This window comes from Stappia stellulata, assembly GCF_020176715.1.
Taxonomy (GTDB): Bacteria; Pseudomonadota; Alphaproteobacteria; order Rhizobiales; family Stappiaceae; genus Stappia.
Map to the genome: position 1 here is coordinate 56517 of NZ_JAIVMF010000006.1, position 57671 is coordinate 114187.

At 65.6% G+C, this 57671-nt stretch carries 54 protein-coding genes (2 of these 54 cut by a window edge); 36 read left to right on the plus strand and 18 right to left on the minus strand.

The genetic code is table 11. The annotated features are described in order from the left end of the window. From LC092_RS09485 to LC092_RS09545, 13 genes are all read left to right on the plus strand, one after another. Positions 1-176, plus strand: partial view of a methyltransferase domain-containing protein gene (locus LC092_RS09485; RefSeq protein WP_224806276.1) — the final stretch only. The gene continues 616 nt to the left of window position 1, outside the view; 176 of the gene's 792 nt are visible here — the last part of the coding sequence; the start codon falls outside the window, past its left edge; its stop codon occupies positions 174-176. Positions 177-244: 68 nt separating this feature from the next. After that, positions 245-856 carry an SAM-dependent methyltransferase gene (locus LC092_RS09490; protein ID WP_224806277.1) on the plus strand — a complete coding sequence of 204 codons (612 nt, stop codon included), beginning with the start codon at positions 245-247 and terminating at the stop codon, positions 854-856. A 52-nt stretch (positions 857-908) separates the two neighbouring features. Next, positions 909-2198 carry an MFS transporter gene (locus LC092_RS09495; RefSeq protein ID WP_224806278.1) on the plus strand — a complete coding sequence of 430 codons (1290 nt, stop codon included), beginning with the start codon at positions 909-911 and terminating at the stop codon, positions 2196-2198. Next, positions 2195-3439: an ATP-grasp domain-containing protein gene (locus LC092_RS09500; RefSeq protein WP_224806279.1), complete on the plus strand. Its 1245-nt coding sequence runs from the start codon at positions 2195-2197 to the stop codon at positions 3437-3439. Before LC092_RS09495 ends, LC092_RS09500 begins: the two co-directional genes overlap by 4 nt. Further along, complete coding sequence (locus tag LC092_RS09505; RefSeq protein WP_224806280.1) at positions 3436-4707, plus strand: ATP-grasp domain-containing protein; 1272 nt, start codon at positions 3436-3438, stop codon at positions 4705-4707. Before LC092_RS09500 ends, LC092_RS09505 begins: the two co-directional genes overlap by 4 nt. Positions 4708-4974: 267 nt before the next feature. Then, a complete protein-coding gene (gene ribD, locus LC092_RS09510) occupies positions 4975-5889 on the plus strand; it encodes a bifunctional diaminohydroxyphosphoribosylaminopyrimidine deaminase/5-amino-6-(5-phosphoribosylamino)uracil reductase RibD (RefSeq protein ID WP_412103551.1) in 915 nt (304 codons plus the stop codon). Continuing rightward, positions 5886-6929: a formylglycine-generating enzyme family protein gene (locus LC092_RS09515; protein WP_224806281.1), complete on the plus strand. Its 1044-nt coding sequence runs from the start codon at positions 5886-5888 to the stop codon at positions 6927-6929. Before ribD ends, LC092_RS09515 begins: the two co-directional genes overlap by 4 nt. Further along, the gene (locus LC092_RS09520; protein WP_224806282.1) at positions 6929-8017 is read left to right on the plus strand and encodes a pyridoxal-phosphate dependent enzyme; all 1089 of its coding nucleotides are present in this window, start codon (positions 6929-6931) and stop codon (positions 8015-8017) included. Before LC092_RS09515 ends, LC092_RS09520 begins: the two co-directional genes overlap by 1 nt. Then, on the plus strand, positions 8014-8688 hold the full coding sequence (locus tag LC092_RS09525; RefSeq protein ID WP_224806283.1) for a GTP cyclohydrolase II: 675 nt from the start codon (positions 8014-8016) through the stop codon (positions 8686-8688). Before LC092_RS09520 ends, LC092_RS09525 begins: the two co-directional genes overlap by 4 nt. Further along, on the plus strand, positions 8685-10382 hold the full coding sequence (locus LC092_RS09530) for a WD40 repeat domain-containing protein (protein ID WP_224806284.1): 1698 nt from the start codon (positions 8685-8687) through the stop codon (positions 10380-10382). Before LC092_RS09525 ends, LC092_RS09530 begins: the two co-directional genes overlap by 4 nt. After that, positions 10382-11050 carry a class I SAM-dependent methyltransferase gene (locus LC092_RS09535; protein ID WP_224806285.1) on the plus strand — a complete coding sequence of 223 codons (669 nt, stop codon included), beginning with the start codon at positions 10382-10384 and terminating at the stop codon, positions 11048-11050. The genes LC092_RS09530 and LC092_RS09535 overlap by 1 nt, the downstream gene beginning before the upstream one ends. After that, positions 11047-12270, plus strand: coding sequence for an ATP-grasp domain-containing protein (locus LC092_RS09540; RefSeq protein WP_224806286.1), 1224 nt, complete (start codon positions 11047-11049; stop codon positions 12268-12270). Before LC092_RS09535 ends, LC092_RS09540 begins: the two co-directional genes overlap by 4 nt. After that, positions 12267-13571 carry an MFS transporter gene (locus LC092_RS09545; RefSeq protein ID WP_224806287.1) on the plus strand — a complete coding sequence of 435 codons (1305 nt, stop codon included), beginning with the start codon at positions 12267-12269 and terminating at the stop codon, positions 13569-13571. The genes LC092_RS09540 and LC092_RS09545 overlap by 4 nt, the downstream gene beginning before the upstream one ends. 18 nt (positions 13572-13589) lie before the next feature. Here the strand turns inward: LC092_RS09545 and LC092_RS09550 are convergent, their stop codons facing one another. Beyond that, positions 13590-15302, minus strand: coding sequence for an alkaline phosphatase family protein (locus LC092_RS09550; RefSeq protein WP_224806288.1), 1713 nt, complete (start codon positions 15300-15302; stop codon positions 13590-13592). Positions 15303-15555: 253 nt separating this feature from the next. Between LC092_RS09550 and LC092_RS09555 the strand changes: the two genes are divergently transcribed. The 3 genes from LC092_RS09555 (at position 15556) to LC092_RS09565 (ending at position 18538) form a co-directional block, all read left to right on the plus strand. Then, positions 15556-16605 (plus strand): TRAP transporter substrate-binding protein, encoded by a 1050-nt coding sequence (locus tag LC092_RS09555; RefSeq protein WP_224806289.1) that lies wholly within the window; start codon positions 15556-15558, stop codon positions 16603-16605. A gap of 76 nt (positions 16606-16681) precedes the next feature. Then, positions 16682-17212 carry a TRAP transporter small permease gene (locus LC092_RS09560; protein WP_224806290.1) on the plus strand — a complete coding sequence of 177 codons (531 nt, stop codon included), beginning with the start codon at positions 16682-16684 and terminating at the stop codon, positions 17210-17212. A 3-nt stretch (positions 17213-17215) separates the two neighbouring features. After that, the gene (locus LC092_RS09565; RefSeq protein ID WP_224806291.1) at positions 17216-18538 is read left to right on the plus strand and encodes a TRAP transporter large permease; all 1323 of its coding nucleotides are present in this window, start codon (positions 17216-17218) and stop codon (positions 18536-18538) included. Here the strand turns inward: LC092_RS09565 and LC092_RS09570 are convergent. From LC092_RS09570 to LC092_RS09585, 4 genes are all read right to left on the minus strand, one after another. Then, complete coding sequence (locus LC092_RS09570; protein WP_224806292.1) at positions 18532-19572, minus strand: lysophospholipid acyltransferase family protein; 1041 nt, start codon at positions 19570-19572, stop codon at positions 18532-18534. The genes LC092_RS09565 and LC092_RS09570 overlap by 7 nt on opposite strands. 13 nt (positions 19573-19585) lie before the next feature. Continuing rightward, positions 19586-20998 (minus strand): cytochrome P450, encoded by a 1413-nt coding sequence (locus tag LC092_RS09575; protein ID WP_224806293.1) that lies wholly within the window; start codon positions 20996-20998, stop codon positions 19586-19588. 43 nt (positions 20999-21041) lie between these two features. After that, positions 21042-22331 carry an amidohydrolase family protein gene (locus LC092_RS09580; protein WP_224806294.1) on the minus strand — a complete coding sequence of 430 codons (1290 nt, stop codon included), beginning with the start codon at positions 22329-22331 and terminating at the stop codon, positions 21042-21044. A 110-nt stretch (positions 22332-22441) separates the two neighbouring features. After that, positions 22442-23317 carry a LysR family transcriptional regulator gene (locus LC092_RS09585; protein WP_224806295.1) on the minus strand — a complete coding sequence of 292 codons (876 nt, stop codon included), beginning with the start codon at positions 23315-23317 and terminating at the stop codon, positions 22442-22444. A gap of 100 nt (positions 23318-23417) precedes the next feature. Between LC092_RS09585 and LC092_RS09590 the strand changes: the two genes are divergently transcribed. Next, on the plus strand, positions 23418-24098 hold the full coding sequence (locus LC092_RS09590; protein WP_224806296.1) for an FMN-dependent NADH-azoreductase: 681 nt from the start codon (positions 23418-23420) through the stop codon (positions 24096-24098). Here the strand turns inward: LC092_RS09590 and pobA are convergent. Then, positions 24077-25270, minus strand: a complete 1194-nt coding sequence (gene pobA / locus LC092_RS09595) for a 4-hydroxybenzoate 3-monooxygenase (protein ID WP_224806297.1) — start codon at positions 25268-25270, stop codon at positions 24077-24079. The genes LC092_RS09590 and pobA overlap by 22 nt on opposite strands. A gap of 230 nt (positions 25271-25500) precedes the next feature. Between pobA and LC092_RS09600 the strand changes: the two genes are divergently transcribed. Continuing rightward, entirely contained in the window at positions 25501-26319 is an 819-nt protein-coding gene (locus tag LC092_RS09600; RefSeq protein WP_224806298.1) for a helix-turn-helix domain-containing protein, read from the plus strand. A 28-nt stretch (positions 26320-26347) separates the two neighbouring features. On the opposite strand, the gene pap is transcribed toward LC092_RS09600, so the two are convergent. Continuing rightward, positions 26348-27823 (minus strand): polyphosphate:AMP phosphotransferase, encoded by a 1476-nt coding sequence (pap, locus tag LC092_RS09605; protein ID WP_263627076.1) that lies wholly within the window; start codon positions 27821-27823, stop codon positions 26348-26350. A 246-nt stretch (positions 27824-28069) separates the two neighbouring features. Between pap and LC092_RS09610 the strand changes: the two genes are divergently transcribed. After that, on the plus strand, positions 28070-30106 hold the full coding sequence (locus tag LC092_RS09610; RefSeq protein ID WP_224806300.1) for a bifunctional DedA family/phosphatase PAP2 family protein: 2037 nt from the start codon (positions 28070-28072) through the stop codon (positions 30104-30106). Positions 30107-30120: 14 nt separating this feature from the next. On the opposite strand, the gene LC092_RS09615 is transcribed toward LC092_RS09610, so the two are convergent. Beyond that, positions 30121-30399: an ArsR/SmtB family transcription factor gene (locus LC092_RS09615; protein ID WP_224806301.1), complete on the minus strand. Its 279-nt coding sequence runs from the start codon at positions 30397-30399 to the stop codon at positions 30121-30123. Positions 30400-30561: 162 nt separating this feature from the next. Between LC092_RS09615 and LC092_RS09620 the strand changes: the two genes are divergently transcribed. From LC092_RS09620 to LC092_RS09645, 6 genes are all read left to right on the plus strand, one after another. Then, positions 30562-30990: a YeeE/YedE family protein gene (locus tag LC092_RS09620; protein WP_224806302.1), complete on the plus strand. Its 429-nt coding sequence runs from the start codon at positions 30562-30564 to the stop codon at positions 30988-30990. Positions 30991-30994: 4 nt separating this feature from the next. Then, a complete protein-coding gene (locus tag LC092_RS09625) occupies positions 30995-31435 on the plus strand; it encodes a DUF6691 family protein (RefSeq protein WP_224806303.1) in 441 nt (146 codons plus the stop codon). Positions 31436-31478: 43 nt separating this feature from the next. Beyond that, the gene (locus tag LC092_RS09630; RefSeq protein ID WP_224806304.1) at positions 31479-32375 is read left to right on the plus strand and encodes an MBL fold metallo-hydrolase; all 897 of its coding nucleotides are present in this window, start codon (positions 31479-31481) and stop codon (positions 32373-32375) included. A 10-nt stretch (positions 32376-32385) separates the two neighbouring features. Beyond that, complete coding sequence (locus LC092_RS09635; RefSeq protein ID WP_224806305.1) at positions 32386-32814, plus strand: TIGR01244 family sulfur transferase; 429 nt, start codon at positions 32386-32388, stop codon at positions 32812-32814. A 146-nt stretch (positions 32815-32960) separates the two neighbouring features. Next, complete coding sequence (locus LC092_RS09640) at positions 32961-34745, plus strand: SulP family inorganic anion transporter (protein ID WP_224806416.1); 1785 nt, start codon at positions 32961-32963, stop codon at positions 34743-34745. A gap of 39 nt (positions 34746-34784) precedes the next feature. Further along, positions 34785-35861 (plus strand): hypothetical protein, encoded by a 1077-nt coding sequence (locus LC092_RS09645; RefSeq protein ID WP_224806306.1) that lies wholly within the window; start codon positions 34785-34787, stop codon positions 35859-35861. Positions 35862-35883: 22 nt separating this feature from the next. Here the strand turns inward: LC092_RS09645 and LC092_RS09650 are convergent, their stop codons facing one another. After that, positions 35884-37965 carry a putative bifunctional diguanylate cyclase/phosphodiesterase gene (locus LC092_RS09650; protein ID WP_224806307.1) on the minus strand — a complete coding sequence of 694 codons (2082 nt, stop codon included), beginning with the start codon at positions 37963-37965 and terminating at the stop codon, positions 35884-35886. A 187-nt stretch (positions 37966-38152) separates the two neighbouring features. Between LC092_RS09650 and LC092_RS09655 the strand changes: the two genes are divergently transcribed. Next, positions 38153-38527, plus strand: a complete 375-nt coding sequence (locus LC092_RS09655; RefSeq protein WP_224806308.1) for a septal ring lytic transglycosylase RlpA family protein — start codon at positions 38153-38155, stop codon at positions 38525-38527. Positions 38528-38730: 203 nt separating this feature from the next. Here LC092_RS09655 and LC092_RS09660 read toward each other — a convergent pair whose 3' ends face one another. After that, positions 38731-39633: a LysR substrate-binding domain-containing protein gene (locus tag LC092_RS09660; RefSeq protein ID WP_224806309.1), complete on the minus strand. Its 903-nt coding sequence runs from the start codon at positions 39631-39633 to the stop codon at positions 38731-38733. A 175-nt stretch (positions 39634-39808) separates the two neighbouring features. Between LC092_RS09660 and LC092_RS09665 the strand changes: the two genes are divergently transcribed. The 3 genes from LC092_RS09665 (at position 39809) to LC092_RS09675 (ending at position 43617) form a co-directional block, all read left to right on the plus strand. Further along, complete coding sequence (locus LC092_RS09665; protein ID WP_224806310.1) at positions 39809-41032, plus strand: acyl-CoA dehydrogenase; 1224 nt, start codon at positions 39809-39811, stop codon at positions 41030-41032. A gap of 78 nt (positions 41033-41110) precedes the next feature. Beyond that, positions 41111-42292 (plus strand): NAD(P)/FAD-dependent oxidoreductase, encoded by a 1182-nt coding sequence (locus tag LC092_RS09670; RefSeq protein WP_224806311.1) that lies wholly within the window; start codon positions 41111-41113, stop codon positions 42290-42292. Between the two features lie 89 nt (positions 42293-42381). Next, entirely contained in the window at positions 42382-43617 is a 1236-nt protein-coding gene (locus tag LC092_RS09675; RefSeq protein WP_224806312.1) for a pyridoxal-phosphate-dependent aminotransferase family protein, read from the plus strand. Here the strand turns inward: LC092_RS09675 and pyrF are convergent. Continuing rightward, on the minus strand, positions 43612-44346 hold the full coding sequence (pyrF, locus tag LC092_RS09680; protein ID WP_224806313.1) for an orotidine-5'-phosphate decarboxylase: 735 nt from the start codon (positions 44344-44346) through the stop codon (positions 43612-43614). The genes LC092_RS09675 and pyrF overlap by 6 nt on opposite strands. A 227-nt stretch (positions 44347-44573) precedes the next feature. On the opposite strand from pyrF, the gene hisB reads away from it, so the two are divergent. The 7 genes from hisB (at position 44574) to coaA (ending at position 49523) form a co-directional block, all read left to right on the plus strand. Next, on the plus strand, positions 44574-45167 hold the full coding sequence (hisB, locus tag LC092_RS09685; protein ID WP_224806314.1) for an imidazoleglycerol-phosphate dehydratase HisB: 594 nt from the start codon (positions 44574-44576) through the stop codon (positions 45165-45167). A 31-nt stretch (positions 45168-45198) separates the two neighbouring features. After that, positions 45199-45705 carry a DUF2628 domain-containing protein gene (locus tag LC092_RS09690; RefSeq protein WP_224806315.1) on the plus strand — a complete coding sequence of 169 codons (507 nt, stop codon included), beginning with the start codon at positions 45199-45201 and terminating at the stop codon, positions 45703-45705. A gap of 29 nt (positions 45706-45734) precedes the next feature. Continuing rightward, positions 45735-46385, plus strand: coding sequence for an imidazole glycerol phosphate synthase subunit HisH (gene hisH, locus LC092_RS09695; RefSeq protein WP_224806316.1), 651 nt, complete (start codon positions 45735-45737; stop codon positions 46383-46385). Between the two features lie 36 nt (positions 46386-46421). Further along, positions 46422-47153 carry a 1-(5-phosphoribosyl)-5-[(5-phosphoribosylamino)methylideneamino]imidazole-4-carboxamide isomerase gene (gene hisA, locus LC092_RS09700; protein ID WP_224806317.1) on the plus strand — a complete coding sequence of 244 codons (732 nt, stop codon included), beginning with the start codon at positions 46422-46424 and terminating at the stop codon, positions 47151-47153. Between the two features lie 105 nt (positions 47154-47258). Next, a complete protein-coding gene (gene hisF, locus LC092_RS09705) occupies positions 47259-48035 on the plus strand; it encodes an imidazole glycerol phosphate synthase subunit HisF (RefSeq protein WP_224806318.1) in 777 nt (258 codons plus the stop codon). Between the two features lie 54 nt (positions 48036-48089). Beyond that, positions 48090-48413, plus strand: a complete 324-nt coding sequence (locus LC092_RS09710; protein ID WP_224806319.1) for a phosphoribosyl-ATP diphosphatase — start codon at positions 48090-48092, stop codon at positions 48411-48413. 144 nt (positions 48414-48557) lie between these two features. After that, entirely contained in the window at positions 48558-49523 is a 966-nt protein-coding gene (gene coaA, locus LC092_RS09715; RefSeq protein ID WP_224806320.1) for a type I pantothenate kinase, read from the plus strand. Between the two features lie 10 nt (positions 49524-49533). Here coaA and LC092_RS09720 read toward each other — a convergent pair whose 3' ends face one another. From LC092_RS09720 to LC092_RS09750, 7 genes are all read right to left on the minus strand, one after another. After that, the gene (locus tag LC092_RS09720) at positions 49534-50844 is read right to left on the minus strand and encodes a bifunctional folylpolyglutamate synthase/dihydrofolate synthase (protein WP_224806321.1); all 1311 of its coding nucleotides are present in this window, start codon (positions 50842-50844) and stop codon (positions 49534-49536) included. Positions 50845-50986: 142 nt separating this feature from the next. After that, a complete protein-coding gene (accD, locus tag LC092_RS09725) occupies positions 50987-51961 on the minus strand; it encodes an acetyl-CoA carboxylase, carboxyltransferase subunit beta (RefSeq protein ID WP_224806322.1) in 975 nt (324 codons plus the stop codon). A gap of 71 nt (positions 51962-52032) precedes the next feature. Beyond that, complete coding sequence (trpA, locus tag LC092_RS09730) at positions 52033-52866, minus strand: tryptophan synthase subunit alpha (RefSeq protein ID WP_224806323.1); 834 nt, start codon at positions 52864-52866, stop codon at positions 52033-52035. Positions 52867-53026: 160 nt separating this feature from the next. After that, on the minus strand, positions 53027-54190 hold the full coding sequence (locus LC092_RS09735) for an iron-containing alcohol dehydrogenase (protein ID WP_224806324.1): 1164 nt from the start codon (positions 54188-54190) through the stop codon (positions 53027-53029). A gap of 100 nt (positions 54191-54290) precedes the next feature. After that, positions 54291-55679 carry an aldehyde dehydrogenase family protein gene (locus LC092_RS09740; RefSeq protein ID WP_224806325.1) on the minus strand — a complete coding sequence of 463 codons (1389 nt, stop codon included), beginning with the start codon at positions 55677-55679 and terminating at the stop codon, positions 54291-54293. Positions 55680-55794: 115 nt separating this feature from the next. Continuing rightward, a complete protein-coding gene (locus LC092_RS09745; protein WP_224806326.1) occupies positions 55795-57162 on the minus strand; it encodes a glutamine synthetase family protein in 1368 nt (455 codons plus the stop codon). 104 nt (positions 57163-57266) lie between these two features. Next, a protein-coding gene (locus LC092_RS09750; protein ID WP_224806327.1) for a TRAP transporter substrate-binding protein crosses the window boundary here: on the minus strand, positions 57267-57671 show its 3' end. 645 nt of this gene lie beyond the right edge of the window; only the last 405 of its 1050 coding nucleotides appear in the window; its start codon lies beyond the right edge, outside the window — the gene reads right to left on this strand; it ends in the stop codon at positions 57267-57269.

Here is a 57671-nt window from a genome sequence, read left to right on the forward strand (position 1 = left end):
AGATGGAGCAGGGCTTCCACCCAGCGGAGATCATCGCGAAAAGCAAGAGCCTCAAGGGCATTTTGAACCCGCAGACGTCGGAGGAAAACGTCCGGGCCTTGCGCGAGGCCGGCTTCTCGTCGGTCTTCACGGTGATGCGCTACCTCAGCTTCGTCGGCTACCTGGCGATCAAGTAACAATGACTGATCCTGCGAAAACAAACGCGAAGATCGACGATGGCGCACGATCGACGCCGGAAGACTACATGGCATCGTTGCAGCGCTATTATGGCGATCTCTATGCCGAACAGCCCGTCTGCACGCGCGGCTATCGCAATCTACGCGCGATCGAGGATTACTATGATGCGCTGTGCCAGCCGCAGGCGCCGCGCTCCATGCTCGACATCGGCTGCGGGCAGGGCGAACTCACCGCCTTCTTCGCGGACAAGGGCGCTCGGGCCGTCGGCGTCGACCTGATCGAAAATCCGCTCTGGGCCGACCTCATGGCGACCCGCCAGGGACGATTGTCCTTTCGCGCCGGAGACTTCATGGAGGCCGATTTCCCGGAGCCGTTCGACGTGATCGTCGACAGCGGATGCTTTCATCATCAGCATCCGGACGTCCAGCCGCTCTATCTCGACAGGATCCGCGCGCTTGTTGCCCCCGACCGGGGAAAATTCGTGCTCTCGCTCTTTGAGACCAACCGCGAGATCGAAGACGACGGCATCCAGGTGATGCGCGACGGTCGGTTTGCCCGGACGGCCTCGATGGACTGGGTGGCGCCCTTCCTCGCCGAGCACGGCTTCACGGTACGCGAGACGCTGCGGGTGCCGCGCGAAGACGGAACGCCCTATTGCCTCGTGGTGCATGCCGAATGACCGTGCACCAGCCACCTCTCGTGCGGCGCCGCCCGAACCGAGGCGTGCGGGAATGAGCGGACGTCTGCAGTCCCAGTTCTTTCTGGGGCATTTCATCTGGAACCTGGCGTTTCTCCAGGGCGTGTTGATCTTCTTCTACGCCGACCGCGGATTGAGCCTCGCGGAGGTTTTCCTGATCAAGAACATGGTCTCGGTGATCGTGGTCGTGATGGAGATCCCGTCGGGCCTGGTGTCCGATCTCTTCGGCCGCCGCCGCGCGCTGATCATCGGGGCCGTCGCAAAATTCCTTGGCTGCCTGATCATCGCGACAAGCTCGCAATTCGGCCTGCTTGCCATCGCCTACGGCCTGATCGGCGTCGGCGTCAGCTTCTACAGCGGCACCAATATCGCCGTTGTCTACGAAATGGAAAAGGCCAACGCGGATCCGGCGGCGCGCCACCGGGCGCTGGCCCAGATGGGCATTCTTGCAGGGCTCGCCCAGTTCAGCTCGACGCTGCTCGGCGGGCTGATCGCCACATGGTCGCTTGATATGGTCGGCTGGATCAATGCCGCCGGCGCCTTCGCGGCGGTGCTGGTCTTTCTGTCCTACCGCCTGCCGGAGCAGGACCGGACCCCGGCGGCGGCGACAGCCACGCCAAAACGCTCCCGGCTGCAGATGGCCCGCAGCGGGCTGCGGCATCTGGCCGGACACGGCAATGCCGCCGCCATTGTCACGGCGGCGGTCATGGTCGTCGCGCTGTTCATGCCGATGATCGCGATTACCACCTATCAGGGTGTCTGGAAGGAAATGGGAGCAGCGCTGGAACTCGCGGCCATCGCGACGGCCGTCGCCGGCCTGCTGAGTGCCGGGGCGAGCTACCTGGTGAAACGCTTCATGGTGGCGGTCGCGCCGGTGCGCTTTGCCGTCGTGGCATTCCTCCTGCTGGAGGTCTCGGTGCTGCTCGGCGCGCTCGACTGGATCGCAATGACCTTCGTGTCCATCGCCTTGATGGAGATCCTGCGCGCCTATGTGCTTATCGTCGGTTCGGTGATCGTAAACGACGCGGTGGAGGACCGGTTTCGCGCAACCATCAATTCGGCAATCAGCCTGGCGACCCGCATCGTCGTGGTGGTGTTGTCACCGGTCTGGGCCTTCCTGTTGCAGGATGCCGGCCACGCCTCGGCCTTCGTCTGGCTGGCCGCCATCTATGCGGCGCTCTTCGCAGCGATCGCCATTGCGGGCCTCGCCGTGCGGGCTTCGGGGGCGCGGTCCGCGGCGCCGGCGCCCCCGGCTGCCGCTTCCAGCACCGCTGCAACGGCCCACACCCATCCCACACGCCCGGGCGAGGAGCAGTCTCCATGAACCGACGACGCATTCTCATCCTGGATCGCGATGGCGCTCCGCGCTACACGGACACCGACGGCACGTTCCAGCCTTCGCCGCAGCGTCATCATGTCTCGGTCATTACCAAACAGGCGCATGAAGCCGGTTTCAGCACCGTTTCCGGGCTGGATCTTCACGTCGCCGATACCGACCACGATCTGGACGCGCTGATGGCGATCGCCGAAGATCTCCATCACTGGCAGTCTTTCGACGGGATCGTCGCGCTCTCCGAGCGCCACATCCTGCCAGCGGCCGCGTTTCGCGCACGTCACGGCATCGTCGGGCGCCAGCCGGACGATGCCCTTGCGCTGCGCGACAAGCTCACGATGGCGCAAAGGGTCCGCTCCGCCGGCATTCCCGTCCCGGAACAGATCTGTCTCGCGGACACCGCCGGCGTCCGGGCGTTGCTTGCCCGACACGGGCGGATCGTGGTCAAACCGCGCGACGGGATGGGATCGGCCGGCGTCCGCGTGGTGGACAGCCGGTCAGAGCTTGATGTGCTGCTCGACCTTGCCGGCAGTGACGCCCAGGACCAGCTTGCCGCGCAATACCTCGAAAACCGGGAGTTTCATGTCGAGGCCGTGACGATTGGCGGGCAGGTCGCCTTTTCGGAGTGCTTCGAATACATCGGCCACCCGTTGCGGTTTCGCGATCTCGCAACGCGGCGCGGAGTCACCGTCCGCGATGGGCCCCTGCAGACGCGCATCCTCGACCTGAATGCGGCAGCGCTTGGCGCGCTCGGGTTCCAGAACGGCGTTTCCCACCTCGAATGCTTCCTCACACCGAGGGGAGAGCTCTATTTCGGCGAAGTGGCCGGCCGTCCCGGCGGAAGCGGGATCAGCGATTGCGTTGCCGGCCTTTGGGGCGTCGACACCGGCGCTTGCGGCGCACTCCTCGAGGTCGGATTGCCGGTCGACCTGCAGCCGGTGGCGAGGTTCCCCGCCGGCGGCTGGATCGCAATCTATCCAAGGGCTGGCACATTGCAGACGGTGTCTTCGCTCGCCGCCTTCCGCGACGACTGGATCACCTATGCCGAGATCCTGTGCCGGCCGGGGCAGACCCTGATCGCGCCGATCATGAGCGGCGCCTCGATCGCCCGGTTTTCCGTTGGCGGCGACACGCCGACACAGGTACGGAATCGGCTGGAGGAGGTTTCGCGTCGGTTCACCTTTCATGTGGGAGAGGCCGCGGACGGGGTCCGGGAGGCACGGGCCTCATGACCCGGGGCCAGCAGGCTACGCCCCGCAGCCGTCTACTCCTTGTCGGCGGCTGGTCCGCAATCGTCGAAAAGGCCCTGCGCTGCGCCGATGAGGTCGTGCTGTTTCATGGCACTCCCGAGGAAATCGAGCCGGTGTTGCGGACCACCTGTCGGGCCGTGGAGACCGTGGACACGCGGAACGAAAATGCCTGCGTCTCGCGGGCGCGGACACTTCACCAAACCCTCCCGTTCACGGCGGTTGCCGCCGTGCGCGATGTCGATTGCCTGGCCGCGGCCGGCATTCGCGATGCCTTGGGGATTGCGGGCAACAGCCGGACGGCCGTGGATCTGACCCGCAACAAGATCGCGATGCGCCAGACCCTTGCCGGCGGCCCGCTCGACACCGTTGCCTGGGCGCCCGCGCATGACCGGGCAACGGCCCGTCTGGCCATCGACGTGCTGAGTGCGGCATCGGGACAGCCCGTGATCGTCAAGCCCGCGACGGGGCGGGGCAGTCTCGACGTGCGCCTTGTCTCGCGCGAAACGGCGGAGGAGGTTCTCGCAAGCTACCCGGAGACGACCGTTGCCGGAGGCCTGATCGTGGAACGCTTCGTCGACGGTGCGGAATACAGCGTGGAAACGGTTTCGCTGAACGGACACCATCACCTGCTTGGCGTGACCGAAAAACTCAATCCGCCGCGCCCGCCCTATTTCGTCGAGGAGGGGCACCTGTTCCCCAAGCGCCTGCCGGACCTGATGCTGACCCGCATCCGCGAACGGATTTTCCTGCTGCTGGAAATCCTGGGGATCGAGCACGGGCTTTGCCATACCGAAATCAAGATCGACGGCGAGCAGGTGCATCTGATCGAAACCCATGCGCGTCCGGCCGGCGACCGCATCTGGCGATTGATGGAACTCGCCCTTGGCATCGATCCCATCGAGATCAGTTTCACCGCGCTTGTCGGACGGACGGCAGCGCTTCCCGACGAAGTGCCGGCGGCGCGCTTTGCCGCAATCGGCTATGTGAGCGGGGACGGCGGTCCCGTTCCCGCGATACCGCTCGCGGACGCCATCCGCGAGATCCCGGGACTGACGGAAAGCCGCCAGTTGTATCCAGCCGGCACCATCGCACCGCCGACGCGGGACTCCTACTCCAGACATGCCTTCGTGATTCTCGCCGACCCTTGCGAGACCGCCTTGCGCGACAATCTGGAGACCGCCCTGTCCCGCGCAAGGGTCGCCTGCGCCTGCTCGGAAAGGCCCGTCGTTGCCGAGGGTGTGGGCCGGTAAACGGGGCGCCGCGCCTGTCACTTGCCGGCTGGTCGCTGCGCTGGGGCGCCTTGCCATTTCCGGTGCCGGATCAGTCCCATGCTTGGGGCATCCAAAGGGGCTGAGGGGCAAGAGCTGTCGGGTCCATGCCGCCGCACGGGCATCGCCTGCGCTCGACCCCCATGACACGCATGACGCGACAATCCGTTTGACTGCACTCTTTGGTTGCTACAATATGACGCATCAACTTATTGGTGTTTTACTCGATTGCAGCCGAGGGTATCCGGCGTGACCGTCCAGATCGATACGATGATGATGAGGCGCGCTCTGGCGCTTGGCGCGGCCGCACGCGGGACCACCGCCCCCAACCCGGCGATCGGCTGCGTGATCGCCCGGGACACCTGCATCCTCGGCGAGGGCGCCACCCAACCCGGCGGCCGGCCGCATGCAGAGGCGATGGCCCTGGCCGCAGCAGGTGCGGAAGCGCGTGGAGCCACGCTCTATGTCACGCTCGAACCCTGCGCCCATGTCGGACGATCGCCGCCTTGCGCGGATGCCATCATCGCGGCCGGGATACGGCGCGTCGTCGTCGCAATGGCCTTTGATCCCGATCCGCGCGTTTCCGGACGCGGACTGGAAAAGTTGCGCAGCGCCGGCATCGCGGTTGAAACCGGTCTCCTGAGCCATCAGGCCCGGGACACCCTCGCCGGCTTCCTGTGCCGGATCACGCGCCGCCGCGCCCTCGCCTGCCTGCTGTTTCACGACAGGACCGCCGCTCCCCGTGACGATGCGGACGACGGACTGAAAGCGATGCGCGCGAACCACGACCTGGTGCTTTCGGCCGCCCGTCGCTGCGGACAGGACGAAGCCTGGCCGCCGCATCTCCTTCTGCGCCCGGCGTGCGGTGGCGCGCCGCTCGTCCTGCGGCCCCTGCACGATACCCTGAAAGCGCGACCGGCGCCGGCCGGCGCGTTCACCTGCCTCGACGAGCTTTTGGCCCATCTCGGCAGTTCGGGATACAACGACGTTCTCATCGAGGCCGGCCGTTCGGTCATGGCCGATCTTGCCGCGGACCATGGTGCCTCGACGCCGGCCGCATCCCCGACGGAGCTGCTCGACGCCCCCCCTGCGGTCTCGGATCCCCTTGCGCACGGGCCCCTGGCCGGCGTGCAGCAAAGCTCGGCCGCGGGGTCTCGCTCATGACCGCCCCGCAGACGTCTCCGCCGCCGATCTCCGACACGGCCTCTTCGCCGTTTCGCCCGGTTGCGCCGCTCGCCCATCCGACCTCGGCAAGCGACCGTGCCGCGATGGGCTATCGGGAGCGTTTTGTCGACGCCTACCTCCCGGACCACGGGCGTCTGGCCGAGCGCTTCGCCTCGTCGTGCGAGCAGGATCTGCTGACGGTCATCGCGGACCCGTCCCGCGATCTCCCGGATCGTCTGGGAGCGGCGACGCGGCTCAACATGCTTGGCGATCCCCGGATCGAGACGGAGCACCCCGAGATGATCGACATCGCCGGGGCTGAGGTTTTCATCGGCCTCGATCCGAATCAGGTCGACACGGTCATGAGGCGTTTCGAAGGCCTGTTTCTCGAACGGGCCTGGATCGAGAAGGAATGCCCGCGACACCTGTGCAGGCTGGCGCCCTACCGCATCGCCCGCTATCCGGTGACAAACCGGGAATACCGCGACTTTCTTCTGGACAGCGGTTACGACGCGCTTCCGACAAGCTGGCCGCTGGGGCGCTATCCGGCCGAGCGCGGCAACCACCCGGTGCATACCGTGACCGCCGACGCGGCGGCCGCCTATGCCGGATGGCTTTCGCAGAAGACCGGGCGTAGATTCCGGCTTCCCGACGAGGCGGAATGGGAACATGCCGCCGGCGGACCGGATGCGCTGGAGTTCCCATGGGGTGAGACCTTCGACACCGAGCGGGCCAATACGATCGAGTCCGGCCTGATGACCACGGTTCCGGTCGGCATCTATCCGTCGGGGCGCAGTCCGTTCGGCCTCGACGACATGGCCGGAAACGTCGAGGAATATGTCGCCGGGCACTACGCTCCCTATCCCGGGGGGGCGGAGATCGCCGACGATCTGGCGCTGGTCTGGCCGACAGGCTACGCGGTCGCAAGAGGCGGCGGGTTCTCGCGGTTTCGCGATCTGGCGCGCTGCCGGCGACGCCACGGACTGTATCCCCGGCCGCTCTACGCCATCGGCTTTCGTCTTGCCGAGGACCTGTCGTGATGCAGCCAGCCCTGAAATCCTGGCTCCCGGCTGATCCCGGCGCGCCGGCCCCTGGAACCGATCCGGCGGTGCTGGCACGGCATCCCGCCCTTGCCTCCTTCGCGGCCCGCCTTGGCAACACGCCCGTCGTCGCGCTGCCGCGGGTTGCGGGCGAGGCCCGCATCTTCGCCAAATGCGAGTGGTTCAACCCCACCGGGTCGATAAAGGACCGGACCGCCTTCGCGCTTGTCTGCGATCTCCTGTCCCGCACGTCCTGCCCCGAGCGCGTGCTTGAGTACAGCGGCGGGAATCTGGCCGTGTCCCTGTCGCGGCTGTGCGCCGACCTCGGCCTGGCGAACACGCTGATCATGGCGTCCTTCATGTCGCCAGCCGCAATCGCGGACATGCGCAGCCTTGGCACGGACGTGCGCCTTGTCGACAAGAGCCTCGGTTTCTGGGCGGTGATGGAAGCCGCCTATCAAACGGCCGAACGCCATCCGCATTGGTCGTTCCTGCATCAACACGAGAACCGCGCGAACCTGCGGATCCATGAAACGGGAACCGGTGCGGAATTTGTCAAACAGTTGCAACGTGTTGACGGGCAAGGGGTTTCGGACGTCGATGCCTTTGTCGCTTCGATCGGCACCGGCGGAACGCTGGTGGGCGCCCATACGGCTTTGAGGCGTGTCTATCCGCGGGTGCAGATGATCGCCGTCACCCCGGCCGAACTCCCCTATGGCAGTGCGGCGCTGCCAAACGGATTGCCTAAATACGCGGGCTCCGGCGGCCTGGGCAATGGCCGAAAACAGCCGTTCGTCGCCGATCACGAAACCCGGATCGCCCGGAAGCTGACGGTCCGGTTCCAGGATTCCCTCGCCGCCCTCTCTCAGGTCTACGCGCAATGCGGACTGCGTGTCGGGTCCTCCGCCGGCGCGAACTGGCTGGCCGCGCGCCACGTCGCGCGCAGGCTCGGGCCCGATGCCGTGGTTGCCACCGTTTTTCCCAGCGCCGCAACGCCGTCCGAATGGACGGCCGCCATGGCGCTCAACAAACGAGACATCGCCAATGCCGCGGTGCTGGATGAAAACGGTGAGGAGACCGCCCCATGACGAACCGCTTGAGCCCGACGATTGCGCACGCTGCCGGACAAAAGGCGCCGCCGTCCAGCGCGTTGCGCATCATCACGGCCGTTCCGATCCACATCGCCCGGGCCGGCGGCGAAGGCACCTTCTATGCATTCGACGGCTTGAGAGACGGAAAGGAGCATTTTGCGATCGGCTTCCCGCGCCGATCCGCCTCCCTTGCCCCGCTGGTTCGGGTCCATTCCGAATGCATGACGGGCGATGTCTTCGGGTCGATGCGCTGTGACTGCGGCGAGCAGTTGAGCGAAGCGCTGGAGCTGCTCGGCGCGGAAGGAGGCTATCTGGTCTATCTGCGCCAGGAAGGCCGCGGCATCGGGCTCAATGCGAAACTGTCCGCTTATCTGTTGCAGGACCAGGGTCTCGACACATTCGCGGCAAACCGCGCGTTGAACCTTCCAGAGGACGACCGCGACTTTTCGGAGGCCGCGGCGATGCTCAAGGCTCTCGGTGCACCGGTCGTTCGGCTGATCACGAACAATCCCGACAAGCAGGCGCAACTTGCCCGCGCCGGGATCCGGATCGCCGAGCGCATTCCCACCGCCGTTCATGCCAACAGCCACAACCTCAAATACCTGCGCGCCAAGGCGCGCCTGCGTCAGCACGCATTCGCCGTGGAAGGAGAGGATCTCACGTCATGAAACATCTTGCCCCGATCAGCGGCATCGCCTGCCTCAAGGGCCGCTATGTCGCCACCGCCGGCTATGACGACCAGCTCATTCTCTGGGACGGTCTGTCCCGGGTCGCGATCCAGCGTGCCTTTCACGATCATCTTGCCAACCAATGCGCGTTCAGCCCGGACGGCAGGTTCCTGGCAAGCGCCAGCAGCGACTACACGGCGCGGCTCTATGACGTGCCGACCATGCGCCTGCGCACGGTGTTCGACGGCCATGAGGACGATATCGAAATGATCGCCTTTTCCGGCGACGGCTCCAAGGTCGCGACCTGTTCGCGCGACGGCACGCTGCGCGTCTTCGCGCTCGACGGCACCTGCCTCGCCGTCATGCGGGGACACGAGGCGGATGTGATTTCCGTCGGCTTCGCGCCGGGAGACGCGGAAATCATTTCCAGCAGTGACGATGCAACGGTGCGTCGCTGGTCGGTGGAAACGGGCAAGGAGATCTCCAAGGTCGTCTTCGACGATGTGGAGACCGACGCCCTGGCGATCACCCCCGACGGCCTCGTCATCGCCGGCAACGACGAGGGCCAGATCCTCACCATCGACGGCGACGACGTCCAGACCGTCCAGGCCCATGACGCCGGGATCAAGCGGCTCGTCTACGATGCCGGGGGCAAGCGGCTGGTCAGCCTGAGCTACGACCGCAAGATGTGCCTGTGGACGCTGCAGGGCTCCGAACTCGTTCTGTCGACGACGGCCGCCTTGCCCGATGTCGTGTGGCCGCGCTCCTGCGCCTTCTTCGACGACACCACGATCGTCTTCGCCACCTTCGGCTCGACCTTCGCGATCTACGACATCCCCGGCGACCGCTGGGACGTGGACGGGATCGAACCCTCCATCAGCATCAACGCCGTTCTGCCGGCGCGCGGGTCGGTGTGGACCATCGGAGACGCCGGCATCCTGAAACGGGACGGCATCGTCGCCGGCGAGACCGGGAGCTTGTGCAACTTCCTCGTGGAACTCGACGGACGCATCGTCTCGGGGGGCCAAATGGGCCGGGTCTTCGACGCGGAGAGCGGAGCCGTGCTGCACCAGCATCGCTCGCCGCTGAATTGCGCCGCGGCTTTCGTCAAGGACGGGATGCCGCATGTGGCGGTCGGCGCCTATACCGGCGAAGTCGTCGTGCTGCGCTCGGAAGGCGGCGAGATCCGTCATGTCGCCTCCCTCCCGGTCCATCGCAACGCCATCAAGGGGATCGCAAGCGACGGCGAACGGCTGTTCACCGTTGCGGCGGACTGCTCCGCCGCCCTGACAAGGATCTCCGACTTCGAGACCGAGGTCATCTGGGAGGATGGCCACGACAAGATCGCCAACGGCTGCGCGGCGCTTGGACCAGGCGCCTTCGTGAGCATCAGCCGGGACCTGTGTCTGCGGATCTGGTCCCGCGACGGCGCGATCGGTCACCGCTCGCCGCATGTCAATTCGATCAAGTGCGTGGCAACGGACGGACGCTACATTGCGACGGGCAGCTATGGCGGGGCGGTCGCGGTCTTCGACCTGGACAGCGGCCGCTGGGTGCTCAACCGCCGCCTGACAGGCGCGGGCCTGTCGTGCCTGGTCGCGACCGATCGTCCGGGCGCCTTCCTTGCCAGCGCCTATGATGGCGCAGTCTACAGCGTCGATGTCCCCGCCGCCGATGCTGCCCGGGCGGCCTGATGGCCGATCGTGCGAACCGCTTGACCCAACCGCCGCCGCCGGAACGCTACCGGCGACGGCTGCGAACGGCCTATGAAACCCTCTACGGACGCGCCGCGGACATATGGTCCGACGAAGCGGCGATGGCGAGGGTCGGACACCAGTTCGCAGCCTGGATCGGAGAACCCCCAAAACGAATCCTGGACGTCGGCGCCGGGCGAGGGCGCGACGCACGGCTCTATGCAAGTCTCGGCCATGATGTCACTGCCGTTGATCTGATGCCGCTACGCGACGACGTGACCGAACAGGCAACGCGCGGAAATCTGCGTTTCGTGCAATGCGACATTCGCGATCTCACATGCAACAACGGCTTCGACGTGATTTGCGACAATGGCTGCTACCATCATGAGCATCCCGCCGAAGCGGCAGACTACTTGGCGCATCTGGCGCGCCTCTTGCGCGGTCGAAGCGGGCGGCTGTGTATCGCCGTCTTTGCCGCCAAGCAACAAAAGGGCGATCTTGCTCCCATGCCGGACGGTCGCTTCCGACGTGCCTATACCGCCGACGAACTGACTGCGGAATTGGCGGCGGCAGGCTTCAGGACCGATGCGCATCGCAAGTTCGTTCGCCACAGACCTGACCTCGCCTATCTGGCTATGACGGCCATACCAGACCCTCGGGGCTCATGAGAATTCTCTTCGTCGGCGCACGCCCGTTGAACGGGCTTGCTCCCCTCGTCCGCCTGGCCCGGCAGGGCCACGAGATCGATCTCGCCTCGTCGGACCTGACGCTCCCAATGCGATTTGATCCGGAAAACGCGGCGGCGTTTCATTCAATCGTCCGCCATCTGCAGGTCCCGGCCGGCTCAAACGCAACAAAGGTTGCCGCGGCCATCGAAGGTCAAGGGCGGCACCTTGCGCGCTATGCGGCAATCCTCACGCTAAACGACAGCGACGCAGAACTCGCCGCAGAACTCGCGAAACTCGGCGGACAGCGTCACGCGACACCGCAGGCGGTGAAACTGGCGAAGGACAAAGCGGGCACACGCGAACGCCTTACCCGAGACAGACTCCCACAGCCGCGCTTCGAGGTCGTCTATACCCTCGAGATGGCATGGCGGGCGGCTTCGCGCATCGGATACCCGCTTATGGTCAAGCCAAGGACGCTCTCCGCATCCAGAGGCATCAGGTGCGTATCGGCAGACGAAGAGCTTGCCGCGGCATATGACCATGCGCGCCGCGCCGTTCAACACCACCACATACACGATCATCGCGGTCTCCTTCTCGAGGAATACATCGATGGCCCAATCGTGAGCGCCGAGGTCATGGCAAACGCAGGGCGATACCTCATTCTGGGTTTCACCGATCGAACAATCCCCGGAAGCGGATATGTCGAACAGGGAGGAACATTTCCGGCCCGGGTTCCGCCGGAGGCAACACGCACGGTTTGCGACGCTCTTTCATCGATCGGTTTTCTCGACGGTGCCGCGCATGTCGAGTTATGCCTGTCCGCACGCGGACCGCTCGTCATCGAGATCAACCCAAGGCTTGCAGGTTTCCTGGTCCCGGAAGCCATCGAGGCCGCAACCGGTCTCGATCCCTACCATGCACTTGTCGACCTGCATGCGAACAACGGTCTCCCGGAACTGCCCCGGCACCACCGCTATTCGGCGATCCGTGCGAAAACAGCCCCGAAGAGAGGAACCCTCGCCAATCTCGACGCGGCGCACGCCAGAACCATGCCCGGGGTGTCTCTCGTGCAACTGTTCAGGCGCCCCGGAGATCGCCTGAGACCGGCGGAAAACAACAGGGACCGGGTTGCCGGGGTCATAGCGGTCGCAGACGATCCAGACAGCGCCCACAGGATTGCCGAATTGGCATGCAATGCCATCTTCATTGAATACGAGTGAGCAACCCCGCGGCGTTGGGCCGACCGGGCTCTTTTTCGAAAATTGTAGAACTGCCCTTTCAAGGTATTGAAATGTCATCAGATTTCAAATCCGACACGCGGGCACCCCGACCGCAATCAGACCCAACGGCGGACGCGCGCAAGATCCTGCTGCTCCGGTTCACTTGGTCGATCATCCTTCTGCAATCGGTGATGACCCCCTATTTCGTCGACAAGGGGCTCGACTTGCAGGAGGTCTTCCTCGTGCAGTCGTTTTTCGCTTTTTCCCTGCTCATTGCAGAACTTCCAACCGGGTTGCTGTCCGACCTCGTCGGCCGCCGCAAGGTCCTCGTGCTCGCAGCGGTGTGTCGCGGCTTGGGCGGGACCGCGCTTCTGGTGCTCGACGGATTCTGGGGCATGGCCACGGCCTATGCGCTTCTTGCCGCCGGCAACAGTGCCTTGTCGGGATCGGATGTTTCGGCTCTGGTCGACCGCTACCGATCCGCAAAGACGCAGGACCACACGCTCGATTTCTATCTCAGCCGGCTGCGCATGCTCTCGCTCATAGCCGCGGCCGGATCTGCCGTGGCCGGCGGGTTGCTGGCGAGCTGGTCAATGGGTGCGGCCGGAGTCGCCAATTGTTTGATCGCATGGCTGGCGCTGCCCGTGGCGCTGTCGATTGCGCCGGATGCCCTGCCGGAACGCCCCGTCGGCAAGACGCAATCCGCCGTTCGCGTCGTAAAGGACGCTGTACGCCTTTTCAGGGCAGACGCCCTGCTCAGGCTGTGCCTTATCGCGGCCGCTGTCTTCACGCTCTACACCACAGCGACGACATACGCCTTCCAAATGCGCTGGATCGAACTCGGATTCGACCCGGCTGTGATGGGTCTGACATTTGCCCTGCGCAGCGTGCTCGCAGCCTTGGCGGCGACCCTGATGGTCTCGGCAATGCAAAGGGTGGCGGCAGGAAAAATCTTGATGGCAGGCGGTATCGTCGCTTTCGCCGGGCTTCTGCTCGCCGTCCCAAGCGACACCGCTTACAGTCTCGCCGCCCTGGTGCTCCTCGCGACGACCGACGGCATCGCATCCGTTCTCCTCCTCGGCCAGATCAATCGGCTGGTCACGAACGACGTGCGGGCGACATCGAATTCGGCGATCAATTTTCTAAATCGCGGAATGATGATTTCGTTCGGGCCGATCCTCGGGATCACGGTCGACACCAACGGTCCCGGCGGGGCGTTTCAAATCCTGGCCTTTGTCGCGGCAGTCTCGATACCGGTTCTGCTTGTTCCGCTTGCACGACGGATGAAACCGGCGAACTGACCTGCCGGCGAATGGAAATCAGCTTTCCTCCGCGACGGCACCGCCCATTCGCGCGACCCGACCGCCATAGGGCGCAAGGTCTTCCGCCGTGATGTCGTCTTCGTCATAGGCACCGATGAGGACCCCGGTTCGTCCGCCTGCGCCGGCGCGCCGGGCAAGGATCTGCGCGTCGGACACGGTGGTGCGCTGGTTTTCCCGGCGCGCCCAGGCCGCCAGCTTTTCGCGCATTTGCCGGACAACCTCCGCGTGGTCCGGATCGCGGCCGAGATCGACCAGTTCGTCCGGATCGTTTTCCAGATCGAACAGCATCGGCGGCAGGCCGCCTTCGGCGTGGATCAGCTTCCAGCGCGCATCCGCCACCATGAACAGCCGCGCATCCCCCGGCGCCATGCCCAGCGCGTCGGCCATCGGCGTGCAGGAATAGTCGTATTCGCTCACCGCGAAACCGCGCCAGTCGGCGGGCATGTCGCCGTGGAGGATCGGCCGCAGCGATCGGCCTTCCAGAATGTGACCGGGAAATGCGCCACCGGCCACATCCACAAAGGTGGCGGCAAGATCGATGGCCTCGACCAGCGCATCGCAGGTGGTACCGCGGGTGACATCCGCCTCAGGAGACGGATCGCAGACGATCATCGGCACCTTTACCGAGGGATCGTGAAACAGGTCCTTTTCACCCAGCCAGTGATCGCCCAGATAATCGCCATGGTCGGAGGTGAGCACGATCATCGTGTTCTCCAGCTGTCCGCTTTCTTCCAGATAGGCCATCAGCCGGCCGACCTGGTCGTCACACTGCTTGATGAGCCCCATGTAGGCGGGGATGACCTCCGCGCGCACCTCGTCGCGGGCAAAGCTGCGCGAGACCCGCGAGCTCATGAAGGCGGCATAGACCGGGTTTGGATCCTCGCGCTCCGCGTCGCTGCGAACCGGCGCAACGACATCCTCCGCGCCGTAGAGCGCATGATAGGGCGGCGGCACGATGTAGGGCCAATGCGGCTTGATATAGGAGAGGTGGCACAGCCAGGGCACGGCGGTGCGGGTCCTGCGCCGCTCTTCAAGGAACGCAATCGCCTGGTCCGTCAGCCAGGGCGTTTCGGCGTCTTCTTCGCGGATGTTGGCGGGCTTGCGGGCGTTGCGCATCAGCCAGCCCGTCTCGATCTCGCCCTGCCCGTCCTCGGGGGCGCCATCCGAAATCGCGGAATTGGCATGGTCGTGCCAGGGATTGCGGCCGTCGTAGCCCTTCTTGCGAAGATAGGCGTTATAGGGCGAGGGTTTCGCGTCATAGGGCCCGTCGGGCCCTTCCGCCCACAGTCCGTCGTCGCGCACATGCGCATCGAAGCCGCATTCGGCAATCCGCGCTCCGATGATGCCCTCGCGCGAAATGCCCAGCCGGTCGAGGCCGGCGTCGTCCACCTTCATATGCGTCTTGCCGATCAGCACCGCGTCCATGCCGCGGGCGCGCAGGTGATCGCCGAGCGTCATTTCGCCGACCTTGAGCGGATAGTTGTTCCAGGCCGCGCCATGGGACTGCACATAGCGGCCGGTGTAAAAGCTCATCCGCGACGCGCCGCAGATCGGCGACTGGACATAGGCGCGGGTGAAGCGGACACCGCGTGCGGCGAGCGCGTCGATATGCGGGGTTTCAAGCGACGGATGCCCGGCGCAGGACAGATAGTCGAACCGCAACTGGTCGAACATGACAAACAGGATGTTGCGGGGAGATTTGCGCGGCACGAAAGAATCCAGTTCGGCTTGATCGAAACGACGACGGACGGCAGGGCATGATGCGGCCGGCGGCGCTTTTGGCAAGCCGGTTGATGCGGACAGTCCCTCACCGGCAAGGCTTCGCGCCCATCATCTGTCAATCCGGTTATACAAAACAGCTAATTTCTCATTTTACATTACCTTTTATATCTCCCACCTTCAGGACCGCAGAAAAGACGCAGGGGCTCGGCCATCGGGCCCGGTGCCGGAGTGGGAGGACGATATGACGACACCGTTTCTGAAAAGGGGCGCGAGGCTTCTTGGCGCTGCCGCAGCCCTGTATGCGGCGCTCGCCGGCGCCGTGGCAGCGCAGGACGTGACACTACGCGTCCATCAGTTCCTGCCCTTGCAGGCGGCAATCCCGGCCCGTGCCATCACGCCCTGGATCGAGGCAGTGGAAAGCCAGTCGAACGGCCGCATCAAGGTCGAGCACTATCCCTCGATGCAGCTCGGCGGCGCCCCGCCCGCGCTTTACGACCAGGCGAAGGACGGCGTGGTCGACATCATCTGGACCGTTCTCGGCTATACGCCGGGCCGCTTTCCGAGGACGGAGGCCTTCGAGCTTCCCTTTCTCGTGACCAACGCGGAAGCCACCTCGCGGGCGTTTCACGAATTCGTCGAAGCCAACGCCATGGAGGAATTCGCCGGCGTGAAGCCGCTGGCGCTGCATGTGCATGGCCCGGGCCTTCTGCATGTGAAGGGCGATGGCGTAACCACGCTTGAGGACATGCAGGGCCTGAAGCTGCGCGGACCCACGCGCATCGTCACCCGCCTGCTGGACAAGCTCGGCGCGACCGCCATCGGCATGCCGGTCCCGGCCGTTCCCGAGGCGGTCTCCAAGGGCGTAATCGACGGCGCGGTGATCCCCTGGGAGGTCACGCTGCCGCTCAAGATGACCGAACTGGTGAACACCCATACAAAGTTCGACGATCCGCGCGGCCTCTACACCGCCACCTTCGTCTTCGCCATGAACCAGGGCAGCTACGATGCGCTTCCCGACGACCTCAAGGCGGTCATCGACGCCAACTCGGGCCCCGACACGGCTGCACTGTTCGGCCGCGCGATGGACGAGGTCGACGCGATCGGCGAAAAGAAGGCCGAAGAGAGTGGCAACACCATCCTGACGATCAGCGCGGAAGAGACCGCGCGCTGGAAGGAAGCCGCCGATCCCATCGTCGCGGAATGGATCGCGGAGATGAACGACAAAGGTCTCGACGGCCAGGCGCTGGTCGATGCGGCGCGCGCGCTGGTCGACAGCAACACCGCCAGGTGATAGCGATTTTGCGGGCGTCGCCCTGCGCGGCGCCCGCAAGCCGATTGGTCACAGGTCGAAAACAAGGGTCGTCACCGTGCGGCAGACAGTTGAAAAGGCGCTGACCACCGTGTCCGGCTGGTTCGCAATTGCCGGAGGTGCGGTGCTCGTCGCCATCACCGCGATGACCGTCGTGTCCATTACCGGGCGCGAGCTGAACTGGCTCGGGCTTGCCCCCGTTCCCGGAGACTACGAGCTTGTCGAGGCCGGGACCGCCTTTGCGATCTTCGCCTTCCTGCCCTGGTGCCAGATGAAACGCGGCCATGTGACCGTCGATCTCTTTCTGGCCCGCTTCGGACCACGGGTGAACGCCGCCGTCGATGTGGTTTCCAACATCCTGATGACCGCCGTCGCCGTCCTCATTGCCTGGCGGCTGTGGCTCGGCATGCTCGACAAAAAGGCCTATCACGAAACGACCTTCATCCTGCAGTTTCCGCTGTGGTGGGCCTATGCCGCGGCAATGACAGGCGCGGTCCTGTTTGCGGTCGTCTGCCTCTACACCATCTGGCGCAGCCTTGCAGAGACCCTGCAGCCGCCGCGACAGTCTCCCCAGCATCAGGAGTCGTAACCGGTGACGTCCCTCGAATACGGGCTCTGGTCGATCCCGGTCCTGCTGCTCCTGATCTTCCTGCGGCTGCCCATCGGGCTTGCGATGTTCGTGATCGGCGTCGCCGGCACGAGCCTCGTCACGGGATCCACCGTGCCGGCTCTGGCGCAGCTCAAGTCGCTGGTCTACAGCACCTTTTCCAACTACTCGCTGTCGATCGTGCCGCTGTTCCTGCTGATGGGCCAGTTCGCGACCCGTGGCGGCATGTCACGCGCGCTGTTCCGCGCCGCCGAAACCTTCGTCGGCCATCGGCGCGGCGGGGTCGCCATGGCGGCGGTGGCCGCCTGCGGCGGCTTCGGAGCGATCTGCGGCTCGTCGCTGGCAACGGCTGCAACGATGGGGCAGGTGGCCCTGCCGGAGATGCGGCGTGCGGGATATTCCGGCGCGCTGTCGACTGCGTGTCTTGCCGCCGGCGGCACGCTCGGCATCCTGATCCCGCCCTCCGTCGTCCTCGTCATCTACGCCATCCTGACCGAACAGAATATTGCAAAGCTGTTCATGGCGGCCTTCGTACCGGGCATTCTGGCCGCCGCCGGCTACATGCTCACCGTCTCGCTCTACGTCCGGTTTCGCCCCGACAGCGCCGGACACCGGGAGCGGGCGCCCTGGTCGGAACGCGTCGCCGCACTGGTCGGCGTCTGGCCGGTGTTGCTCATCTTCATCGCCGTGATCGGCGGGATCTATTCCGGCGTCTTCACCCCGACGGAAGGGGCTGCGGTCGGCGCGGCCGGCACGGGCCTGGTCGCATTGTGGAAGGGCGGCCTCGACCGCAAGGGACTGGTGGATTCCTTCCTGTCCACCGCCGCCTCCACCGGCATGATCTTCTTCATCGTGCTCGGCGCAACGGTCTACAACGGGTTTCTCGCCTTTTCCCAACTGCCGCAGCAATCCGCCGCCTATGTCGCGGGCCTTGGCCTCAGCCCCTGGCTTGTGCTGATCCTGATCCTCGTCTGCTACCTGATCTTCGGCTGCATCATGGATTCGCTGTCGATGATCCTGCTGACAATCCCGATCTTCTTTCCGATCGTCTCGGCGCTCGACTTCGGCCTGCCGCCGGAGGAATTCGCCCTGTGGTTCGGCATCATCGTGCTGATTGTCGTGGAGGTGGGGCTGATAACGCCACCGGTGGGGATGAACCTCTTCGTCATCAACTCGATGGCCCCCGACATTCCGCTGAGCCAGACCTTCCGCGGCGTGATGCCCTTTATCGCCAGCGACATCCTGCGCGTGGCCATCCTGGTGCTGTTTCCCTCGCTCACGCTCTTCCTGGTGCGCTGGCTTCACTGATCGCGGGCACGCGCCTCGCGGGGATGAGCGACGAAGCCCGGCAGGCGAACCTCGGACAGCATCCACCACTGCTCCAGGTTGGCGCGAACGATCGGATCAAAAAAACGGTCGATCTCGCCAAGCGCCTTGACGACGGCGTCATCGACCTGCGCCTCCCGGTCCAGCGGCAGCGGCGGATGCATGCGAACCCGGAACCGCCCCCCCGGCTCTCTGAGCATGTAGATCGGCACAAGCGGCGCGCCCGAGCGAAGCGCGAGCTTGACCGCATTCACGGCGTTGCAGCGCTCCGGCAGCGGGCGGCCGAAGGTCGGCAGATGGCTCTGGCGGTCGCGCACCTCGTCGACGAAGCACAGGATATCCGTGCCATTGTCGACGACACAGCGGCGGATATGCCGCGCGGACCGCTGGCCAGGTGGGAAGACATACATGCCGTAGCGCCGGCGGAGCCTGGACAACAGCCGATTGACAAAGCGGTTTCTTTCGGGCTCCCAGATGCCGATGCAACTGCGCTTCAGGCCGTTGTTGACGAACTCGCCCAGCACCTCGAACGATCCGAGATGGACGCTGACATAGATGAACTGGCCCTTGTCCAGTCCCATCCGCGTCAGCGTCTCGTATCCCTCCAGCGTGACCCTGCCCGCGGTACGATATCGTTCGACGCCGCTGTATTCGCCCTTGGTCATTCCGGCGTTGCGCCACCAGCGCGCGTCCAGCTCCGCAAGTGCCCGCCCGTCGAGAGGACCTCCCGGAGCAAGCTTGGCGAGATTATAGGCAATGCGCCGGGCGTAAATTCTCTTGCGGTCCAGGCGACGCAAGATCCCTGCGAGGAAAGCGCCAAGACCCGGGCCCCAGCTCAACGGCAAACGCCGCAGCGCCGCGTCCAGACCGACAAGGGCTCCGCCCGTCAGACGGTCGAACAGATGGAACCGCCAGGCAGTGTTTCGCGTCTCCGCAGAGCCGAACAGGTCGCGAACGGGCGGTGGTTCCGGTTCGCTCGCCTCGGTCTGCGAAAACGGCACGTCCCTGACCGGCATCTCTCTCCTTGCCCTATCCGCCGCGCGGCCGCAGCCGCATCGGCAGTTGCTCGCCGGGGCGCAGGGTCAGGCGGCTGACCGGCTGGATATCCGTGCCCGGTTCCAGTTGGGGATCGAAGGCGCGCGCGAGCATGGCAAGCGACAGGACCGATTCCGTCAGGCCGAAGGAAAGCCCGGCGCAGATGCGCGGCCCGATGGCAAAGGGCACATAGCCGAATTTCGATTGCCCGCCGCGCGCACCGCCCAGAAACCGCTCCGGCTCGAAATGATCGGCGCGCTCCCAGAGAGTGGGGTTTCTGTGCAGCAGCCAGGGCACGACCATGACAATCGACCCCTTGGGGACCGCCACACCCGCGATCTTGTCGTCCCGGTTGGCCTCGCGCGCCAGGATCGGAACGGGGGGATAGAGCCGCAAGGTCTCCTCGATCACCGCCCGTGTGTAGGGAAGCCGGGCAATGTCCTCAAAGACCGGATCCCGGTCCGGGCAGACGGCGTCAAGTTCGGCATGCAGCCTGTCGCGCACCGATGGCGCCTGCGACAGCAGGAACCAGGCCCAGGCGAGCGTGTTGGCCGTGGTTTCATGGCCCGCCATGAAGATGACGGCGGCCTCGTTGCGAATTGCCTGGCGCGACAGGGGGCGCCCGTCTTCGTCGCGAGCGTCGAGCAACCCGCCGATCACCGAGGTCTCGCCGCCGCCCGCACGGCTTTCGTAGCTGCTGATGATCTCCTCGAGCACCGTGTCGATGCGCTTCACCGCCCGCTTGATCGCCCGGCCGCGAAGCCGGGGGATCCAGTCCGGCAAGCGAAGCAGCGACAGAATGTCGATCTGGTCGATATGGCGCTGGTAATCGGTGAAACTCTCGACGACCTCCGCGGCATAGTCACGCCCGAGCTGCCGGCCGAAGATGGTGCGGCAGATGATTTCGGCCGTCAGATGGGCCATTTCTTGAAGCACGTCGGTGGGGGCCTCCGCGCCCCGCGCGGCCCAGGCGGAACGCCGCTCCGCGATCGTCTCCGCCATCACCGGAAAAAAGGCGGGCACACGCGACGCATGGATGATCGGCGCGACAATCTGCCGGCGCCGGCGCCAGGTCTCGCCATCCGACACGAACAGGCCGTCGCCGATCAGCGGCTCCAACGCATGGCGCATCTGCGGGCTCTTGCGCTCATAGATCGCATGCTTGCGCACGAAGGCTTCCTGAACGGTCGCCGGGCTGTTGCAGATGAACAGCATCCTCCGCAGGATGGTGATCTTGGTCCAGGGCTTGGAAAAGGACGGCAGCGTCCAGACAGACAGGAGACTGCGCCGGGCAAGACTGATCAGCTCGAGGACCGATGGCTGGATGTCCGGACGAGAAGGATAGGGCGGGACATAACTCCCGACCGCTTCCGAGGTGTCCTCGCCGACGTCGCTCGCCTGTGTCATCCGCGTCTCCAGCCCATGGGGTGCGCCCGTGGTGTCGCCACGGCTATCGGCCCGGCGCATAAGCGGCCGCGTCCACATGGTCCGGTCGCCCGTCCAGCTCAAGCCGCGTGATCGCCGGATCGCTTTCGGCGATGACGCGGCCGCGCCGCACGACCGCAAGCCGGCGCGCGCGCAGGCGGATCGCCTCAATTGTATCGGCCGCCTGCAGCACCACGAAGTCGGCGTTGCAGCCGACGTCCACGCCATATCCCGCCAGCCCGAGGACTTTCGCCGGATGCACCGTCACGCAATCGAAGGCATAGCGCATCGCGTCGCGGCTCATCATCTGCGCGACATGCATGCCCATTGAGGCCACTTCCAGCATGTCGCCCGATCCCATCGAATACCAGGGATCCATCACGCAATCATGGCCGAAGGCGACGTTGATCCCCGCAGCGCGCAGTTCCGGCACGCGGGTCTGGCCGCGCCGCTTGGGATAGGTGTCGTGACGCCCTTGCAGGGTGATGTTGATCAGCGGATTGGCGATGGCGTGCACCCCGGCCTCGGCGATCAGCGGCAAGAGCTTGGACACATAGTAGTTGTCCATGGAATGCATGGAGGTGAGATGAGAGCCGGCGACCCGGCCCTGCAGCCCGAGACGCTGCGTCTCACAGGCCAGCGTCTCGATATGACGCGACAGCGGATCGTCGCTCTCGTCGCAATGCAGATCGACCATCAGGCCGAGCTCGGCGGCGATCTCGCACAACGCCCGCACAGACCGGGCCCCATCCTCCATCGTGCGTTCGAAATGGGGGATGCCGCCGACCACATCGACGCCCATGTCGAGCGCGCGCAGCAGGTTGCGTTCCGCCGTTTCGGAGCGATAAAGCCCGTCCTGCGGAAAGGCGACAAGCTGGAGATCGAGATAGGGCGCGACCTTCTTCCTGACCTCAAGCAGCGCCTCGACACCGGTCAGCGCATCGTCGCAGACGTCGACATGACTGCGGATCGCGAGCAGACCCTGGGAAACGGCGAGATCGCAGTAGCGCAGCGCCCGCTCTACCACCGCATCGACGGTGAGCAGCGGCTTCAGCTCGCCCCAAAGCGCGATGCCTTCCAGCAGCGTGCCGCTTTCGTTCATGCGCGGAAGGCCGAGCGACAGGGTCGCGTCCATGTGAAAATGACTGTCGACAAAGGGCGGCGAGACCAGACGGCCGCCCGCATCGATCACCCGCGCCGCCTCCGCCGCGATCCCCGGCTCCACCGCCGTGATCCGCCCGTTGGAACAGGCAATATCGACGCCCGTGCGACCGTCGGGCAGGGTGGCATTCTTCACGAGCAGATCAAACGACATGATAATCTCACTGGATATGTTTGGGCCGGGAACCGCCTGCAGATTGATACAGACATCACAAGCTCCGGCAAGGTCGACACTCCGGCCGGACCCGAAGTGATGGCACCGGCTTACGACCGGCAGCAACGCGTCTCGTCAAGCAGCCACTGGATCACTCGCCCGACGTCCTTTCCTGCCGCCGAACGCCCGGCGGCTTGCAAACGGTAACAATGTCCCGGCACGGATACGTCCGGGGAAAGCTCTGCCAGGAGACCGGACGCGACCATATCCTGCCCCAGAACATCGCTCAGGATCACGATGCCGCTGCCGGAAACCGCGGCCAACGCAGCATGATGCTCATCGTCAAAGATGACAGGAGAACGCTCGCTTGGCAGGCCGAAGGCTGCCTCGAAAGGCCGCAACGGAATGTCGTCGAGATCGCTTGACTGCCACCTGCTGACTAGCAGCGGAAGCGACATGCCCCCGCGACCCTTTATTGCGACCGACGGAGCCGCAAAGGCCCGAAAACACTCCCGCGCCAACAATTCGCCCGCGGTTGAACCCCGCGGCGAATAACGAATCGCCAGGTCCACTCCGCGCACCCGCTCCAGATCGACCACGGCATGCGAAGCTTCCACCCGAAGCGCCACCCCTGGCACCGCCGCCTGAAAGGCTTGAAGGCGGGGCGCGAGCCAAAGTGCGGCAAAGGCTGGCGTCGTCGTCAACGTCACCGAATGTCGCGACGCACCAATGCGCTCGATCGCAGCATCGACCACGGAAACGGCCGCCCGCGACGCCTCGAACAGCTCATCTCCGGCCGCCGTCAGATCGGCCTTGCGATGCGAGCGCGAGAACAATGCCGTGCCGAGGTCGGCCTCAAGCCCCCTGATGCGGTGAGACACCGCCGTCGGCGTCATCCCCAATTCGTCGGCCGCCTCCTTAAAGGAGCCGAGACGCGCCGCCGCCTCGAACACACGGATCGAGGAAAGAGAGATACGACCGGACATTCAGATGAATTTACCTCATCTCAAGACGTGATTTGATCTTTTGAAAAACTATTTGAAATTAATATCTTGGCATCAATATTCTCGTCAAGGAACAATGTCGATGACCAAATTTCTCCGAGTTGATGCCAGCGCCCGCCGCAGCCGGTCCCTGACCCGCTCTCTCGGCGATCGCTTCCAGCACGAATGGCAAAGCCAAAGACCCCGCGACAAATGGACCCTGCGCGACCTGGCGAGCGAACCGCCGGCTCATATCTGCGAGGAATGGATTGCGGCCGCCTTCACCAAGGAAGAGGCTCGCACGCCGGAGCAACGGGCCATCCTGGCACAGTCGGACCGGCTCATCGACGAATTGCGGAACGCTGACGTCTGCCTGCTGACCGCACCGATGTACAACAGCGGCATGCCGTCGGCGCTCAAGGCCTGGGTCGACAATGTCGTTCGCATCGGACGAACGTTTTCCTTCGACCTGGCGCGCGGCGACTATCCGCTGGAACCCCTTCTGGCCGGCAAGCAGATGGTTCTGCTGACCTCCGCCGGCGAGTTCGGCTTCGCGCCGGGCGGGGTGCGCCAGACGCTGGACCATCTCGTGCCGCACCTTGAGGCGATACGGCACTACCTGGGAGTTGGCCGGATCCATGTCGTGCGCGTCGAATATCAGGAATTCGGGGACAGCCGGCACGAAGCCTCGCTACGCGAGGCCCAGGAAGCCACAACGGCCCTGGTCGCGCAGTTGATCCGGGACGAAGAAGCAGGCGCCCCTCAGAAAGGCAGTCCGACGTAATTTTCGGCAAGCGATTGCTGTGCCGCGCGCGAGGAGGCGAGATAGTCGAACTCGGCCTGCTGGATGCGCGCGCCGAAGGCCCCCTTCTCGGGAAAGCGGTGCAGCGCCGTCGTCATCCACCAGGAAAACCGTTCGGCCTTCCAAACGCGGGCAAGCGCGCGGGCGGAATAGGTTTCCAGCCCGTCGTCGTCCTGGCGGGTGAAATGGGCGATCAGCGCCTCGGAGAGATAGTGAATGTCGGAGGCCGCGAGGTTGAGCCCCTTGGCACCGGTCGGCGGAACGATATGCGCCGCATCGCCGGCAAGGAACAGCCGCCCGTGGCGCATCGGTTCGGCGACGAAGGAGCGCAGCGGCGCGATGCTCTTCTCGATCGACGGTCCGGTGGTGAGCCGGGCCGCGACATCGCCCGGCAGATGTGCAGCCAGCGCCTCCCAGAAGCGGTCGTCCGACCAGTCTTCGACCTTCTCCTCGAGCGAACACTGGATGTAATAGCGACTGCGGGTCAGCGAGCGCATCGAGCACAGGGCAAAGCCCTTTTCATGCCCGGCATAAATGAGTTCGTCATGCACCGGCGGGACGTCCGACAAGACACCCAGCCAGCCGAAGGGATAGACCAGCTCATAGGTCTTCAGGACGTCGGCGGGGATCGTCGCGCGGGAGACGCCGTGGAACCCGTCGCAGCCGGCAATGAAGGCGCAGTCGATGCGATGCGTCTGCCCGTCCTTGCGGAAGGTGGCATGGGGGCTTGCGCCAAGCACGTCATGCAGCGCGACGTCTTCCGCCCCATGCACGACAATACCGTTCATCTCGTCGCGCGCGGCGTAGAGATCCGCGGTCACCTCGGTCTGGCCGTAGACGGTGACCGTCCGCCCGCCGGTCAGCTCGTCTAGGTCGATGCGCAGGCGCTCATCGTGAAAGGCGATCTCGACGCCGGTGTGCACAAGCCCCTCGCGCTCCATGCGCTGCGACACCCCGGCCCGGCGCAGCAGGTCGACGGTGCCCTGCTCGAGCACGCCGGCGCGAATGCGCGACAGCACATAGTCGCGGCTGCGGCGCTCGAGCACCACGGTGTCGACACCGGCGCGATGCAAGAGCTGCGAAAGCAGCAGGCCGGCGGGACCGCCACCGATGATCAGAACCTGGGTTTTCGCGGGAATGGTCATCGCGGCCATGCCTTCATGTCGATGGGGTGCGTCGGGCCCGGCTTGTGCCCGCGGTCGGCCGGACGGCCAGGAGGCCGCGCCAACCGGCGGATCGCCGGTGATCTTGCGCCAACACTCGCCGATACGGCTGGACAGGAGAATGGAAATATCGCTCTTATATATGGATGAATCGAACAATCGATACCGCACCAGACTATGGACTATTGGGCGAACCCGCCCAATCGGGCTTTCCCGACCTTGTGCATATCGAACCTTTGCGCGAGCGAAGCGGCCCGCGCCGCTGGCGCATCGCGGCGCACCGTCACCCGGCCCTTCACCAGATCTTCTGGATCGAGCGCGGCGGCGGCACCATCCGGCTGGACGACACGACACACACCCTGACCGACGGCACGCTGGCAAGCGTCCCGGCCGGAACCGTTCACGGGTTTCATTTTCTCGCCGGAACGGAAGGGGTCGTCGTCACGCTTCCCGATATCGTGTTCGATCCGATCCGCCTGTCGGTAGACCGCGCCCAGCGCCTTGTCCGGCCGCTCGTCCTTTCCTGTCCCGACGACGCGCCGCCGGCGCTCACTGCACTGGCCGGCGAGCATCGCGACCGGGCGCCGAACCGGGCGGAAGCGCTGCGGGCCCATGTCGCCCTGCTGCTGATCTGGATATTGCGTCACGCCAATCACGCGCAGGCGGGACCGCAGAACAGCCCGGGCCCGCCGACCGCGGGCAGCCTGCTGTTCTCGCGGTTTCAGGATCTGCTCGACGGAGAATACGCCCGCCTTCACACGGTCGACGCCTATGCGCGCGCCTTGGCGGTGACCGCGCCGCATCTGAGCCGCGTCTGCCGGCAGGCGCGCGGCCGGTCGGCCTCCGCGCTGATCCGCGACCGGCAGATGCTCGAAGCCCGGCGCCTGCTCGCCTACACGCAGATCCGCGTAGCCGAAATCGCCTATGAACTGGGCTATTCCGATCCCGCGTATTTCTCGCGGGTGTTCGCCGCGCACACCGGCCTCTCGCCTCGAGCCTTCCGCCAGGGCTTCACGGACCGGAGCGCCGGAGACACATGAGGCCGGCGCCCGGACTGACACGGGGACGCTAAAGCGCCGCCTTCAGCCGTTTGCACAGGGTTTTCAGGACGGTTACGCGGGCGTGGCGCTTGTCTTCCGCAGAGACCAGATGCCAGGGCGCCTCGGTCGTCGAGGTGCGGTCGATCATGTCGCCGGCGGCCTGGGCATAGGCATCCCATTTCAACCGGTTGCGCCAGTCGTCGTCGGTGATCTTGAATTGCTTGTAGGGGGTTTCCTGACGCGCCTTGAACCGCGCCAGTTGTTCCTCCTTGCTGATCGCCAGCCAGAATTTGACCACCAGCGCTCCCGCGCGCGCCATCTCCGCTTCGAACTGGTTGATTTCATTGTAGGCGCGAGCCCAGTCGGCTTCCGAGCAAAACCCCTCGACGCGCTCGACGAGCACCCGGCCGTACCAGGACCGGTCGAAGATCGCCGTCTGCCCCTTGCGCGGAACAGCGCGCCAGAAGCGCCAGAGATAGGGATGGGCCAGTTCCTCCTCGCTCGGCGCGCCGATGCGATGCACCCGGTAGCGGCGCGGATCCATCGGCCAGGTGACGCGGCGAATGGCGCCGCCCTTGCCGGCGGCATCATTGCCCTCGAAGACGACGACAAGCGGCAACTTGCGCGCAGCCTTGCGGTCGACCAGATGCGCCAGCTTGCGCTGCCAACGCTCAAGCTCCTCGTCGTAGCGCTCCTTGTCGAGGCTTGCTCCCAGATCGATCGCCTCGGTCGGGCTGCGCCGTTCGACCCCGGCGACAGCGGCGGGAACGGCCATCGGCTCTCCCGGCTCGGTCTTGAGGCGATGCGCCATCGCCAGTTGCACACTGCGACCGAGCGCCAGATCCCGGGCGTCCGGATCTTCCGAAGGAATGACCATCCAGGGAGCGGACGCGGTCGATGTGGCGAGCGCGGCCTGCTGGAACACCGTCTGCGCATCGGCGCAATGCGGGATGTCCGCCCACTCGGTCAGGATCCGCCGCGCGCGCGCCTTGCCGTCGCGCACAGCCTCAAGTCTTTGTTTCTGCGCCACGGCGCCAAGCGAGAACCAGAATTTCAGCACAAGTACGCCTTCATGCGCCAGCAGGGCCTCGAAGCGGTTGATCCGGGAAAGGCGCTGCTCGAAAACGCATTGCTCGTCCCGGCCGAGCACCCGGTCACGCAAGGGATCATTGTACCAGGAGGAGACGACGATGGAGGTCTTGCCGCGCGCCGGCAGGTCGCGCCAGTAGCGCCACATCTCGGGGCGATGGCGCTCCTCGCGGGTCGGCGGGCCATAGGCGTTGCAGACGAGATGGCGCACGTCCATCCACTCGTGCAGCCGGGCGATCGCATCGTTCTTGCCCGCACCGTCGACGCCGGCGATCACGATCACGGTCGAAAAGGCGCGCGACGCGATCATCTCAAGCTGGGCCGCGAGAAGATCGCCGCGCAAGGCCGGCTCGAGTTTCTTGAAGTCCGCCTTCGACAGCGAAACGGGCAGGGCCGCAGACTGGAACACCCTCATTCCTCCCTCTCGCCGGTTCCCGCCACCGGCCGGCGCACCGCCACGAGCGGCGCATCGTCACAAGGTGACGCGGCAAAGGCGCCAAGGCAATCGCGGCGCGGCCGCTCTCCACCTGGACGACGCGGAAAATCCCGCCCGCCGAGGATTGGCGGATCGGCCGCGAGCGCGTACATGTAGGCGGCAATCGCCGCCTCGCGCGGTCTTTTCAGACGCCCCCCGCAGCGCAGTGATGCCGAGCAACGCCCCGTGACCGACCTTTTGAACCAACTCGTCACCTTCATCGGCGAAAACCCGACGCTCGCCAATGCGGTGGTGTTCCTGATCGCCATGGGCGAGGCCCTGTTCCTGATCGGCATGGTGGTGCCGTCGACGGTGGTTCTGGTGGGCGCCGGAACGCTGGTGGGCCTTGGCAAGCTCGACCCCTGGCCGATCTTCATCTGGACGATGCTGGGCGCGATTGCCGGCGACGCCATCTCTTACTGGATCGGCCACATTTACAAGGACAGCATCAAGTCGGTCTGGCCGTTCAGCCGCTACCGCACGCTGGTGGAACGCGGCGAGGCCTATTTCCTGCGCCACGGCGGCAAGAGCGTCTTCATCGGACGTTTCGTACCCGGCGTGAAGGCAATCGTGCCGGGGATCGCCGGCATGGTCGGCATGAACGCGACCCGTTTCACCGTTATCAACGTCACCTCCGCCATCGCCTGGACCATCGTCCATCTGGGACCGGGCGTGCTGGCCGGCACCGCGTTCGGAGCGCTGGGCGAGATCAGCGGCCGGCTGGCCACCGTGCTCGGCATTTTCCTTGTGGTGCTGTTCATCGCGATCATGCTGGCGCGCTGGCTGATCCTGATCGTTCTGCCGCTTTATGCCGGCAGCCGCACCCGCATCGTCGCCCGGCTTGCGCAACGCAAGTCCCGCTTCGCGAAATGGTTTGCCCGCATGCTCGACCCCGCCCACCCGCGGTCCGCCGGCATGCTGGTCTCGGCCACCCTGCTCCTGGTCACCGTGCCGGTGTTCGTGGCGCTTGCCGCCGCGATCTCCCCGGACAACGGATTGCAACGGGCCGACACGGCGATGCGCAACCTGTTCCAGGGCCTGCGCACCCCGGCCGCGGACGAGTTCATGACCACGATGACGATGCTCGGCGACGGGATCGTCACCTCCATCGTTGCCTGCGTGGTGATCGCCTATCTGTTCATTCGGCGCGCCTGGCGGCGGGCGACCGGCTTCCTGATCGCCATCGCCGGCGCCGCGGTCTTTGTCCCGCTGCTGAAACTGCTGCTTCATCGCGCGCGCCCGATCGACCTTTACACCGGCGCCGACGCCCTGTCGTTTCCCTCCGGTCACGCGACGCTGAACACCGTGCTCTATGGCATCATCGCCGTGCTCGTCGCCCACGACCGCTCGCCGCTGGTCAAGGCCGGGGTCTTTTCCGTGGCGGTCGCGCTGATCGGATCGATCGCATTTTCGCGGGTCTATCTCGGCGCCCATTGGGTCAGCGACGTGATCGGCGGCCTCGCCTTCGGCACGGCAATGGTCGCGGCCTTCGCCTTCGTCTTCGGGTCGATCCACAACGAGAAGGTCGGGCGCTGGGCGCTGGCGGGGCTGGTGAGCGTGACGATGACCGTCGTCGGCAGCGCGCATGTGATGCGCAATTTCGACTCAGGACTGGCAATGTACCAGCCGGTCACTCCGACCGTTGTTCTCAGCCGCCAGGAGTGGCTGGGCGAAGGCTGGCAGGACCTGCCGGCACACCGGATTGAACTCAACGGCGAGCGCGAGGAACCGCTGATCCTGCAATGGGCCGGCGACCCGGACGCGCTGGCGCGCGCACTTGCCCCGGACGGCTATGTGCCGGCACCGGCCTGGTCGCTTGCCACATTCGCCGGCTTCCTCGCCGGACAGACACCGCCTGAAGACCTGCCGGCCCTGCCCCGGATCCAGAACGGACGCGGCGCGGAGCTCGTGCTGATCAAGCGCGACGGCGACCTGGCGGAAACGCCGGAGGAGGAGACCGGCGGCCGCTGGGTGCTGCGCCTCTGGCCGAGCCAGTTCCGGCTCAAGGTCGACGGCGGCGACCCGGTGCGCATTCATGTCGGATCGCTGATCCACGAGCGGATCCTGCGTCCCTTGAACGAATTGTCGACGCCGCGCGCGGACCGGGATCTTCCGCATGACGGCGAAAACCCGCTTCCGAAGCTGCCGGGCGTGGTGACACGCACGCGGCCCGACGGCTCGAGCGTGGTTCTCGGCGGGCCGGCAATCGCGCCGCAGCGCTGAGCGGCCCGCGTGCCTCAGGGGCAGTAGAGCGCGTGCAGCGTCTCCAGAACGGTCCTGACTTCCTTGCTGGCAAGGCGATAGTGCACCGTCTGGCCCTGCCGGCGCGCCTCGACGAGACCCAGCGCCCGCATCCTGGCAAGATGCTGGGACAGGGCGGACTGACTGAGCCCGACCTTTTGCGCCAGGAGACCGACACTGCATTCCCCTTCCAGAAGATGGCAAAGCGTCATCAAACGGCGGGAATTGGCCATGGAGCCGAGCATCGACGCCGCTTTGTCGGCGCTTATTTCCATCTGCTGAATATTCATACTTGCTAAATTAGCATATTCTCATATATTTGCAATCGAGGACGACGGCGGCACACGCCCGGTCCGATATCGAACGACAGACGCGGCCGCCGCATCGGCGCCGCGACCACAAGAGGGGCGCTTCCCGCAAGAGGGGCGCGAGGAGACATGACCGAATTCACACCCGTGCTGTCCGCCACCGGCGGAATCCTCATCGGGCTCGCCTCGGTGATGCTGATGGCGGCGCTTGGGCGCATCGCCGGCATCAGCGGCATGATCGGCGGCCTGCTGCCGCCGGTGACCGCCGGCGAATGGGGCTGGCGGCTCGCCTTCCTGGCGGGAATGATCGCCGCTCCGGTCGTGCTGCTGGGCGCCACGGGCTCCATGCCCGTCATCGAGGTACCGTCCTCCACCGGAATGCTGGTGATCGGCGGCATCCTCGTCGGCATCGGCGTTTCCTACGGCAGCGGCTGCACCTCGGGCCACGGCGTCTGCGGCATGGCCCGGCTGTCGGCACGCTCGATCGCCGCGACACTGACGTTCATGTTGACGACAGGCGTGACGGTCTTCGTCATTCGCCATGTGATTGGAGGCTGAGGCCATGACACGGATTATCTCCGCTTTCGCAATCGGCCTGGTGTTCGGCATCGGCATTCTCGTGTCCGGCATGGCCAATCCGGCAAAGGTGCTGAATTTCTTCGACATCGCCGGAACCTGGGACCCGAGCCTGGCGTTCGTCATGGGCGGCGCGCTGATCGTGACCGCCATCGGCTTCCGGCTGGTGCTGTCGCGGTCGCATCCCCTGCTGGCGGGCGGCTTTTCGCTGCCGACCAAGCGCGACATCGATGTCAAGCTCCTTGGCGGCGCCGCGATCTTCGGCGTTGGCTGGGGGATCGCCGGCTTCTGCCCCGGCGGCGTCGTCCCCGCGCTTGGCCTGGGGCGGTCGGAACCGGCGATCTTCGTTGCCGCGCTTGTCGCCGGCATGCTGATCGTGCGGCTGATCGAAACCGCAAGAACGCGCGCCGCGCCGTCGGCGGGCTGATCCGCCCGAAGTCCTGTATTCCCCTACGAGAAGGAGGTCCATCATGACCACCGAAACCACCTATCCGGTCGACACCAAGACCCATCCCGACGTCACCGCCTTCTTCGACCCGGAAACCAACACGATTTCCTATGTGGTCAAGGATCCGGCATCGACGGCCTGCGCGGTCGTCGACAGCGTCATGGACATCGACTATGCCGCCGGACGGATCTCGTTTGAATCCGCCGACCGGATCATCGCTCATATCCAGGAGAACGGGCTTTCCGTCGAATGGCTGATCGAGACCCATGTCCACGCGGACCACCTGTCGGCCGCGCCCTACATCCAGGGGAAGCTTGGCGGCAAGATCGGAATCGGCGAGAACATCAAGGTCGTGCAGAACCTGTTCGGCAAGGTGTTCAACGAAGGCACCGAGTTCCAGCGCGACGGCTCACAGTTCGACCGTCTTTTCAAGGACGGCGACACCTACACCATCGGTGAGATGACCTGTTTCGCCATGCATACGCCCGGCCATACGCCGGCCTGCATGACGCATGTGATGGGCGATGCCGTCTTCGTCGGCGACACGCTGTTCATGCCCGACGGCGGTACGGCACGTGCCGACTTCCCCGGCGGCGACGCTGCGGAACTCTATCGCTCGATCCGCAAGGTGCTGAGCCTGCCGGAGGAGTTCCGCCTGTTCATGTGCCACGACTACGCGCCGAACGGCCGCGACATCCGCTGGGAGACCACGGTCGGTGAGGAGCGGGCCCACAACATCCACGCCCGCGACGGCATCAGCGAGGATGAGTTCGTGTCCATGCGCACCCAGCGCGACGCGACGCTCGGCATGCCGAAATTGATCATCCCGTCGATACAGGTCAACATGCGCGCCGGCAGACTGCCGCCGAAGGACGAGAGCGGCAAGACCTTCCTGAAGGTCCCGGTCAACGAACTCTAAGGACACATGCATGCAAAGCGCCAAGGTTGACGAAACGATCACCGTTGCCCACCAGATCGAGCCGGAGGACGTCGCGGCGATCCGCGACGCCGGCTTCGTGGCGATCGTCAACAACCGCCCCGACAACGAGGCGCCGGACCAGCCCTCCGGCGCCGAGATCGAGGCGGCGGCCAGGGCGGCGGGCCTCGCCTATGCCGCGCTTCCGGTCGGGCGCGACGGGATTGGCCCCGACCTGCTGGACGGTTTCCGGACCGTGCTCGACGGTGCCGGCGGACCGGTCTTCGCCTTCTGCCGGACCGGAACACGCTCGATCAATCTGTGGGCCCTGTCGCAGGCCGGCGCGCGCGACGCGGACGAACTGGTCCGCCTGGCGGCCGACGCTGGATACGATCTGTCCGGCCTGCGCCCCGTCCTTTCGCGGATGACACAGGCCGGATAAGAGGCGGCGGCCGCCCTCGGGCAACGCCGCCTTCCGAGCCTTGCATCCAGATCCGGACCGTGGCGGGACGCGTGGCGTCCCGGCGCGATCCCTGCCCTGTGCGCGATGGCACCCGCCATCGCCGGAACACGCGTATCGTGATGATGATGAAACAGCTGGCCAGATATCTGCCCATTCTCGACTGGGGCCGCAGCTATTCCCGCGACACCGCGACCGATGACCTGATCGCGGCGCTGATCGTCACGATCATGCTCATTCCCCAGTCGCTCGCCTATGCGTTGCTCGCCGGCCTGCCTCCGGAAATCGGGCTCTATGCCTCGATCCTGCCGCTGGTTGCCTATGCGATCTTCGGCACCAGCCGGGCGCTGGCGGTGGGACCGGTCGCCGTCGTCTCGCTGATGACCGCCTCCGCCGTGGGCAATCTGGCCGCCCAGGGCACCGCGGAATATCTCGGCGCGGCCATCGCGCTGGCCTTTCTGTCCGGGCTGATGCTGCTGGCGATGGGCATCTTCCGTCTCGGGTTTCTCGCCAATCTGCTTAGCCATCCGGTGATCTCCGGCTTCATCACCGCCAGCGGCCTGATCATCGCGGCAAGCCAGCTCAAACACCTGCTCGGCGTTTCGGCCAGCGGCCACAATCTCTTCGAGATCCTCGTCGCGCTGGTCCGTGCCCTGCCGGACATCAACCCCTACACCCTGGCCGTCGGCATTCCGGCGACCGCCTTTCTGTTCTGGGTGCGCAAGGGCCTGAAACCCGCCCTCGTCGGGATCGGTCTCGGTCCCCGCCTCGCCGACATTCTGGCCAAGGCCGGCCCGGTCGCCGCGGTCGCCGTGACCACCCTTGCCGCCGTGACCTTCTCCCTTGGCGACAAGGGCGTGCGCCTGATCGGCGACATCCCGACCGGCCTGCCGATGCCGACGCTTCCGCCCTTCAGCCTCGATCTCTGGACCCAGCTCGCCATTCCGGCCCTGCTGATCTCGGTCATCGGCTTCGTTGAATCCGTCTCGGTGGCGCAGACGCTCGCCGCCAAGCGGCGCCAGCGCATCGTGCCCGATCAGGAGCTGATCGGCCTCGGCGCGTCCAACATCGCCTCGGCGATTTCCGGCGGCTATCCGGTCACCGGCGGCTTCGCCCGCTCGGTGGTGAATTTCGACGCGGGCGCGCGCACGCCGGCGGCCGGCGCCTTCACCGCCGTCGGCATCGCGCTCGCCACCGTGTTCCTGACCCCGCTGCTTGCCAATCTGCCGCAGGCGACGCTTGCCGCCACCATCATCGTTGCGGTCCTGTCGCTGGTCGATCTCAAGGCGTTGCGCCAGGTCTGGGCCTATTCGAAGAGCGATTTCGCGGCGATGGCCGGCACCATTCTGGTCACGCTCGGCTTCGGCGTGGAAACCGGCGTCGTCACCGGCGTCGGCGTCTCGATCGCGCTTTATCTCTACCGCAACTCGCGGCCGCATATGGCGATTGTCGGCATCGTTCCGGGCACCGAGCATTTTCGCAACATCAAGCGCCATGCGGTGGTGACCGGCGACAGCGTCCTGTCGGTGCGCGTCGACGAAAGCCTGTTCTTCGCGAACTCGCGCTACCTGGAAGACCGGCTGCTGGAGTTCGTCGCCGAGCGCCCCAAGCTGCAGCACGTCGTGCTGATGTGCCCGGCGGTCAACGAGATCGACGCCTCCGCGCTGGAAAGCCTGGAGGAAATCAATCGCCGGCTGTCGGACTCGAGCGTGACCTTCCACCTGTCGGAGGTCAAGGGGCCGGTGATGGACCGTCTGGAAGGCACGGAGTTCCTTCGCCACTTGACCGGCAAGGTGTTCCTGACCCAATACGAGGCGATCGCCACGCTCGATCCGGAAACGGCGCATCTCGCGGAGGCCCGCACCCCGCGCAAACAGACCCAGTCAGGCTACTGGATCGGCCCTCAGATCTAGGGGGCGCCGCAAGACTGCAAAGACAAGGAAGCCAGGCCCTTGCGCGACGACGATACCGATCCGCAAACCGGCCTTGCCTGGCGTTATCGCCCGGCGCCGGAGGGTGCCGCTCCAGGCGAAGGGATCCTCGCTATCGTCTTCTCGCAGGCGCGGGTGCCGCTGGGCCGCTTCGGACTGGAGCGGCTTTTCGCGCAGACGCGCCACGCCTGCCTCTTTCTGAACGGCCCGGATGCCGACTGGTACAGGAGCTGCGATGACGCGGTCGACCGCGCCATCGCGCTCGCCTGCGACCGGTCATCCGCGCAGCGCATCCTCTACTATGGCGCATCGAAGGGGGCCTATGGCGCGCTTGTGACAGGCCTGCGGCGGGGCGATGGCGAGATCCATGCGTTCGGACCGGAGTTTCGCCTCGGCCGCCCCGGCACGCAGAGCGGACAGGTGATGGGAGAGGATCCGGACGCCCGCGATCCCCTGTCGATGCTGCAGGAGACCAGCGACGGCCCGGCGGTGCATCTGCTGTTCGGCATCTTCGACGCCGTCGATGCCGAGGGCGCGGCCCGATGCCTTCAGGGCGACCTGCCGGCGCGGGCAAGACCGCTGACCCTGCGCTCCTCCCACGCCAGCCACGACCACCTCTACAGCCTGAACATCATCCGAAAGCTCATCACCCGTTTCGATCGCGACCTCGGCACGCTCTGCGCGGAGCGCGGGCTGGTCGCCGACCATGCCGCCGGCGACATCGCCCGCTTCGCCGAGGCGGGCGCCGAATTCGCCGCCGGGCGCCCGGACGCAGCCCTGGCGCTGGAAAGCGATCCCTACACGGCCTGCAATCCGGGGCTTGGCCTTCTCGTTGCCGAGGCGCTGATCGGGGTCGGAGATTTCGACCGGGCCGAAAGCCGGCTGGCCGCCACCCAGGCGCTCATCGACGGCGACCCCGTGCTCGGCAGCCTGCCGAAGCGATGGCGCAAGCACCTGTGGCGGAGCCGGCTGTCGGCGCGCCGGGCGGCGGACGATGCGCAAGGATTTGCCCGCCTACGCCAGGAAGCCCGGTCGCGCTATCCCGAGGACGAGGCCTTCGCCCGCGATGACGCATACAGCATCGACGCCCCGGACTGAAAGGCGGCTGCACCATCCGGTCTCAGCCGATTGGCAACGGCCAGGGCTCGGGACGGCCGATGAAATGCCCCTGCGCATAGCGCACGCCAAGCGCCTTCAGCGGCGCGAAAGTTTCCGCGTCCTGCACATATTCCGCCACCGTTGGAAGATGCAGCGCATCCGCCAGGCCGACAATTCCGGAAATCGCCGCCTTCTTGACCGGGTCGCTGGAAATGCGGCCGGTCAAAACGCGGTCGATCTTGATGACGTCAAAGGTGTTTTCGCGCAGTTGCGAGAAGGATGCGAATCCCTTTCCAAAATCGTCGAGGGCGACGCGGCAACCAAGCCCGCGCAGGTCGGCCAGGCATTTCCAGGCCGAGGCATTGAGTTGGGTGATCGACGTTTCCGACACCTCGATCACAAGCTTCTGCGCAACGCCTCGCGCCTCCGAAAGCCGGCGCAGCAGCTGGCGCGTGAAATCGTTGTTGCCCAGCGAGTCGGAGGAAAGGTTGAAAGCGACCGGAAGGTCCGGTCCCTCCGGTTCCAGCCGCTTCAGCACCGCATCGACGGCCCATCGGTCGACACTGCGCATCAGACCGTGGCGCTCCGCGGTCGCAAGAATCATGGAAGGGCCCTGAAGCGAGCCGTCCGGCATCCTGAGACGCAGGAGCGCCTCATGCATGACGGTCTCGCCGGTCTCGACATCGCTGACCGGCATGCGCTGGAGCGACAGCAGCGCCGGGTCGTTCAGCGCCTGCTCGATGACGGCGAGGTGATGAACTTCGGCCCGCCGCTGCGCGGTGATCCGGTCGAAGGCGCTGTGTTCGACCATCTGGCGCCCGCCGGCGGCCTTGGCCTGCATGCAGGCATGATCCGCCCACTGGAGCACACTGCCGACATGGGATGTCGCGTCGCGGATCAGCTCCGGCGTGATCGTGGCAAGGCCGAGGCTCGCGCCGCCGCGGAATGTGGTGCCGTCGGTGGTGAAATTGTGCCCGTCAAACATCGCCAGCACGCGTGCGCAGACGGCACGGGCGTTCTCCCGGTCGTCGCCGTCGATCACCATGCCGAACTCGTCACCGCCGATCCGCGCGACATGGACCGTGTCGGAGCCGAATTCTCCCAGCCGCTCGGCGATCCCGCTCAGGAAGCGGTCGCCGGCGCCGTGGCCGACCGTGTCGTTGACGATCTTGAAGTCGTCGAGATCGATGAAGACAACGCTGAAACCGCGCAGCGCCACATCGCCCTGGGCCAGCGCTTGCAGGCGCGTGTCCAGCCAGGTCTCGAACGCCCGCCGGTTTGCAAGCCCGGTGAGATCGTCGGCCAGCGCGAGCCGTTCCAGCCGTTCCGACAGGCGGCGCGTTTCCGTCACGTCCCGCAGGGTGACGACCGCGCCCTCGATCTCGCCCTCGCCATTGCGGAAGGGCTCGAGCCGGGCGCCGACGATCACTGGCCGACCGCCTGGCTCGGTGTCCTCGAAGTCATACTCAAGCGTATGCCCCTTGAAGCAGCGCTCGAGCGTCGGGCGCACCTCGGTCTCGAACCTGTGCGCGCCGACGAATTCGGCGACATGCTGACCGATGAGCTCCGACGGCGTATGACCATACCAGCGCGCGTTGCTTTCATTGGTCAGCTTGTAGAGGAATTCGCGATCGATGATGAAAATGCGATCGCTCATCTGCGAGATGACGCTTTTGTACATCCGCAGGGCTTCGTCGGCCCGCTTCAGGTCGGTAATGTCTCGCCCGAATGCCGCGACACCGAGGACCGCGTTGTCACTGCTGTGCACCGGCTGGTAGGACACATCGAAAAACCTCTGCCCCTTCCCCGGCACCTCCACCCAGGCCTGAAGCGCGACCGGCTCGCCCGCAAGCGCGGCATCGAGAAAATGCCGGCGTTTTTCGAAGGCCGAAGCTCCAGCGACGGAGGGAACGGTCTCGCCGATCGCCTGTTCCCGAGTATAGCCGCCGATCTCGCTATAGGGGGCATTTGCCTCGCGGATCACATAGTCCGGCGTGCAGAAATAGATCGGATCGCGCGCCGCCCTGATGATCGCGGCATGAAGACATGACGGCGTTCCGTCGCATCCAACGACCCAACCGGCTTCCTGATCGGAATCCTTCATGTCCCCGTCCCGTCACGCGGCTGCCCGCACATGTCCAGCCATCGCTTCCCGCAAGGGCGTCCCCCTTGCTTCCGCCTCAAGAATGTCATGAATAAACGCCATGTCCTTCAACGGCATCTTCGACCGGTGAAAAAGTCGAGAAAATACCTTCGGAAAATCTATTTCTCAAAACTATGGACGTGATTCGGTGATTCGCAAGCTTTTCAACTACGTTCTTTTGACTAGTGCTCTCGCCTCCGTCTCGGGAACGCCGGTATCGGCCGAATGCGGCAAGGCCTCCTGGTACGAGCTTACCGGGCGCACCGCGAGCGGGGTCATGGCGGATCCGGAAGCCTATACGGCCGCGCACCGTTCCCTGCCGTTCGGAACGAAAGTCACCGTCACCAATCTCGCCAACGGGCGAAAGATCGATCTCACCATCGTCGATCGCGGTCCCTTTGTGCGAGGCCGTGTCATCGATGTATCGCGTCGGGCAGCGCGCGAACTCAGGTTTCTGAAGCGCGGCGTCGCAAGGGTTCATGTCGCGACAGACGGCAACACGACCGCGGCGAGCTGCGGATAGTCGGTCCCCTTTTTCGGGGACGCGCGGCATCGCGGCGACGAAAAAAATGGTCCTGACCGCAAGGAGGGAGGGGGGAACCTCACGGTCAGGACCGCCGCATCTCCATAATGAAGACATCCAGATACGAACAGGATTCGCGGGGTCTGCAAACCCCAATTTGCGAACCCTTGCGAATTCGCTCCAAACCGGCGGGTCTTAGAGGGCTATCCGTCGCCGGAACGCGCCACCTCGCGATGCAGCCAGTCGCGGAATGCCGAGGCCACCGGCCTGAGCGTCCGGTTTTCCGGATAGACGATGTGATAGGCCGAGGGCAGGCGCAGCACGACGTCGAAGAGCTGCACAAGCCGGCCTTCCGCCAGCTCATCGCCGACGAGGAAGCGCGGAACGAGCGCGGCGCCGAAATCATTCGCCGCCGCCTGGGCCATCATCACGAACTGCTCGAACCGCGGCCCCTGGAAGGCCAGTTCCGTCTCGACGCCAGCAAGTTCGAACCATTGTCGCCAGGCAAGCGGGCGGGTCGACTGGTGCAGGCGCATGACGGGCGCGAGATCGCCGGGCGTCTCGATGCGATGCCGGTCGCGGAAGCCGGGAGAGGCAACGGCAATAACGTCTTCGCGAAACAGCGGCTCGGCAATGGCGCCCGCCCAGACCGGATCGCCATAGTGGATGGCCGCGTCGAAAGGCTCCTTGGCGAAATCGAACGGCCTCAGACGGACCGCGAGATTGAAGCTTGCAGCCGGATAGCCGGCGACGAAGCGCGCAAGCCGCGGCGCCAGCCAGCGGGTGCCGAATGAAGGAAGAGTCGCCAGATTGAGCACATCCGCGTTGCCGGCAAAGGACATCACCTGCCGGGTCGCGGCCGTCAGGCTTTCCAGCGCACCGCGCACGTCATGCAGATACAGCCGGCCTGCGTCAGTCAGCACGATGCGCTGGCGCACCCGCTTGAACAGCTCAACCCCCAGCCGGGTCTCCAGATGACGGACCTGCTTGGAGATCGCGCCCTGGGTCAGATGCAGCTCTTCCGCCGCACGGGTAAAACTGCCGTGGCGGGCCGCGCATTCGAAGGCGATCAGGCTGTCGGCGTGGGGAACGAAACCGCGTTTCAAAACCTATTCCATTTGCTCATGAAGTGGGGACAACATATCACTTTAAGATGGCCTGCACAGACCAGACACTTCGGCCTCATCGAACACAGGCTTCGGGCCACGGCGCGCTTCCCGGGAGACGCGGGCAGCGCCGGTGACACACCGCGCCCGAAAGAGCCACAAGGAGACTGAGATCATGACCGCAAGCGCTGCGACGAGCCGCAAATCCGATCCCGCCGGCGGCGGAAGCTTCGCCTGGGACGACCCGTTCCTGCTGCGCGAGCAGCTGAACGAGGACGAGATCCTCATCATGGAGACCGCCCGCGCCTATGCGCAGGAAAAGCTCCAGCCGCGGGTGCTGTCGGCTTATGCCGACGAGCGCACCGACCGCGAGATCTTCAACGAGATGGGCGAGCTCGGCCTCATCGGCGTGACCCTGCCGGAAGACTACGGCTGCGCCGGCGCCTCCTATGTGGCCTATGGCCTGGTGGCGCGGGAGATCGAACGCGTCGACAGCGGTTATCGGTCGATGAACTCGGTGCAGTCGTCGCTTGTGATGTATCCGATCTATGCCTATGGCGACGAGGCCCAGCGCAAGAAGTACCTGCCGAAGCTTGCCTCCGGCGAACATGTCGGCTGCTTCGGTCTGACCGAGCCGGACGCGGGTTCCGACCCGGCCGGGATGCGCACCCGCGCGGAGAAGATCGACGGCGGCTACCGGCTGAAGGGATCCAAGATGTGGATCTCCAACTCGCCGATCGCCGATGTCTTCGTCGTCTGGGCCAAGTCCGACGCCCATGACGGCGCCATCCGCGGCTTCGTGCTGGAAAAGGGCATGAAGGGCCTCAGCGCGCCGAAGATCGGCGGCAAGCTCTCCTTGCGCGCCTCCATCACCGGCGAGATCGTCATGGACAATGTGGAAGTCGGCGAGGACGCCCTGCTTCCCAATGTGTCCGGACTGAAGGGCCCGTTCGGCTGTCTCAACCGGGCGCGCTACGGCATCTCCTGGGGCGCGCTGGGCGCGGCCGAAGACTGCTGGCACCGGGCGCGCAACTACGGCCTGGAGCGCAAGCAGTTCAACAAGCCGCTCGCCCAGACCCAGCTCTTCCAGAAGAAGCTCGCCGACATGCAGACCGAAATCGCGCTCGGGCTTCAAGGGTCCCTGCGGGTCGGACGGCTGTTCGACGAGGGCCGCGTGGCACCGGAGATGATCTCTATCGTCAAGCGCAACAATTGCGGCAAGGCGCTCGACATCGCCCGCATGGCGCGCGACATGCACGGCGGCAACGGCATCCAGGAGGAATACCACGTCATGCGCCACGCGCAGAACCTGGAGACGGTGAACACCTACGAAGGCACGCATGACGTCCATGCGCTGATCCTGGGCCGCGCCCAGACCGGCCTTCAGGCGTTCTTCTGAGCGCGGCAGAGCCGACACAGACGCGGGTGCGCGGATCGCGCGCCCGCATTTCCCGCGCTTCGCACACCACAGGGCTTCATGAGTGATCATACCGTGGACGTCGCCATTGTCGGCGGCGCTGTGATGGGATCCTCCATCGCCTGCCACCTGGCGATGGATCCCGACTTCACCGGGTCCCTTCTGGTGATCGAGAAGGACCCGTCCTATGCGAAATGCGCATCCGCGCTGTCCGCCGCCTCGATCCGCCAGCAGTTTTCCTGCCCGGTGAACATCGAGATTTCGCTCTACGGCATCGACTTCCTGCGCGAGATCGGCGCCCGCCTTGCGGTTGGCGATGACCGGCCGCAAATCGACCTGCACGAAGGCGGCTATCTTTTTCTCGCCACGCCCGACAAGCGGGCCATCCTGGAAGACAATCACGCCCTGCAGACACGCATGGGCGCCGACATCGTCTTTCTTGAAGCGGAAGGCCTCCAGCGACAGTTCCCCTGGCTCAACACCGAGGATATTTCGGCCGGCTGCTGGGGGCGGACCGGCGAAGGCTGGTTCGACGGCTACGGGTTGATGCAGGCTTTTCGCAAGGCCGCGCGGGCCCACGAGGTGCCCTATCTCGCCGGCGAGGTCATGCGCAGCGAACGCGAGGGATCCGGCTTTCGCCTGACGCTTGGCGACGGGACGACGGTCTCCTGCGGCCAGCTGGTGAACGCAGCCGGCGCAAGCGGGGCCGCGGCGATCGCCGCCGACCTCGAAATCCCGTTCCCGGTGGAAAGCCGCAAGCGGATGATCTTCACCTTCGACTGCCGCGAGGCCGTCGCCGGCTGTCCGCTGCTCATCGACCCCAACGGCACCTATGTGCGGCCGGAGGGAACCGGCTTTCTCTGCGGCTCGGCGCCGCCGGAGACGGCCGATCCCGAGAGCCATGACTTCGACGTCGACCATAGCTTCTTCGAGGACCATCTATGGCCGACGCTCGCCCATCGCGTGCCGGCCTTCGAGGCGATCAAGCCGGGGGCCGCCTGGGCCGGGCATTACGACATGAACCTGTTTGACCACAACGCCTTCGTCGGTCCGGTCGAGGGCGTGCCGGGGCTTTTTCTGTGCGCCGGCTTTTCCGGCCACGGCCTTCAGCAGGCGCCGGCGGTGGGGCGCGGCATCGCCGAGCTGATCATTCACGGCGGCTACCGGACGCTGGACATGAGTGCGCTGGCCTATGGGCGCATGGCCAGAAAAGAGCCTGTGCTTGAACTGAACGTCGTTTAAACTCGCGCTCGATGGACATTGATCTGCCGTCGCATTCCCAGATTGATTGCTAAGCGAGGCCCGAACGGCCACCTCCCGGAGACACATACATGACGCTTGCGAACGGCAGAAAGATCCTGATGCTTCCGGGGCCGACGACCGTTCCCGACGAGGTGCTCCAGGCCATGCACCGCCCGGCCATCGACATCCGGGAGGGCGAGCTTGTCGAGATGACGGACCGCTGCCTGGCGGACCTCAAGTCGATCTTCGACACGACCGGCGACACCTTCATCTATGCCGCCAACGGGCATGGAGCCTGGGAGGCGGCGCTCAGCAACACGCTGTCGCGGGGCGATACCGTTCTGGTATTGCAATCGGGCGCATTCGCAATGGGCTGGGGCGAAATGGCCGGAATGCTCGGCCTGAACGTCGAGGTCCTGCCGGGCGACTGGCGCAAGGCCGTCGATGCAAACGCCCTGGAAGCACGGCTGAGGCAGGACAGCGGGCATGCCATCAAGGCGATCCTGACGGTTCAGATCGACACGGCCTCCTCGGTCATCAACGACATTCCCGCCCTGCGCGCGGCGATCGATGCCGCCGGCCATCCGGCGCTCTTCATGGTCGACACCATCGCCTCGCTTGCCTGCGTGCCGTTTCGCATGGACGCCTGGGGCGTGGATCTCGCGCTCAGCGGCTCGCAGAAAGGCCTGATGACCCCTCCGGGTCTTTCCTTCGTTGCAGCGGGCGCACGCGCCATGAAAGCGCATGCGACGGCAAACCTCAGGACGCTCTACTGGGACTGGACGTTCCGCCAGGGCGAGGCGCACTACAAGAAATACTGCGGCACACCGCCCGTGCAGATGATCTTCGCCTTCCGCAAGGCGCTCGACCTGCTGCTGGCGGAAGGCCTCGACGGCGCGCACACACGCCACCGGTTGCTGGCGGAAGCCGTCCGCGCCTGCGTCGGTGTCTGGACGAAGGCCGGCGCGCTGGAATTCAACATCCTGGATCCGGATACGCGCGCCAATTCCGTGACCGTGGTGCTCACCCCCGGCCGCGACCCGGCTCGGCTGCGCGATTTCTGCAAGGACACTTGCGGATTGACCATCGGCGAAACCATCGGGGAGATTGCCGGCACCGGGTTTCGCATCGGCCATATGGGGCATGTCAACGCGCCGGCCGTGCTTGGCGCGCTGGCGACGATCGAGTTGGGGCTTTCGGCCCTGTCGATCCCGCATGGCGCCGGCGGCCTGCAGGCGGCGACGGACCATCTGGCAAATGCGTTGCGCGAAGAAAGAGCCGAAACCGGCAGCGCCCGGATGTCTGCAGCCGCAGCCAGACTATAGCGCCGCTTCGATTTCCGCCACGATCGCCTCTGCCGCGGCACGCGGGTCGGGCGCCATCACGATCGGGCGGGCAACGACGAGATAATCGGCTCCCGCCCTGATCGCATCCGTCGGCGTCATGATCCGCTTCTGGTCGCCGGCCTCGGACCCCGCCGGCCGGATGCCCGGCGTCACGGTCACAAGCTCCTCGCCCAGAACCTCGCGCAGGTCGGACACCTCCTGCGGCGAACAGACGATGCCACCCATGCCGGTCGCCCTTGCATTGGCCGCACGCACCCGCACAAGATCCGGCACCGACCCGGCATAGCCGGCGGCATGGAGATCATCCTCGTCCATCGAGGTGAGCACCGTCACCCCGAGAAGGCACAGGTTGGCGCCGGAGGCAGCCAGCGCATCCACCGCCGCCGCCATCGCCTTCGGATAGGCGTGGATCGTGACGAAGCGCATGCCCATGCGGGCAATGTTCTCCACCGCCTTGGCAACCGTGTTGTCGATATCTAGAAGTTTGACGTCGAGGAAGATGGAATGCCCCGCCTCGGCCAGCTCGCGGGCAAATTCCAGCCCGCCGGCGAACTGAAGCTGCATGCCGATCTTGTAGGTGCCGACCGCGCCTTCGGTCCGCCGCACGATGGCGCGGGCTTCGTCCACCGTTGGAACGTCAAGTCCGACGATCAGGCGATCGCGGGCGGTTGCGGGCGCAAAGGGCGAGGGCGAGAAATCGGCGGGCATGTCGGGCGTCTCCGTGCGTCAGGGGCAGTCCAGGCACTCTTACGCCAAGGGCGCCGGTCTTGACCAGATCGCAGGGCTGATCGGCGGGAGGTATTTCCTTGGACCCGGCGCCCTGATACAAGGCAAAAACCGCCGGCCGCCGAAGAGGGCCGGCGAGGGCCTCGCCTTCGACATGACGACCACCTGCCCGCGACGACTTGCCGGGCCGCCACAGGGAAACGCCGTCCATGCGCACCGCGACGATCTCGCGCACGACCAAGGAAACGGATATCTCCGTCAGCGTCACGCTCGACGGCACCGGAGCCTATCAGATCACGACCGGCGTCGGGTTCCTGGACCATATGCTCGAACAGCTCGCCCGGCATTCCCTGATCGACATCACCGTCCGCGCCACCGGCGACACCCATATCGACGCCCACCACACGACGGAAGACGTCGGCATCGCGCTCGGGCAGGCGCTGAAAAGCGCGCTCGGCGACATGACGGGCATCACCCGATATGCGGATTGCCACCTGGCGATGGACGAGGCGCTGACGCGCTGCGCACTGGATGTCTCCGGCCGGCCGTTCCTGGTCTGGGACGTCGCCTTCGACCGCGACAAGGTCGGCGACTTCGATACGGAGCTCTTCGAGGAGTTCTTCCGCGCCTTCGCGATGAACGCCGGCATCACGCTGCATGTCGCCAATCTCACCGGGCGCAACTGCCACCACATCGCCGAAACCTGCTTCAAGGCGGTGGCCCGCTGCCTGCGCAAGGCGATCGAAGCCGATCCCCGGCAATCGGGACGGGTGCCGTCCACCAAGGGCCAGCTCGGCGGCTGACGCGCCGCAGGAGCGCAGGGAGGCGCGCCGCATGACCATGTATACGGTGCTGATACCGCCGGACACTCAGCTGGACAGCCTCAGCGACACGGACCTCGACCGCGTCACCTTCATCAAGGAGGGCTTTTGCTGGCCGGCGCTCTATATCGCGGTGGTCTGGATGCTGTTTCGGCGGCTGTGGCTGGTCGTGATCGTCTATCTGGTGCTGGCACTGCTGCTTGAGTTCGTGACACGCCACATCGGCGGCGTCGCCCCCTTTGTCGGCGGCATCCTGTTTGCCCTGCTGGTCGCGCTGGAAGCCAACGGGCTTCGGCGCTGGACGATGGAACGACGCGGCTGGCAATTGGTCGCGACGGTCGAGGGCAGCACGCTCGCCGACGCCGAACAACGCTTCTTCTCCGCCCTCGCGGCCCGGCGGACCAGCCCCGCGCCGACGGCGCCGGCTCCGGCGCCCGCCCCGCGTACGGGCCCGGCCAATGCTCCGCGGTTCGCCAGCGCGCATGTCGTCGGCCTGACACCGGGACCCCGCCAGGGCTGACACCAAACGACAATCGGAAAACACAGACCATGCTGATCGCCATCATCGACTATGGATCGGGCAACCTGCGCTCCGCGGAAAAGGCGTTCGAGCATGCGGCACGGGCCCATGCACGCGCCCCGCAAGTGCGCGTCACCGCCGATCCCGACGTGGTCGCCGCGGCCGACCGCATCGTGCTGCCCGGCGTCGGTGCCTTCGCCGACTGTTCGCGCGGCCTGAAGGCGGTCGACGGCATGGCCGAGGCGCTGATCGAGGCGGTGGAGATCAAGGGGCGGCCGTTCTTCGGGATCTGCGTCGGCATGCAGCTGATGGCAAGCCGCGGCCTCGAGTTCGAGACCACCGAGGGCTTTGGCTGGATTCCCGGCGACGTCACTGCGATCACGCCGGACGATCCGGCGTTGAAGATCCCGCACATGGGCTGGAACACGATCACGGTGACGCGGGATCATCCCGTTCTCCATGGGCTCGACACCGGTCCGGACGGGCTGCACGCCTATTTCGTGCACTCCTATCACCTTGCCGCCAGCGATCCCGCGCATGTGCTCGCCACCACCGACTACGGCGGCACGATCACCGCGATCGTCGGCCGCGACACCATGATCGGCACGCAGTTCCACCCGGAAAAGAGCCAGCGGCTCGGGCTGGAGCTGATCGCCAATTTCCTCGACTGGACGCCCTGAGGCGCCCGACCGATCGTCAACACCGGATCTTTTCCCATGCCTACACTCTTTCCCGCCATCGACCTCAAGGGCGGCCAATGCGTCCGCCTGAAGCTCGGCGACATGGACCAGGCGACCGTCTTCAACGACAGTCCCGGCGCCCAGGCCAGGGCCTTTCAGGACCAGGGCTTCGACTGGCTGCATGTCGTCGATCTCGACGGTGCCTTTGCCGGTGAAAGCCGAAACGGCGATGCCGTCGACGCGATCCTGTCGGCCACCACCAACCCGGTGCAGCTCGGCGGCGGTATCCGCAGCCTCGCCCATATCGAGGCGTGGCTGGCGAAGGGCATTGCCCGGGTCATCCTCGGCACGGTCGCCGTGCGCGATCCGCAGCTTGTGAAGGATGCCTGCGCGGCCTTTCCCGGACGCATCGCCGTCGGCATCGACGCACGCGGCGGCAAGGTCGCGGTCGAAGGCTGGGCGGAAACCTCGCAGCTTGCCGCAAGCGAGCTGGCCTCCCGTTTCGAGGATGCCGGCGTTGCCGCGATCATCTATACCGACATCGACCGCGACGGCGTGCTTGCCGGGATCAACTGGGACGCGACCCTCGATCTGGCGAAAGCCACCTCGATCCCGGTGATCGCCTCCGGCGGACTGGCCTCCATCGAGGATGTGCGCCGCCTCGCCTCGCCCGACTGCGCGATCCTTGCCGGCGCGATCTCCGGCCGTGCGCTTTATGACGGTCGGCTCGATCCGGCCGAGGCCATCGCCCTTCTGAAATCCGCCTGACGGCCGCTGCGCGGGACTGTCCAATGCCTGGCATTGCCCGGCTTTGCAGTTTCGCGGCCTTGTCGTTATGCTGCACCCGCGAAAATCGCCCGAGGCATTGCCAAGATGTTGAAAGCCCGTGTTATTCCCTGCCTGGACGTGAAGGACGGCCGTGTCGTCAAGGGCGTCAATTTCGTCAATCTGGTCGATGCCGGCGACCCCGTGGAGGCCGCCAAGGCCTATGACGCGGCGGGCGCGGACGAATTGTGCTTCCTCGACATCACCGCCAGTCACGAAGGCCGCGACACGATCTACGACGTGGTGCGCCGGACGGCGGAAGCCTGTTTCATGCCGCTGACCGTCGGTGGTGGCGTGCGCACGGTCGAGGATATCCGCAAGCTGCTGATCGCCGGCGCCGACAAGGTGTCGATCAATACCGCTGCGGTAAAGAACCCCGAGTTCATCCGCGAGGCGGCTGAGAAATTCGGCGCGCAATGCATTGTCGTTTCCATCGATGCCAAGCAGGTCAACGCCCCCGGCGAGCCGGAGCGCTTCGAGATCTTCACCCATGGCGGGCGCACGGAAACCGGCATCGATGCGGTCGACTTCGCGCGCAAGGCCGTTGAGCTTGGCGCGGGCGAGCTGCTCGTCACCTCGATGGACCGCGACGGCACGCGCCTCGGCTTCAACATCGCACTGACACGCGCCATCGCCGATGCCGTGCCCGTGCCGGTGATCGCCTCCGGCGGCGTCGGCACGCTCGACCACATGGTGGAAGGGGTGCGCGACGGGCACGCGACCGCTGTTCTCGCCGCCTCGATCTTTCACTTCGGAACACACACGATCCGCGAAACAAAAACGCATATGGCGGCAAACGGCATTCCGATGCGCCTCGATGCGTGAGATGGACCGGCGGCCTGGACCGCCTGACACGGGCCAGGGAGCTCGCTTCGACCAATGACCGGCTTCACACTTGACGATCTCGACCGCATTATCGCCACGCGGGCGGCCAGCGACGACGCATCGTCCTACACCCGCAAGCTGATGGACAAGGGCGTTTCGAAAATCGCGCAAAAGGTCGGCGAGGAGGCGGTGGAGGCCGCCATCGCCGCTGTCGAGAACGACCCGAAGGAACTGACCGGAGAGGCCGCGGACCTGCTGTATCATCTGCTGGTGCTGCTGCGCGCTCGCGACGTGCCGCTTTCGGCGGTGATGGACGAACTGGCACGACGCACCGGACAGACCGGGCTTGAGGAAAAGGCCTCGCGGCCGCGCGACTGAGCGGGGGCGGGTGCGAGGCCGCAACGGGCGCCACACCGGCGCCGGGGCTTACAGGGCCAACGCAGCGACCGACGGGCGGCCGCACGGGGGTCAAACCGGACGCGAAAAACCGTCCGGGCAGGGGATCGGGACGTCACTTTGGTCATGGAACACAGTCTGAGCAAAGTCGCCGAGGACGAGCTTTCGCCCTATCGCGTGTTCACCGAGGCCGAATGGGCGCGTCTGCGCGCCGACACGCCGATGACGCTGCGCGCGGAAGAGGTGCGGCGGCTGCAAAGCCTGAACGACCCCGTCTCGATCGCCCAGGTGGAATCGATCCTGCTGCCATTGTCGCGCTTGCTTGCCTATTATGTGGAGGCGACCCAGCAACTGCACCGGGCGACCAACCGCTTTCTCGGCAGCAACGAGGTCAAGAACCCCTTCATCATCGGCATTGCCGGCTCCGTCGCCGTGGGGAAGTCCACAACAGCGCGCCTGCTTCAGGCGCTGCTAGCCCGCTGGCCGGCAAGCCCCAAGGTCGACCTGGTGACGACCGACGGCTTCCTTTATCCCAACGCGGTTCTGGAAGCGGAAGGACTGATGCGCAAGAAGGGCTTTCCGGAAAGCTACGACCGGCCGGCGTTGCTGAAGTTCCTGTCGGACCTGAAGGCCGGCCGCCGGCATGTCGCCGCGCCGGTCTATTCGCATTTCTATTATGACGTCATGCCGGGCCAATCGGTCACCGTGGACCGCCCCGACATCCTCATCCTGGAAGGGCTGAACGTCCTTCAGACCAGCAACCTGCCGCGCGACGGCAAGGAAGTGCCCTTCGTTTCCGATTTCTTCGACTTCTCGATCTATATCGATGCCGACGAGGACGTGCTGCACAACTGGTACGTCTCGCGCTTCATGCGCCTGCGCGAGACCGCCTTCCGCGATCCCGGCTCCTATTTCAACAAATACGCGCTGGCGAGCGACGAGGACGCGCTGGCGATCGCCGAGGGGCTGTGGAGCGAGATCAACCTGGTCAATCTGCAGGAGAACATCCTGCCGACGCGCCCACGCGCCGACCTGATCCTGAGCAAGGGCTCCGATCACGCGATCAACGAGGTGCGGCTGAGGAAACTCTGACCGGCGGTCTTCAGACCGGTCGCATGCCGTTCTTCGACAGGATTTCGCCGGCAAGATAGAGCGAGCCGCAGATCAGCACCCGCGGGGCGACCCCGTCTTCCCCGGCGCGCGCGCGCACATCCGCCAGTGCGGCTTCCAGCGACGAAAACGCGGTCGCGGAGAGACCGGCACCGGTCGCGGCCGACACCAGATCCTCCGGCGTGCGATAGGCGTCGGTCGAGGCCAGCGGAATGGTCGCGACATGCCGGACAAGGCCCGCGAAGGGCTGAAAGAAGCCGACCGGATCCTTGGTCTTCAGCATGCCGGTCACGAGATAGAGCGGCCGGTCCGAGCGCTCTTCCTGCAAGGCCATTTCCGCTGCGATGGCCGCACCCGCGCCCGGATTGTGCCCGCCATCGAGCCAAAGCTCGGTGTCCGGCGGGCAGAGCTCCAGCACGGGGCCATGCATCAGCGGCTGCATGCGGCCCGGCCAGTCCACGGTGAGCAGGCCGCGACCTACGGTGTCCGGGTCCGGCAGGCGTCCCGCCTGGCGCAGGGCGGCAATGGCCATGCCGGCATTGACCGCCTGATGACGCCCGATCAGCCGCGGACGGGGCAGGTCCATCAGGCCCTCGTCGTCCTGATAGACCAGCCGGCCGTTTTCCTCCCACGCCTGAAAGGCTTCACCGAAAGAGGCAAGCGGCGCGCCGAGAGCGCCCGCCACCCGCTCGATGACGGCACGGGCGGCTTCCGGCTGGGGAGCGATCACGGCCGGCGCGCCGGCTTTCAGGATACCGGCCTTCTCGGCGGCGATATCGGCAAGCGTTTCACCAAGATAGCGCTCGTGGTCCATGGAGACCGGCGTGATCACGCTGGCGAGCGGGGCGTCGATGACATTCGTGGCGTCGAGCCGCCCGCCAAGCCCGACCTCAAGCAGCAGGATATCGGCAGGTTCTTCGGCAAACAGCAGCAAGGCCGCCGCCGTCGTCACCTCGAAGAAGGTGATCTCGGCTCCGGCATTCGCCTGTTCGCAGGCATCAAGCGCGGAAATCAGCCGCGCATCGTCGACAAGCCGGCCGGCGATGCGGATGCGTTCGTTGAAGGCGACGAGATGCGGGGAGGTGTAGACGTGGACCCGGAGGCCGGCCGCCTCCAGGATCGCGCGCAGGAAGGCGGTGGTCGATCCCTTGCCGTTGGTGCCGGCGATGTGGATCGTCGGCGGCAGGCGGTCCTGCGGACGGCCGAGCGCGTCGAGAAGGCGCTCCATCCGTCCAAGCGACAGGTCGATCTCGCGCGGATGAAGCGCCAGCAACCGGTCCAGTATCGCCGTTACCTGATCCATTTGTCTGCCCGTACGGTCCGTCGCGACACATGCGCCCCGTTTGCGGATCTGTTAGGCCGCACGAAACCGATGCGCAAGCGCAACGCAACCGTGATGTCGCCCTGGCGACACCCGCGCGCCGGTTTCCTTCGCCGCAAGAGTCTCAGGAGGCCTTGCCGGCCGCTGCCTCGTCTTTTTTCGCCGTCCCGGTTTCCGACGGCATTTCGTCCTTCACGCCGTCGGCTGCGGCAATATCGGCCGCAAGCTCTTCCGGATCCGGAATACCGACCGGCGTCTTGGTCAGGATGCCGCAAATACGGGCGATCGTTTCCGGCAGATCGTGGCGGTGGACCACCATGTCGATCATGCCGTGATCGAAAAGATACTCCGAGCGTTGGAACCCATCGGGCAATTTCTCGCGAAGCGCCTGTTCGATGACACGCGGTCCGGCGAAGCCGATCAGGGCGCCGGGCTCGGCCAGATGCACGTCGCCGAGCATGGCATAGGACGCGGTCACCCCGCCCGTCGTCGGATTGGTCAGCACGACGATATAGGGCAGCCCCGCCTCGCGCAGCATCTGTACCCCGACGGTGGTGCGCGGCATCTGCATCAGCGACAGGATGCCCTCCTGCATGCGCGCACCGCCGGACGCGGTGAACATGACAAAGGGCGTCTTGCGTTCGACCGCGGCTTCCATTCCGGCAAGCACCGCCTCGCCCGCCGCCATGCCGAGCGATCCGCCCATGAAGGTAAAATCCTGCACGGCTGCGGTCATCGGCATGCCCTTGAGCAGGCCGGTCGCAACCGTCACCGCATCTTCCAGCCCGGTCTTGGCGCGGGCATCGCGCAGCCGGTCCGTATAGCGTTTCTCGTCGCGAAACTTCAGCGGGTCGGCCGCGACATCCGGTGTCTTGATCGTTTCGTAGGTTCCGCCGTCGAAGAACAGCTCCAGCCGTTTCTTGCCGGCGATGCGCATGTGATGGCCGGACGTCGGCACGACCCACTGGTTGGCCTCGAGGTCGCGGTGGAACACCATTTCCCCGGTTTCGGGGCACTTGATCCAGAGGTTCTCCGGCACGTCCCGCTTCTGCAGCAGACCGCGGATCTTCGGGCGAACGAGGTTGTTGATCCAGTTCAAGGTGACTACCGTCCGTTTCTCGTGTCCAGGCTCAGCGCGGGATCTGCCGCGCGGCCGATGGGCCTAGCCGTCTAGCCCTGTCGCGCGCGCGCCACGCCACCGGCAAGGCTTTTTACAACATCGCTCACCGCGCTCACCGTCTTATCGGTCGCTTTTCCGGCATCATCAAGGCTGTTGCGCACCGCTTCGACCAGAACGGAGCCGACCACGACGCCGTCGGCATCCCGGCCGATGACTTCCGCGTCTTCCGCCGTCTTTACGCCAAAGCCGACCGCAACGGGCAGATCGGTATGGCGCTTGATGCGCTGCACGGCCTCGCCGACGCGGGTGCGATTGGCGATGGTCGCGCCGGTGATCCCGGTCACCGACACGTAGTATACGAAACCGGAGGTATTGGCGAGCACGGCCGGCAGACGCTTGTCGTCGGTCGTCGGCGTGGTGAGGCGAATGAAATTCAGGCCGGCCGCCAGCGCGGGCAGGCACAATTCGTCGTCGGCCTCGGGCGGGATGTCGACGACGATCAATCCGTCCACGCCGGCCTCGACCGCCGTCTTCACGAAGACGGCCGGATCACGCACATAGATCGGATTGTAGTAACCCATCAGAACGATGGGCGTGTCGTCGTCGTGCTTGCGGAACGCCCGCACCATGTCCAGCGTCTTGTCCATGGTCTGGCCCGCGGCCAGCGCCCGCTGCGTGGCAAGCTGGATGGGAATGCCCTCGGCCATCGGGTCCGAAAACGGCATGCCCAGTTCGATGACATCCGCGCCGGCGGCCGGAAGCGCGTCGAGGATCGCCTGCGAGGTCGCAAGATCGGGGTCGCCGGCCGTCACGAAGGTCACCAGCGCCGGCCTGTTCGCCGCTTTGCACGCCGCAAAGCGACGGTCGATCCGCGTTGTCGTCATAGTGCCTCGTCCCGCTTGAGATCATGCTGCCCGCCGGGTGCGGGCGCGCCAAGGATGTAGGGGCGGAAGCGACCCTGTGTCAATCGAGGAGGGCGGCGGAACCGGCCCGCCGCCCTCTTTCGCACGCGGGTTTGTCCGCGTGCTTGTTCGTTATTGCGTCCTAGAGGCGGCCTTCCAGCGCCGCGTCGAAGATCGCACGGGCGCCCTCGACCGTCAGTTCCAGCGGGTTGCCGCCGGCGGTCGGATCGACCACGGCCATCTCGGCGATCTTCGCGGCCTGCGCACCGTCGACATTGAGGCCGGCGAGCGTGTTCGGCACATCCAGTTCCTCGCGCAGCTTCAGCACCGCCTTCATCACGCCGTCGAACCCGCCCTCAAGGCCGAGGAAGCCGGCGAGACGGGCGAATTTCTCCTCGATCACCGGACGGTTGAACGCCAGCACATAGGGCATGAACACCGCATTGGTCATGCCGTGATGCGTGTCGTAGAGCGCGCCCACGGGATGCGACAACGCGTGGATCGCGCCGAGCCCCTTCTGGAACGCGACCGCGCCCATGGCCGCGGCGGACATCATGTTGCCGCGCGCCACGAGATCGTCCGGCACGTCTGCCGCGCGCTTGAGGTTTTCAAACACCAGGCGGATGCCTTCCAGCGCGATGCCGTCACCCATCGGATGGTAGAAGGTCGAGGAATAGGCCTCCAGGCAATGCGCCAGCGCGTCCATGCCGGTGCCAACCGTGAAATAGCGCGGCATGCCGACGGTCAATTCGGGATCGCAGATCACGATCTCGGGCAGCATCTTGGGATGGAAGATCACCTTCTTGGTGTGGGTTTCCTCATTGGTGATGACGCCCGCGCGCCCGACCTCGGAGCCGGTGCCGGCGGTGGTCGGAACCGCGATGATCGGAGCGATGCCGGCCGGGTCGGCGCGCTTCCACCAGTCGCCGACATCCTCGAAATCCCACATCGGCCGCGTCTGGCCGGACATGAAGGCGATCGCCTTGCCGGCATCGAGGCCCGAGCCGCCGCCAAAGGCGATCACGCCGTCATGGTTGCCAGCGCGATAGGCGGCGACACCCGCCTCGACATTGGCACCGGTCGGATTGGGCTTGATCTCGCTGAAGACGGCCGGCTCCAGCCCGGCATCACGCAGCACATCAAGTGCTGCCTCGGTCATCGGCAGTTTTGCAAGGCCCGGATCGGTGACGAGCAGGGGACGTTTCATGCCGACGATGGCGGCGCAGGAGCCGAGCTCCTTGATGCGGCCGGCGCCGAAACGCACGGAGGTGGGATAGGACCAGTTTGCGGAAGGGGTGGACGTCATGACGATGGACCCTGAAAGCGCCGCGCGCTGCGGCGGGAAAACGAAAGGCGAAAATTCTTGGGAGCCGGCGACGTCCGGAAAACGCCGCGGGGGACGGGCCTCAGGTCTTGAGGCGCAGGTGATAGGACTTCGGACGCGTCAGCGACAGATAGCCAAGCTCCGACAGGGCCGCGCCCTTGCCGGTCTCCTTGACCCCGGTCCAGACCAGCGCCGGGTCGAGATAGTCGCAACGGTTCATGAAGACGGTGCCCGTCTCCAGCCTGTCGCCAAGCGCGATCGCGGCCTGTTCGTCCGTCGTCCAGATCGAGGCGGTAAGGCCATAGGGGCTGTCGTTCATCAGCGCCAGCGCTTCTTCGTCGTTGCGCACCTTCATCACGCCGACGACGGGACCGAAGCTTTCCTCGCGCATCACCGACATCTGGTGATCGACGTCGACGAGAACCTGCGGCGCGAGATAGGCGGTGCCCGGCGCATTGGCGGCAAAGGCAGAGGGGTCGACCAGCGCCTTCGCACCCTTGCGCAGGGCCTCGTCGGTCTGTTCGCGCACCCAGGCGGCGAAACGCGCCTGCGCCATCGGCCCGAGCGTCGTCGCCTCGTCGAGCGGATTGCCGAGCACATAGGATCGCGCGACCTCGGCAAGCCCCTCGACCACGGCGTCAAAGTGCTTTTCATGCACATAGACGCGCTCGATGCCGCAGCAGCATTGGCCGGAGTTGAAGAAGGCCCCGTCGGCGAGCCCGGCAACGGCGGCGTCGACATCGGCATCGGCCCGCACATAAGCGGGATCCTTGCCGCCGAGCTCCAGCGCCAGCGAGGCGAAGGTTCCCGCAGCCGCCTTCTCGATGGCACGGCCGCCGGCGACGGAGCCGGTGAAATTGATGTGATCGATGGCGCCCGACTTGAGCAGCGTCTCGGTCTGGCCGTGGGTCAGCACGACGTTCTGGAACACGCCTTCGGGCAGACCTGCCTTCTTGAAAGCGGCATCGAGGCGCTCGCCGACGAGCAGCGTCTGCGCGGCATGCTTGAGGATCACCGTGTTGCCGGCGATCAGGGCCGGAACAACGGTGTTGATCGCCGTCATGAAGGGATAGTTCCACGGCGCGATCACCATGACGATGCCGAGCGGCTCGGGCTTCACGTAGCGGGTGAAGCCCGGACGATCCGTGTGCCGGCGGGGCTCAAGCGCCTCCTCGGCGATCTTGATCATATAGTCGGCGCGTTCGCGCGTGCCGCCCATCTCGCCGCCATAGCGGACCGGACGGCCCATCTGCCAGGCGAGCTCCGGCACGATCTCGTCGTTCATCGCCTCGAGCGCGTCGATGGCCGCGCCGACGGCGGCGCAGCGCTCGGCAATCGGCCGTGCGGCCCAGTCGGCCTGGGCGGTGCGCGAACGGGCCACGGCCCGGTTGAGTTCGGCATCCGCGGTCACCGGACGTTCGGCATAGACCGACCCGTCGACCGGGGAAATCAGCTTGATCGTTTCCGACATTTTGCACCTTTTGAAGACGTCGCCGCGAGGCACGCGGGACGCGATCCGTCAGTTGAATGATGTATGTGTCCGGCATCCGGCCCGGGAAGGCCGGGTGCCGCGAGAGCGCTGCGGCTCAGCAGCGCTCGAAGCCGCGGGCGATCTCGTAATCCGTCACCACCCGGTCGAACTCTTCCTGTTCCCAGTCGGCGGCGCGCACATAGTGGTCGACCACCTCGTCGCCGAAGGCCTCGCGCAGGAGCTTCGACGTTTTCAGGGTCTTCGTCGCATCGCGCAGCGTCCCCGGGATCTCCTTCAGCCGCTTGGCCTGATAGATATCGCCGGTGATCGGCGCCTCGAGGTCCAGTTTCTCCTCAAGGCCGCGCATGCCGGCTGCGAGCTGCGCCGCCAGCGCCAGATAGGGGTTGAGATCCGACCCGCCGATGCGGCATTCGACCCGTACACCCTTGGTGCCTTCACCGCAAAGCCGGAATCCGGCGGTGCGGTTGTCGACCGACCAGGCGGTCTTGGTCGGCGCGAAGGTGCCCTTCTGGAAGCGCTTGTAGCTGTTGACATAGGGCGCCAGGAAGTAGGTGTAGTCGGGCGCGTATTTGATCAGCCCGGCCATGTAGTGGCGCATCCTGTCCGACATGCCGTGCTCGGCGTCCGGATCGTAGAACACGCTCTCGCCGTCCGGCGTCCACAGCGACTGATGCACATGCGACGAGGAGCCGACCTTGTCGCGGTGCCACTTCGGCAGGAAGGTGACCGCGCGGCCATGCTGCCAGGCGATCTCCTTGGTCGCGTGCTTCGCGATGGTGTGATAGTCGGCGCAATCGAGCGCGTCCGCATAGCGGATGTTCAGTTCTTCCTGGCCGGTTTCGGCCTCGCCCTTGGTGTTTTCGACGGGAATGCCGGCGGCATGGAGGTGGTTGCGCAGCGGGCGCATGACCTCCTCCTCCTTGGTCGTCTGGAGGATGTTGTAATCCTCATTGTAGGCGGAGATCGGCTCCAGATCGCGGAAGCCCGAGCGGCGGATCTCGTCAAAACTCTTCTCGAACAGGAAGAATTCCAGTTCGGTCGCCGTCTTGGCGACCAGGCCCATCTTCTCCAGCCGCGCGATCTGGCGCTTCAGCATGGCGCGCGGCGAGTGCGGGACCTCTTCATGGGTGTGGTGGTCGAGCACGTCGCACAACACCATCGCAGTGCCCTCGAGCCAGGGCACCAGCCGCAGCGTCGACAGGTCGGGGCGCATCACATAGTCGCCGTAGCCGCCGGCCCAGCTGGTCGCGCGGTAGCCCTCGACGGTATACATCTCCAGGTCGGTCGCCAGCAGGTAGTTGCAGCAATGCGTCTCTGCATAGGCGTGATCGACGAACATCTGCGCGTGATAGCGTTTTCCCATCAGCCGGCCCTGCATGTCGACGATACAGGTCAGCACGGTATCGATTTCGCCGTCGGCGACCGCCCGCTTCAGGGCGTCAAAGGTGAGATTGCCAGCCATGGGATCCATCGGTCTCGTTTGAGCGGAAAAGTAGCGGTCCGCACGCCCTTGTGCGGACCGCAGATCCTGAACCGGACCCGCAGGCGCGGGTCCGGCAAGCACGATCAGGTGTAGCGGTAGGGCCGACCGGCCTTCTGCATGTCCTTGTTGTACTTCTTGAAGATCTCCACGACCTTCGCCTTGGTCTCGGACTCGGCCGCGATCTCATCCCAGAACACCAGGGCGGCGTCCTCGACCTGCTGCCATTCGTCGTCGGGAATGGAGGTCAGCTGCATCTTGGTGCCGTTGACGCGCAAGGACGCCTCGCCGCCCCAGTACCACCACTGGCGATAGTAGTGCGATGCATCCATGGCGAGCTGGAGCATGGTCTTGAGGTGATCGGGCAGCTCGTTCCACTTCTCCATGTTGGCGAAGAAGGAGCCTGCCCAGGCGCCGGAGATGTTGTTGGTCAGGAAGTAGTCGGTCACATCGGCCCAGCCGACCGTGTAATCCTCGGTGATGCCGGACCA

Coding starts and splice junctions, on each gene's coding strand:
- LC092_RS09740 (WP_224806325.1), bottom strand. CDS start 55,679: ATGTCGGAAACGATCAAGCTGATTTCCCCGGTCGACGGGTCGGTCTAT.
- LC092_RS09520 (WP_224806282.1), top strand. CDS start 6,929: ATGCAGCCAGCCCTGAAATCCTGGCTCCCGGCTGATCCCGGCGCGCCG.
- LC092_RS09525 (WP_224806283.1), top strand. CDS start 8,014: ATGACGAACCGCTTGAGCCCGACGATTGCGCACGCTGCCGGACAAAAG.
- pap (WP_263627076.1), bottom strand. CDS start 27,823: ATGAGGGTGTTCCAGTCTGCGGCCCTGCCCGTTTCGCTGTCGAAGGCG.
- LC092_RS09670 (WP_224806311.1), top strand. CDS start 41,111: ATGAGTGATCATACCGTGGACGTCGCCATTGTCGGCGGCGCTGTGATG.
- LC092_RS09640 (WP_224806416.1), top strand. CDS start 32,961: ATGAAACAGCTGGCCAGATATCTGCCCATTCTCGACTGGGGCCGCAGC.
- LC092_RS09530 (WP_224806284.1), top strand. CDS start 8,685: ATGAAACATCTTGCCCCGATCAGCGGCATCGCCTGCCTCAAGGGCCGC.
- LC092_RS09720 (WP_224806321.1), bottom strand. CDS start 50,844: ATGGATCAGGTAACGGCGATACTGGACCGGTTGCTGGCGCTTCATCCG.
- hisB (WP_224806314.1), top strand. CDS start 44,574: ATGCGCACCGCGACGATCTCGCGCACGACCAAGGAAACGGATATCTCC.
- LC092_RS09580 (WP_224806294.1), bottom strand. CDS start 22,331: ATGTCGTTTGATCTGCTCGTGAAGAATGCCACCCTGCCCGACGGTCGC.
- LC092_RS09515 (WP_224806281.1), top strand. CDS start 5,886: ATGACCGCCCCGCAGACGTCTCCGCCGCCGATCTCCGACACGGCCTCT.
- LC092_RS09620 (WP_224806302.1), top strand. CDS start 30,562: ATGACCGAATTCACACCCGTGCTGTCCGCCACCGGCGGAATCCTCATC.
- LC092_RS09625 (WP_224806303.1), top strand. CDS start 30,995: ATGACACGGATTATCTCCGCTTTCGCAATCGGCCTGGTGTTCGGCATC.
- LC092_RS09570 (WP_224806292.1), bottom strand. CDS start 19,572: ATGCCGGTCAGGGACGTGCCGTTTTCGCAGACCGAGGCGAGCGAACCG.
- LC092_RS09615 (WP_224806301.1), bottom strand. CDS start 30,399: ATGGAAATAAGCGCCGACAAAGCGGCGTCGATGCTCGGCTCCATGGCC.
- LC092_RS09735 (WP_224806324.1), bottom strand. CDS start 54,190: ATGACGTCCACCCCTTCCGCAAACTGGTCCTATCCCACCTCCGTGCGT.
- LC092_RS09690 (WP_224806315.1), top strand. CDS start 45,199: ATGACCATGTATACGGTGCTGATACCGCCGGACACTCAGCTGGACAGC.
- pyrF (WP_224806313.1), bottom strand. CDS start 44,346: ATGCCCGCCGATTTCTCGCCCTCGCCCTTTGCGCCCGCAACCGCCCGC.
- LC092_RS09590 (WP_224806296.1), top strand. CDS start 23,418: ATGACCAAATTTCTCCGAGTTGATGCCAGCGCCCGCCGCAGCCGGTCC.
- LC092_RS09665 (WP_224806310.1), top strand. CDS start 39,809: ATGACCGCAAGCGCTGCGACGAGCCGCAAATCCGATCCCGCCGGCGGC.
- hisA (WP_224806317.1), top strand. CDS start 46,422: ATGCCTACACTCTTTCCCGCCATCGACCTCAAGGGCGGCCAATGCGTC.
- LC092_RS09495 (WP_224806278.1), top strand. CDS start 909: ATGAGCGGACGTCTGCAGTCCCAGTTCTTTCTGGGGCATTTCATCTGG.
- coaA (WP_224806320.1), top strand. CDS start 48,558: ATGGAACACAGTCTGAGCAAAGTCGCCGAGGACGAGCTTTCGCCCTAT.
- LC092_RS09650 (WP_224806307.1), bottom strand. CDS start 37,965: ATGAAGGATTCCGATCAGGAAGCCGGTTGGGTCGTTGGATGCGACGGA.
- LC092_RS09575 (WP_224806293.1), bottom strand. CDS start 20,998: ATGACACAGGCGAGCGACGTCGGCGAGGACACCTCGGAAGCGGTCGGG.
- LC092_RS09710 (WP_224806319.1), top strand. CDS start 48,090: ATGACCGGCTTCACACTTGACGATCTCGACCGCATTATCGCCACGCGG.
- LC092_RS09490 (WP_224806277.1), top strand. CDS start 245: ATGGCATCGTTGCAGCGCTATTATGGCGATCTCTATGCCGAACAGCCC.
- LC092_RS09585 (WP_224806295.1), bottom strand. CDS start 23,317: ATGTCCGGTCGTATCTCTCTTTCCTCGATCCGTGTGTTCGAGGCGGCG.
- trpA (WP_224806323.1), bottom strand. CDS start 52,866: ATGACGACAACGCGGATCGACCGTCGCTTTGCGGCGTGCAAAGCGGCG.
- LC092_RS09505 (WP_224806280.1), top strand. CDS start 3,436: ATGACCCGGGGCCAGCAGGCTACGCCCCGCAGCCGTCTACTCCTTGTC.
- LC092_RS09745 (WP_224806326.1), bottom strand. CDS start 57,162: ATGGCTGGCAATCTCACCTTTGACGCCCTGAAGCGGGCGGTCGCCGAC.
- LC092_RS09555 (WP_224806289.1), top strand. CDS start 15,556: ATGACGACACCGTTTCTGAAAAGGGGCGCGAGGCTTCTTGGCGCTGCC.
- hisF (WP_224806318.1), top strand. CDS start 47,259: ATGTTGAAAGCCCGTGTTATTCCCTGCCTGGACGTGAAGGACGGCCGT.
- hisH (WP_224806316.1), top strand. CDS start 45,735: ATGCTGATCGCCATCATCGACTATGGATCGGGCAACCTGCGCTCCGCG.
- LC092_RS09540 (WP_224806286.1), top strand. CDS start 11,047: ATGAGAATTCTCTTCGTCGGCGCACGCCCGTTGAACGGGCTTGCTCCC.
- LC092_RS09535 (WP_224806285.1), top strand. CDS start 10,382: ATGGCCGATCGTGCGAACCGCTTGACCCAACCGCCGCCGCCGGAACGC.
- LC092_RS09630 (WP_224806304.1), top strand. CDS start 31,479: ATGACCACCGAAACCACCTATCCGGTCGACACCAAGACCCATCCCGAC.
- LC092_RS09675 (WP_224806312.1), top strand. CDS start 42,382: ATGACGCTTGCGAACGGCAGAAAGATCCTGATGCTTCCGGGGCCGACG.
- LC092_RS09635 (WP_224806305.1), top strand. CDS start 32,386: ATGCAAAGCGCCAAGGTTGACGAAACGATCACCGTTGCCCACCAGATC.
- pobA (WP_224806297.1), bottom strand. CDS start 25,270: ATGGCCGCGATGACCATTCCCGCGAAAACCCAGGTTCTGATCATCGGT.
- LC092_RS09500 (WP_224806279.1), top strand. CDS start 2,195: ATGAACCGACGACGCATTCTCATCCTGGATCGCGATGGCGCTCCGCGC.